The organism is Micromonospora sp. U56, assembly GCF_018070095.1.
Classification (GTDB): Bacteria; Actinomycetota; Actinomycetes; order Mycobacteriales; family Micromonosporaceae; genus Micromonospora; species Micromonospora purpureochromogenes.
In genome coordinates this window covers 1-45,292 of record NZ_JAGPYL010000046.1, presented here as the reverse complement: position 1 = coordinate 45,292, position 45,292 = coordinate 1, and the positions used below count along the sequence as shown (strand labels likewise).

The window sequence follows — 45,292 nt, the reverse complement described above, 5'->3', positions numbered from 1 at the left end:
GCCGCGGACGGGCTGGCCGGGCTGCCCCGGATGCCGGTGCTTTCCGGCGGCTACCTGCACCCCAGCGACCGCAAGGCGTTGCAACTGCTCGGGCACGGCCGCAACAGCGTCGAGATCCACGCCCGTGACGGCGCGGGTCGGGTCGACCTCGTCGCCCTCGACCGGCGGCTCGCCGAGCTGGCCGCCCCGGCGGTGGTGATCGCCAGCGCCGGGGAGGTGGACACCGGTGACTTCGACCCGCTGGCCGACCTCGCCGAACCGTCGAGAACGTGCTGCTCTACCACGTGGTGCCGGGCGCGACCATCGACCGGCGCGCCGCCGTCAAGGCCGACGGCGCGGAGCTGACCACCGCGCTGGGCGCCACCGTCGAGGTGGACGTGCTGCGCTGGTGGCACTTCCGTCAGGTGCGGCTGGTCGACGCCGACACCAGCGACCGCGACGCGCGGGTGGTCGCGTCCGACATCAACAAGGGCAACCGGCAGATCGCGCGCGCCGTCGACCGGGTGCTGCGCCCGATCGACCTGCCCTGACCCGGCACTGAGGCCACGGCGCCCGGCTCCCGCCGGGCGGCGTGGGCGTGCAGGCGCGCCATGCCCCGGCCCGCCGGCAGGCCGACACTCACCGCGGCCGGCGGCGACATGCTTCGGCTCAACCCGGTGCTGCCCGACGGGCTCGACCAGCTCGACTCCGCCTCACTGAGTCGTCTCGAGCTCCAGACGTCAGCGTTTGCCGGCCTGGCGGACCACTCGCTGCGCCAGGTGATCCAGGGCGGCGAACTGCACCTCGGTCAGCGGGTCGGTGTTGTTGCCGCCCGTGCTGTGGGAGACCCCGTAGGGGTTTCCGTCGACGAACTTCAACGGGTCGGTGTACCCGGGCGGCACGATGATGCCGCCGAAGTGATAAATGCTGTTGTAGAGAGCCAGCAACGTCGTCTCCTGGCCGCCGTGGGGCGTCTGCGCGGCGGTGAAGCCCGCGTACACCTTGTCGGCCAGCAGGCCCTGCACCCACTGCGGACCAAGGGTGTCCAGGAACTGTTTGAGTTGGCTGGAGACGTTGCCGTAGCGGACCGGGGTGCCCAACAGAACGGCATCAGCCCAGACGACGTCATCCGCGGTGGCCTTCGGCTCGTCCTTGGTCCGGTCGAAGTGTTGGCTCCATGCCGCGTTGGAGGCGATGGCCTCGGCGGGGGCGAGCTCGGGACACTGCCGAAGGCGGACTTCAGCGCCGGCCTTCTGCCCGGCCTCGGCCACGCGCTCGGCCATCGCATGGACGGTACCGGTAGCCGAGTAGTAGATGACGGACAGCTTGACGCTGGTCATCGCAGCTTCTCCTGCCTGGTGTGGCTGCCCCGCGGGGCAACTGGTTCGATTCTCAGCGAGGCCAAGCTTATGCCCATTTATCGGCGCTTAGCCCCAATTTTCACCGCATCGGTCCGGACCGGGCCGATGGTGGTGCACCGGATCTGCGCGAGCGTGCAGACCAACGCGGACGTGCTGCGACAGCTGCACGCCGCCGGTCGACCTGGGCGCCACGGTGACCGTGATGCAGGAGCGCGACGGGGTCTGCATCGACCGCGACGGCGGCGGGATCCGGCTACCCCCGCGAAGTGGCCTCCCGCGTCTTCGTCGCCGCCAACTGACCCGCCCGCGATCTTGTGCCTTCCGCCCCGGCGCGACAGGTTGCCCCCGATGCCTCGGGACGCACCGGTGATCACGGCGACCCGATTCACGAACGCGATCTCCGACGTGTTCAAAGCAATCACTGGCGGCGAGCCGAACGGGCACGATTGACGGATGAAGGCCCGGACCACCCTCGGCCGAGGTCATGCCAGAACGAGGAGCCCCATGACCAGCAACCCGATGGACGAGGTGCTCGGCCGGTGGAAGGCAGCATTCGACGACCATGATGTCGAGGCCATGGCCGACCTGTTCCACCCGGATGCCCTCTTCCTCGGCTTCGGCCCCGAGGTGCTCGTCGGCCGGCAGATGGTACGTGCCTACTACGACGCCGTACCCGACGATCGCAGCGCGGACGTGACCGTGTTGCACACCTACTCGATCGGCCAGGGGGCGGCTGGTGGTTTCGCCCACGTCGTTTTCCGCGACCCCACCGGCTGGGAAGCCCCGGTGTACCTGTCCCTGGCCCTCCAGCTCAGCGCGGGTTCCTGGCGGATCCGCCAATACCACGTGTGCAGGATCGGCCCACAACGCTGAAAACCGGAGGCGGGGTCGGCGAGGTGGGAGGAAGCACCACCTCGGCAGCGGGTCGGTGTCGACCAGAGCCGGTTGCCAGCGAAGGCGTTCGTGTCCGAGGGAGCGTGCCGCGCCATGTCGAGGCCGCACCATCGTGTCGACATGGCGGGCACGGCGACTTCAACGCCGGCGGCGTGCGTTCAGGAAACCGCCTCGATGATGCGCAGGTCGCGCTCGGCTCCGTCGTCGAGCACCCGAAGCGCCTGCTGGTAGGCGGGGCTGTTGTAGGCCGCGACCGCGGCGTCGACACTGTCGAACTCGATCAGCGTGGTGCGCTCCATGATTCCGGACTCGAACGCTCGAGCCGGAAGTCCGCGCGCCAGGAACCTGCCACCGGCGGCGCGCATCGCCGGCCCGGCCAGCTCAACGTAGGCGACCAGCTTCTTCTCGTCTTTGATCGACCGAAAGGTGTTGATCCAGTATGCCTTCGCCATCTTCTCTGTCTCCTGCTCGAGTACGGGGCAAGTAGAACCTCGGCCTTACTTGGCATGTAACACCGGGTGGGATCTGCTGCCTTCCCGGTTGCAGGTAACCGAACCGTAGGTTCGGTTGTGGGACGGAGGCGTGGTGATGCACGACCTCGTCGAGCAGCTACCGCCCGGGTTCACCGACACCTTTCAAAGCCGCTTCGTCGAGGTCAACGACATCACCCTGCATGCCGTCATCGTCGTCGTCCTTCTCTTCTTCGTCCTTCTTGTCACCCAGTTGGGTAGCACCATGGTGGCTGGGGGGAGGCCGGCGAGAGCGCCCAGCGCCGGCACAGCTGGCTTACCTCGGACATCAGTCCCGGGTTGCAGGTTTCCCGGGTCCCGGAGCGGTCACAACGCTCGAGCATCTGTCGCCAACGACTGCCAGAACCCCGAAGAGTTCGCTCGGTGCGCCGGCCATCTCCTCGCTCGATGGTGGCCCGCACCTCGACTGCGGAGGGTCCAACCCACAGCCGGCCGGTGACGCCGCGCGCCGTTTCCGGAATCCTTGTCGGCGTCAGGATCCGGTCCGAAGTGGTCGTCCAGATTCAGCGGCGGCCAACTCGACCAGCCGCCGCTGACCGCCCGAGTCTGGGCGGAGACGCTCGCCTGACGGATGCGGTTTCCGGCAGGTGCAGCGTCAGCTTGCGGTCGCCCGTCACGCTCGCCGGAGAGTGTTCCGGCAGGCCTCAGAGCCAGGGTGGTGGGCCGTCGAAGGTCAGGGTGTGCACGTCGAACAGGACCGCCGTCTCCACGCCCAGCGCCGGCCCGCCCTGGCGGGCGGCCCAGGTGAGAAATGGTCCGGGCTCGGGGCCGGCCACGCCCAGGCCAGTGGTGTACTCAGCGTGCGCGGCCAGCGAGGCGATACCCCGCTGCAACGGCTCGCCGGTGACGTCCACGCCGTGGGTGGGGCGCTCGGCGCCGGCGAAGCAGACGTAGCGCACGCCGCCCCAGGGTGGTAACCCCTCGTCCACCAGTTCCGGGAAAATCCACCGGTTGCCGGCGTCGCGGGCGGCGTCCAGCGTGGCCAGCCCCACCGCCCGGTGGTCGGCCTGGTTGGTGATGCCGCCCACCATACGGACGGTGAAGGCGCCCGAAACGATGAGCTCGGGCCGGTGCCGACGGATCGCCCGCACGATGTCGCGGCGCAGGTCCGGACCGTACTCGACGACCCCGTCGCGGTGGTCGAGGAACTCCACGACGTGCACGCCGACCTCCCGGGCACCGGCGCGCTGCTCCTGCTCGCGCAACGGCGCGGCCTGGTCCGGGTGCAGGGCGTCGATTCCTGCCTCACCCCGGGTGGCCAGCAGGTAGGTGACCTGCTTGCCCTGGGCGGTCCAGCGGGCGATCGCCGAGGCCGCGCCGTACTCGATGTCGTCGGGGTGCGCGGCCACCGCGAGGCACCGCTCCCAGTCCTCCGGCAGCGCCGGCAGAAGCTCCTCCACGGGCACACCGTAGCCGCGTCCGCGTCGAACCGGCACCGCCGTGTCGGCAACGTTGACATCCGTCGAGCAGGCGACAATGAGCGGGTGGATCCCAGCCGGCTGCACCCGCAGGCACGGGCGGCGATGCAGGTCCAGCAGCGTGTCCCGCTCACCCGGGCGAACCTGCCCGCGGCACGGCTCAGCATGGTCCAGGCGACCCCGGCCGAGGTGGGCAGCGCACCGCGGATCCGGTCCGTGATCACTGTCGACGCCGGCGGTGTGCCCGCCCGCCTCTACCGGGACGGCGATCACGACGGGATGCCGGTGGTCCTCTATGCGCACGGCGGCGGCTGGGTGATGGGCAGCGTGGACACCCACGACGGGCTGTGCCGGCACCTCGCAGCCGCGTCCGGCTGGGCCGTGCTCTCCGTGGACTACCGGCTCGCCCCCGAGCATCCGTACCCGGCCGCGGTGGACGACGTGGCCCGCGCGCTCACGTGGCTGCGCGGGCCCGGGGCGGCTCGGCACGGCCTCGACCCGGGCCGAATCGCGGTGGCCGGTGACTCCTCGGGAGGGCACCTCGCGGCGGTGACCGCTCGGCGCGCCCGGGACGCGGGTAGCCGTCTCGTGGGACAGATCCTCATCTGCCCGGTCATCGACCCCGCGGCCGAATATCCGGCCGTCGACGAGTACGGCCTGGACCGGGAGGAGATGCGATTCTTCTGGGACGCATTCGCCCCACCCGGCGTCGACCGTACCCGGCCGGATGTGGACCCACTGCGGGCCGACCTCACCGGCCTGCCTCCCGCCCTGGTCATCACCGCCGAGCTCGACCTGTTGTCCGCCGAGGGTGAACGGTACGCGGCCCGGCTGCTGGCGGCCGGCGTTCCCGTCACCGCAGCCCGGTACCAGGGGCTCATCCACAACTTCCCGCGGAAGCTGGCCCTGTTCGACGCCGCCCATGTCGCCCTGGCCCAGGTGGCCGCCGCGCTGAATCGTTGGTGACCGGCCCGGACGTCTCGGCTGCCGGAGCCCCAAGCCTTTGTGGAAGGCTCGCGCCAGTAGGACGAAGCCCGGTCAGTCGGTCCAGGCGGGGCTTGTGCCTGCGGTGACGGCAGCAGTTGGCGGCAACGTCAGCGGACGAGGCGGCGCAGGGCGGTGGTTCATCCTGCGCTGGGGCTGTGGCCAGCGCGTTGGGCCTGGCTGCTCCTAGGATCCATCCGAGCGAGGGAGGCGGAGTGCCGTTCACCGGTAGTCACGTCGCGGCCGTGTTGCCGCTGACGCGGTCAGCGTGGCTGGTGCCGTCCGCCCTGGTGATCGGGAGCATGGTTCCCGATCTGCCTTACTACCTGCCGCTGCCGGCGGAGGCGACGCTGACTCACTCGCTCGGCGGTGTCTTCGGCGTTGACCTGGTCCTGGGTCTGGTGGCGTTGGCTCTGTGGCACGGGCTGTTGGCTCGCTTCCTGATCGCCATCTCGCCGGCCCGGCTACGCGATCGCCTACCCCCGCCCGCGAGCCGACGTCATCGACCGGCTGTCCGCGTGCCGATGCTGGTTGCCTCGCTGGTGGTCGGCGCGGCGACCCACGTGCTGTGGGACTCGTTCACGCACGACGGGATGTGGGGTACCGCGCACATCGTCTGGCTGGCCGAGTCGCACCTCGGCATGCCCGGCTATCGATGGGCGCAGCGCGTGAGCGACGTCGTCGGTGCCACCGCCGTCGTGGTCTGGCTGGTCCGGTGGTGGCGTACGCGGTCGCCCGCGACGGCGGCCTCGCGGTGGCCGTCGGCCGAGCGGGTGCTCGTGGTGGTGGCCTGGACGGCAATCGGGCTCGCCGCCGCTTGTGGCGCCGCGCTGGCCGCCACGGAGGAGGTGGCACCGCAGCGAGCGGTGTTCCTGGCCGTCACCCGTGCCGGCGGTGCCGGTATGACGACCGCGATCGTCCTCGCGGTCTGCTACACCTTCCTGGCCCGGCACCACCACGGACCCCGCGCTGACCGCAGCCTCGCGCCGGTTGAGGCTCGTATCGACCCTCGTGATCCGCTCTGAACGATGTCCGGCCCGATCAGTATGGTGTCGGGATGGCGCTGGAGATCATTGCGCAGGTCCGGGTGGACGGTGAGATTCCCATCGAGCGGGTGATCTGCCATCCTCGCCTGCCGCTGGTCGCCGGCTGGGATTCCGAACGCCCGGCCGTCCGCGTCTGGGACTACACGGACGGAAACCTACGTGAGTGCGGCATCGTGGGTGGGAGCACGCCCGTCTACGGAGAAGCCGACGGCTGGGAACGGTACGAGCGGACACCGGCGGCGGCGTGGCATCCGCGCGAGCCGTTGCTGGTGGTGGCGGTCGAGGGTGAGGTCGCGCAATGGACGGCAGATGGCGTGTCCGCGCTGGCGGGTGCTCCACCCTCTGCCGCCTACCACAGTCTGGCCTTCAGCCCCGACGGCCGCACGTTGTGGGCATCGCCGGCCGCAGCGGGTGGGGATGACGCATGGGAGTCCTCAGACGTTCTCGATCTCGTGTCAGGAACCGTCGGCACGGGTCCGCAATGGGACACCGGCGTCGCCGTGCATCCTGGCGGCGGGCTGGTAGTCGCTCTCCGCAGCGATCAGGGCGCCACGTACGCAGCCTTCGCGCGAGTCGATGGCGAGGCGGTGCCCGCCGAGATGCGCCTACTTCGCAGGACCCTGATTCTGGATGTGGACGGATACGAGACGCCGACCTTCAGCGCGGATGGCCGGCACTTCGCGATCCGAGGCAATGCGTACGGGAACACCCTTGAGGTGTTCACGTTCCCCTCACTCGAGCGGATCGTGGGCGCCACGCTCGGGCCGCCCACCCCTGATTACCCCTATCCCGACGAGTGGCTTGAGCAGATGCGGGCCTGGTCGCGACACAACCTTGCGTTCGGGGCTCGGCCAGGTGTGCTGTGGGTCGGAACGCCTGCGGGCGTTCTCGTGGAGTTCGATGTCCGCGATGAACGCGCCGTCGAGCACGATGACCTGGCCGGTTCCCCGATCACCGCGCTGGCCGCTGCGGCGACGGGTGAACTCGTCGTTGCGGATGGTGGTGGGGACCTGCGCATCGTTTCCGTGCCGGCTGGCCCGGCAGAAGACCGTAATGCAGTACGTGAAGCAGCGCAGGCCCTGGTAGAGGCGTTTCTGAACGAGACGGCCGAGGTTCCCGACGACGCTGACTGGGAGAAGTATGCGGTCCGCACCGACGGAGCGCGGATCTGGCACCCGGACGACCTGGAAACCGTGACGGACGCAGCTGACGGCGATCCGAGCTGGCTGCAGATCCGGGCCGCCGTCAACAGCGCGATCGCGAACAGAGACGCCCCGTCGTGACCCCGCCGGGGTTTCGACGAGGAGCGCGGCCGGGTGAAGAGATGCGTCATCATCACTGGGGCCTGACCAGGCAGGCAACCGGGCAAGGCGAGCGTTCGTGCGGCTTCACGGCCGAGTGACGACGGGGCCGGAAGACCCGGGATGGGCCAATCGGCGTCGCCACCGTTGCGCCCGCTGCATGGATCCTTCTGCCAGGATGGCGGCCATGTTCGACGGGGAGTTGGCGATCCAAGGGTACGAGCTGCCGGACGACGCGCGGCTCGTCGACGGCAATGTGCTGCTTGAGCGGCCCGGGTTCTGGCCGGTGTACCTGGCCTACATGGGCGGCGAGGTATATGACACGTCGGCAGCGTTCGACGTGCCCGAGTCCGCACGTTCCGACATGGAGCGGACGCTGCTGGACCGAGCGCAGTGGCCGGTGTTGTCGGTGCGGCTGACACCGGCGCACGGGAAGTGGTGGCGGTGGTTACGCATCGTCAATCGCAACATGCCCGACGATGGCGGGCTCGACGTGCTGGTCACTTCGGATCTCGGCGGGTCGGCTGTCCGGATCGCCGGGTTGGGCGAGTTCTACGGGCCGGGGTTGTGCTGGGAAGAACTGTGGGCGCTGGCGGAGATGCCCGATCCCGTGCTGAGCCGTGAGCAGCGCTTGTTGCTGGCGTTGCCGTTCACGGTCGACGGGGTGGTGCCGGCTGATGCCCGTACGGTCGTTGCGGCGGCATTGCGGTCCGTGGGTGCGACGGGCGACGTCGACACGCTCGTCAGCGATCTCGTGGATCCGGCGGAGGGGTGGGGTGCTGGGTTGTGGGTGGTCCGGCACGGCGTACGGATGTGTCTGGCCCGGCACGCGCTGCGGCACATGCAGGACACGTCGCTGAACGAGCTGCGGGAGGTCGACCTGGCGTTCGGGGCCAGGTTCGCTCGAGCCCGCTCGGGTAGCCGGGAGTATCGGCCGCGCGCGGCGGGCCGAACGGTGCCGCGATGGCGGTTCGAGGTGGTCGAGGCCCGGGCGGACGATGTGGGTCTGCGGCTACTGGGCCGCCTCGACGGTGAGATCCGAGACGGGGAACCGGCGCGGCTGGTGGACGGTGTCGCCGAGGTACCGATCGCCGCGGTTCGGGTCGGGGAGGACCCGGCGACCCGGAATCTGTTCCTGACGATCGACGCGGAAGTGCCCCCACCGGCGCCAGGCGCGCAGCTGCTTCCTGCGGATTCCCCTTGAGCGCGGCGGTGCCGTTCGCCCTCACCGCGACAGACACGGGGTGATGGACGATCCCTGGTCGCCTCATGCTGCTCGTGTCCTCGGGGTTACCCGCTCAGTCGGGCCGTCGTGGTGGTACGGGCGGTCCTGAACTCACGAGGTCTGAACCGCCGTACCGGTGCGAGTCGTCGCCGGCGTCGCCCGCGCCGTCGGTGCGGGACCGGTCGAGCGGGTCGGCGGGCCGAACAGCGGCAGCAGCCGGTCCGCGTCGAGGTAGGTGGTGATGCCCCGCACCCGGTCGCCGGCGAGGTCCAGGATGACCAGCCCGAAGGGCCGGTGGACGCCGTCGGGCCCCGGCCGGGTCTGCCAGTACGCCGGTGCGCCGTTCGCCGCGGTGGGCACCAGCCGCGAGCCCGCGCACGACGCCGCCGGATCGGACAGCGCCTGCGCGATCCGGTCCCGGCCGCGCAGCCACCAGCGCAACGGTGGCATCGACATGGTGGCGTCGGCGTGCAGCAGAGCCACCAGGGCCGGTACGTCGTGGCGTTCGAACGCGGTGCAGTACCGGGTCAGCAGCTCGCGCTGGGCCGCGTCGGCGGGCCGGACCGGCTCCCCGGGGCCGGGGGCGACCGTGCGCAGGGTGGACCGGGCCCGCTGGAGCGCGCTGTTCACCGACGCGACGCTGGCCTCCAGCAGGTGCGCGACCTCGTCGGCCCGCCAGCAGAGCACGTCGCGCAGGATCAGCACGGCCCGCTGTCGGGGCGGTAGGTGTTGCAGGGCGGCCACGAACGCCAGCCGGATGCTCTCCCGCCGCAGCGCCTGCTCCGCCGGGTCGCCGTACCCGGGCAGCACCCGGTCGTCCGGGACCGGCTGGACCCACACGTGCTCCGGCGCCGGCGCCCCGAGCGCCGCACCGGCCTCGGCGGCGGGGCCGAGGTCCATCGCCCGGGCCCGGCGTTGCGCGCCGCGCAGCATGTCCAGGCAGACGTTCGTCGCGATCCGGTAGGCCCAGGTCCGCAGCGACCCGCGGGCCGGGTCGTAGCGGTCGGACGCCCGCCAGATGCGGGTCAACGTCTCCTGCACGGCGTCCTCGGCCTCGAACCCGGAGCCGAGCATCCGGTAGCAGAAGCCGGTCAGTTCGGTGCGCAGCAGCTCGACCGGGACGTCCTCGGCGACCGCTCTCTCCCGCACCCGGCGACCATACGCCCACCGACCGATGAGTTTCGCGGGTCCGGCCCGTATCAGTCGCGAGGGCCCCGGCGAAGGGTGCCCCGCACTGGACGGAAGGAATCCGGATGACCGACGACGATGTCCGCGCCGCGGTGGTGGCGGAACGGGCGGAACTGGTCGACCTGCTGGCGGCGCTGCCCGCCGATCGGTGGGACGCGCCGACGCTGTGCGACGGGTGGCGGGTGCGGGAGGTCGTCGCGCACACCACGATGCCGTTCCGGACCTCGGTCGGGCGGGCCCTGATGGAGTTGGCCAGGGCGCGCGGGAACGTCAACCGGATGGCCGACCGGACGGCCCGTCGCGACGCTGCCGCGTTGTCGCCCGCGCAGTTGCTCGCGGCGCTGCGGGACAACGTCGAGCACCGGTGGACGCCGCCGGGCGGGGGCGTGCGCGGGGCGCTCTCCCACGACGTCATCCACGGCCTGGACATCACCGTCGGCCTCGGGCTGGACCGCCGCGTCCCGCCGGAGCGGGTCGCCATGGTGCTGACCGGGATGTCGCCGCGCAACGTGGCGTTCTTCGGCACCGACCTGACCGGCGTCCAGCTCCAAGCGACCGACCTCGACTGGTGCCACGGCGAGGGCGCACCCGTGCGCGGGCTCGCCCAGGATCTGCTGCTGGTGGTCTGCGGGCGCCGGCTCCCGTCCGGCCGGCTCGACGGCCCGGCGGCGACCCGGTTCAGCCGGCGGGACCCGTAGCGGGCAGCGACCTCGCCCCGGGCGCCGTGGTGGGGGGCGCCCCGCCCCGGCGCGTCCGGGGCGGGGCGGTATCCCGTCGCCACCGCGTCCGGCCGTGGCCGACAATGGTGCGATGGACGATCGGGCGCTGGTGCGGCTGAGCAAGCGGATGTCACTGGCACTGCGCCACCAGCCCGGGAAGTTCGGCCTGGCCCCGGACCGGGCCGGTTGGGTCACCGTGGACGACCTGCTCGCCGCCCTGCGGATCGACCGCGCCGACCTCGACGCCGTCGTGGCCGGTAACGACAAGCAGCGCTTCGCCGTCGAGCCGGGCGCCGACGGGGTGGACCGGATCCGGGCCAGCCAGGGGCACTCCATCCCGGTCGACCTCCAGCTGGCGCCCACCGCGCCGCCGGAGCGCCTCTACCACGGCACCGGCGCGACCGCGCTCGACTCGATCCGGGCCACCGGCCTGCACCGGGGTGGGCGGCATCACGTACACCTCTCGCCGGACGTGGCGACGGCCCGGCGGGTCGGTGCCCGCCGCAGCGGGGCGCTGGTGGTGCTCACCGTCGACGCGGCGGCGATGGCCCGCGATGGGCACGTCTTCTACCGCAGCGCGAACGGGGTGTGGCTGACCGACGCGGTGCCGTCGGCCTACCTCGTCGCCTGACGGCGCGTTCCGCGCCCGATCCGCCGCGACGCCGACCGTGCCGGATTACCCTCGGACCACGACCCGGAGGGAGCGGCATGAGCGGTCAGACCAGCCCCGGCACGATGCCCGCCGCCTTCTTCGGGCACGGCAACCCGATGAACGCCCTGGCGGTCAACCGGTACACCTCGGCATGGCGGGCGTTCGGGCGCGCGGTGCCGCGCCCCCGGGCGATCCTGGTGATCTCGGCGCACTGGTACATCGGCGCGACCGCCGTCACCGCCATGCCCCGGCCGCGCACGATCCACGACTTCTACGGCTTCCCCCCGCAGCTGTTCGACGTCGAGTACCCGGCGCCCGGCCTGCCCGAGCTGGCCGAGGAGGTCAGCGACCTGGTGCACCCCACCTGGGTGGGCGCCGACGTGGACTCGTGGGGCATCGACCACGGCACCTGGTCGGTGCTGACCCACGCCTTCCCGGCGGCGGACATCCCGGTGGTGCAGCTGAGCATCAACGCGTTCAAGGGGCTGGACTACCACCTGGGGCTGGGCGCCCAGCTCGCGCCGCTGCGCGAGCGCGGGGTGCTCATCGTGGCCAGCGGCAACGTGGTGCACAACCTCGGCGGGGTGGATCCGCAGCTGGTCGACCAGGGCTTCGACTGGGCGCGGCGCTTCAACGACGCGGCCCGCGAGGTGATGCTGGACGAGCCCGCCGAGGCGGCCCGGCTGGACGCGCACCGCGACTTCGGGTCGGCAGTGCCGACGCCGGACCATTTCATCCCGCTGCTCTATCTCGCCGGCATCGCCGGTGCGACCAGGACCCGGCCCGAGGTGCTGGTGGACGGGTACGCGTACGGGTCGCTGTCGATGACCGCGTACACGCTGGGGTTGGCCTGCCCGGGTGGCGACCAGCCGGCGGGCGCGCCGTCGCTGCCGGCCGACGTGCCGGCCGACTCGGCGAACATCTGACCCCGGCCGGCGTCAGCCCCGCGCCGGCTCCCCGCTCGGCGTGGACTCGGCCGGGGCGCGCACGCCGTCGACGAACACCGCGACGAGCTGGTGGCCGACCTCGGTGAAGGTCAGCGGCCCGTCCGGGTGGAACCAGGTGTGGATGTTGCCCAGGGCGCTGAGGAACGTGTGGGTGACCACGGTGGCGGAGACGTCGGTGCGGACCACGCCGGCCAACTGGGCCTCGTGCACGAGGTCGCGGAACAGGTCGTGGTAGCGCCGGCGCTCCCGGCGGGTCGCCTCGGCGTGCTCGTCGTCGAGCAGGTGCGCCGAGCGGGCCCAGACGGTCAGCTCGGCCAGGTGTTCGGCGGTGTGCTCGACCACGTCGAGGCCCGCGGCGCGCAGCCGCTGCCCGACCGGCCCGTCGCCGGCCGCGATCTCGGCCAACCGCCGGGTCTGCTCCGCGAGCAGTTCCCGGTAGATGCTGGTCAGCAGCTCGGACTTCGACCCGAACCAGTGGTACAGCGCCCCCTTGGTCACCTCCGCCGCCGCCACGATCTCCTGGACGCTCGTCGCCTCGTAGCCGCGCCGGGCGAACAGCTCGGTGGCGGCCGCGACGATGCTCTGCCGGGCCGACCCGCGGGGCGCCCGCCGCCGCTCGGGGCTGACGGCCGCCTCGATCGCCACGGTCACCGCGACTCCAGCTGGCGGCGGATCTCCCGGCGGGCCACGTCGCGCACGTGCACCTCGTCGGGGCCGTCGGCGATGCGCAGGGTACGGGCGCCCGCGTACATCGCCGCGAGCGGGAAGTCGTCGGAGACGCCGGCCCCGCCGTGCACCTGGATGGCCCGGTCGAGCACCTCCAGCGCGACGCGGGGCGCGATCACCTTGATCGCGGCGATCTCGGTGCGGGCGGCCTTGGCGCCGTACCGGTCGATCATCCAGGCCGCCTTGAGGGTGAGCAGCCGCGCCTGCTCGATCGCCATCCGCGACTCGGCGATCTGCTGCTGCACCACGCCCTGGCGGGCCAGCTCCTGACCGAAGGCGACCCGGGTGGTGGCGCGGCGCACCATCAGGCTCAGCGCCCGCTCGGCCAGGCCGATGGCGCGCATGCAGTGGTGGATGCGGCCGGGGCCGAGCCGGGCCTGGGCGAGGGCGAAGCCACCGCCCTCCTCGCCGAGCAGGTGCGACGCCGGGACCCGGACGTCGGTGAAGACGACCTCGCCGTGGCCGTGCTGGTCGTGGTAGCCGAAGACGGGTAGCGAGCGCACCACCTCGACGCCGGGGGTGTCCACCGGGACCAGGATCATCGACTGCTGGCGGTGGGTGTCGGCCGACGGGTCGGTCTTGCCCATCACGATCATGACGGCGCAGCGCGGGTCGGCGATGCCGGTGGTCCACCACTTGCGGCCGTTGATGACGTACGAGTCGCCGTCGCGCTCGATGCGGGTGCGGACGTTGGTGGCGTCGCTGGAGGCCACGCCCGGCTCGGTCATCGCGAAGGCCGACCGGATCTCGCCGTCGAGCAGCGGGCGCAGCCAGCGCTCCTGCTGCTCGTCCGTGCCGAACATGTGCAGGATCTCCATGTTGCCGGTGTCCGGGGCGGCGCAGTTGACGGCCTCCGGGGCGAGCTCGATGGAGCGGCCGGTCAGCTCCGCGAGGGGGGCGTACTCCAGGTTGGTCAGCCCGGAGACGTCGGGCAGGAACAGGTTCCACAGCCCCCGGCGGCGCGCCTCGGCCTTGAGTTCCTCCACGACCGCGGGCAGGTGGTGACGGCGGCCGGCCGCGGTGAGTTTGGCGCGCTGGGCCGCGTAGACCGGTTCGGCGGGGTAGACGTGGTCGTCCATGAACTCCTGGAGCCGCTTGAGGTACTCGGCGGACCGTGCGCTCGGTTCGAAATCCATGGCTGGCTCCCCATTGACGGCTGTGTCGGCGGCTCGCTACCGTCGCCGGACGCCGAACATACCGGCTGGTCGGTATGGCGTCCAGAGCACCGTGACCGTGAGGAGCCCCAGGTGAGCGTGATGGACCGGTTCCGCCTCGACGGGAAGGTCGCCGTCGTCACCGGCGCCTCCTCCGGCCTGGGGGTGTCGTTCGCCCGCGCACTCGCCGAGGCCGGTGCCGACGTCGTGCTCGGCGCTCGCCGCGCCGAGCGCCTGCCGGAGACGGGCAAGCTGGTCGAGGCGGCCGGCCGGCGGTACGCGGCCCGCGCCACCGACGTCAGCCGGCCCGAGGACTGCCAGGCGCTGGTCGCCACCGCCATCGAGCAGTTCGGTCGGGTGGACGTGCTGGTCAACAACGCCGGGGTCGGCACCGCCGTGCCCGCCTCCCGGGAGACCCCGGAGCAGTTCCGCTCGGTCGTCGACGTCAACCTGATGGGCAGCTACTGGATGGCCCAGGCCTTCGCCCGGGCGGCGACCGGCGGCGGCGCCATCGTCAACATCTCCAGCGTCATCGGCCTGCGCCCGGGTGGCATTCCGCAGGCCGCGTACGCCGCCAGCAAGGCCGGGGTCATCGGCCTGACCCGCGACCTGGCGGCACAGTGGACCGGCCGCAAGGGCATCCGGGTCAACTGCATCGCCCCCGGCTTCTTCGCCTCGGAGATGAGCGACCAGCTCGAGCCGGGCACCTTCGAGATGGTCAAGGCGCTCGCCCCGGCCGGGCGGCTCGGCGAGCACGAGGAGCTCGCCGCCACGCTGATCTGGCTGGCCAGCGACGCCTCGTCATACGTGACCGGAGTGACCGTGCCGGTCGACGGCGGCCTCGTCATGCCTTGACGCCCGAGGGCGGAGGGCGTAGACCGGCTGTCACCTTGCTCGATGTCCCAGCGACTCGCCGTACAGGAGGAGCACCGATGAGCTTCAACCTCGCGACCATCCTCCGGGAGCCCCGCCGGGCGCATCCCGACAAGCCGCTCTGCCACCTCGACCACCTGACCTTCAGCTACCGGCAGGTGGACGAGATCTCCGGGCGGGTCGCCGCCGCCCTGCTCGGGCTGGCCCTGCGCCGGGGCGACAAGGTGGCGGTGCAGCTGCCGAACGTGCCGCAGTTCCTCTTCGCCTACTTCGCCGTGCTCAAGGCGGGCCTGGTCATGGTGCCGCTCAACCCGCTGCTGCGCGCCGGCGAGGTCGCGTACCACCTGGCGGACTCCGACACCAGGGTCTTCATCACCTTCGAGCTGTTCGCACAGGAGGCGGCCAAGGGGGCCGCCGAGGTCGAGGGCGTGACGACGTACGTGGTCAACCTGCCGGGCAGCGACCGGCGGCCCGACGGCACCCGGCACTTCGACGAGCTGTACGCGGCCGAGGACACCGGCGAGATCGCGCCGACGGACGCCGACGACACGGCCGTGCTGCTCTACACCAGTGGCACCACCGGCCGGCCCAAGGGCGCCGAGCTGACCCACTTCCAGCTCTACATGAACTGCACCGTCGGCGGCGAGCTGTTCGGCTTCCGCGACGACGACATCGGCCTGGCCGTCCTGCCGCTGTTCCACGTCTTCGGCCTCTCCAGCGTGCTCAACGTGGCCGTGCGCTACGGCGGCACCATCGTGCTCGTGCCGCGCTTCGAGGTGGGGCCGGTGGTCGACGCCATCGAGCGGCACCGGTGCACGATCTTCTCCGGCGTACCCACCATGTACTTCGCCCTGTTGCAGGCCGACCTCACCGGTCGGGACCTCTCCTCGCTGCGGGTCGGCGTCTCCGGTGGGGCGGCGATCCCCGGCGAGGTGATCCGGTCCTTCGAGGAGCGGTTCCCGGGCGTGGTGATCCTGGAGGGGTACGGGCTGTCGGAGACGGCCAGCACGACGACGTTCAACATCAGCGCCGAGCAGCGCAAGGTGCTCTCCATCGGCAAGCCGATCTGGGGCGTGCAGACGCGCATCGTCGACGACGCCGACCGGCCGCTACCGCCCGGGCCCGAGCACGTCGGCGAGATCGTGGTCCGCGGCCACAACGTGATGAAGGGCTACTACAAGAACCCCGAGGCGACCGCCGAGGCGTTCCGTGGCGGCTGGTTCCACACCGGAGACCTGGCGTACGCCGATGCCGACGGCTACCTGTTCATCGTCGACCGCAAGAAGGACATGATCATCCGGGGTGGGTACAACGTCTACCCCCGGGAGGTCGAGGAGGTCCTGTACGCCCACCCGGCGGTCGTCGAGGCCGCGGTGCTCGGCCGCCCCGACGCCAAGCTGGGGGAGGAGGTCGTGGCGGTGCTCAGCGTCACGCCGGACGCCGAGGTGACCCCCGACGACCTGGTGGCGTACTGCCGGGAGCGGCTCGCCGCGTACAAGTACCCGCGGCAGGTCCGCATCGTGGCCGAACTGCCGAAGGGTCCGACCGGCAAGCTGCTCAAGCGGGAACTGAAAAAGGACCTGCTGGAAACCCCTGCACAGCAAGTGCAATAGCCGCCGCCATCCGATTCGGCAACGACCCGAGCCGACCGCAATTGTCCTGGTACGACACGTCTACATCACAGCGTCGTAACAAGTCATTGACGGTCTCGGCTCGAAAAGTACACTCCCGATGTAATAACCACCCCCTGATGCTTCGCCCGAGTCGCACCGCGTTTTCCCCCGTCGCCGCGTCCCGTAAGAGGTGAAGATGAGCCCACCACCCACCGACACTCCCGCCGACGGCATCGACCTGGTCCTGCGCGACGTCGGCGTCCGGTTCGGCGGACTGGTCGCGCTGGACGGCGTCTCCCTGCGGGTGCCGCCCGGCCGGATCGTCGGCGTCATCGGCCCGAACGGCGCCGGGAAGACCACCCTGTTCAACGTGGTCTGCGGCTTCGTCCCGCCGACCAGCGGCTCGCTCACCCTCGACGGCCGGCCGTTCCGGCCGCGTCCGCACCGGCTCACCCGCCTCGGCATCGCCCGCACGTTGCAGGGCGTCGGTCTCTTCCCCGGCCTCACCGTCGTCGAGAACGTGATGGCCGGCGCCAGCCACGCCGCCCGGGCCGGCTTCACCACCGCCCTGTTCGGCCTGCCCCGCAGCGACCGTGACGAACGGCGGCTGCGCGAAGAGGCCCTCGACCTGCTCACCGAGCTGGGTGTCGCGCGGCACGCCGCCGCCGCGCCCGGCACCCTGCCGTACGCGGTGCGCAAGCGGGTCGCCCTCGCCCGCGCCCTGATCGCCCGACCCCGCCTGCTGCTGCTCGACGAGCCGGCCGGCGGGCTCGGCGCCGAGGACATCGGCGAGTTGGCCGAGCTGATCACCGCGCTGCCCGGCCGGGCCGACGCCGCCTGCTCGATCATGCTCGTCGAGCACCACATGGACCTGGTCATGTCCGTCTGCCACGAGATCGTGGTGCTGGACTTCGGCAAGGTCATCGCCGCCGGCACCCCGGAGCAGGTCCGCGACGACCCGCTGGTGACCGAGGCGTACCTCGGCGCCGACGTCCCGGCCGGCGCCACCGGCACCGCCGCCGGTCCGGTGGTCGCACCGTGAGCGCCATCCTGGCGGTCGACGGGCTCAGCTCCGGCTACGGCCCGGTGCCGGTGCTGCGCGACGTCACCTTCGAGGTGCCGACCGGGACCATCGCCGCCGTCCTGGGCGCCAACGGCGCGGGCAAGACCACCCTGCTGCGTACCCTGTCCGGCCTGCTGCGGCCCACCGGCGGCCAGGTCCGGTTCGACGGCGCGGACCTGCGCGGCGTCCGCGTCGAGGCGCTGGTGCACCGCGGCCTGGCGCACGTGCCCGAGGGCCGCGGCATCGTCGCCGAGCTGACCGTCGAGGAGAACCTGCGCCTCGGCGGGCTGTGGCGCCGCGACCGCGCCGACGCCCGGCGCGCCCAGGACGAGGTGTACGAACTGTTCGAGCCGCTGGCCCGGCGGCGACGGCACGCCGGGCACCAGCTCTCCGGCGGGGAACGGCAGATGCTCGCCCTCGGTCGGGCGCTGATCGCCCGGCCCCGGCTGCTGCTGCTCGACGAGCCGTCGCTCGGCCTCGCACCCCGGGTCACCGCGCAGATCATGGCGCTGCTGCGCCGGCTCTGCGACGACACCGGGTTGACCGTCCTGCTCGTTGAGCAGAACGTGCGCAGCGCCCTCTCCGTCGCCGACCAGGGCGTGGTCATGTCCCTGGGCCGCGTCGTCATGGCCACCCCGGCGGCGCAGCTTCGCGACGACGAGACGCTGCGCCACGCGTACCTCGGGTTCTGACCACCCCACCCGTAGGAAGGATCCGTTCTTGGACCGGTTCTTGTTCCTCACCTTCGACGGACTGTCCACCGGCGCCGTCTACGCGGCGTTCGCCCTCGCCCTGGTGCTCATCTGGCGGGCCGCCCGTCTGGTCAACTTCGCGCAGGGCGCGATGGCGGTGGCGACGGCCTACGTCGGCTACGCGGTCGCCTCCGCCACCGGTTCGTACTGGCTGGGCCTGGGCGCGGCCGTCCTCGCCGGCCTCGCACTGGGCGCGCTCGTCGAACGGGTGCTGATGCGGTTCGTCGGCCACGCCAACCCCCTCAACGACGTCATCGTCGCCCTCGGCCTGGTGCTGCTGATCCAGGCCGTGCTCGGCATGGTCTTCGGCAACGAGTACCGGCCGGCGGCCGCGCCGTTCGACACCGACGCCCTGTCGATCGGCGGGATCGCCGCACTGTCCCCGTACGACCTGTGGGTCCTCGGTGCGGTCCTGGTGGTCGTGGTGCTGCTCGCGCTGCTGTTCACCCGTACGCCGATCGGCCTGCGGATGCGGGCCTCCGCCTTCGCTCCCGAGGTGTCCCGGCTGCTCGGGGTGAACGTCAACCGGATGCTCACGGTCGGCTGGGCGCTGGCCGCCGCGGTCGGCGCCCTCGCCGGCATGCTGGTCATCCCCACCGGGCTGGGGCTGCACCCGCACGCGATGGACCTGGTCTTCGTCGTCGCGTTCACCGCCGCCGTCGTCGGCGGCCTGGACAGCCCGGCCGGGGCGGTGGTCGGCGGCCTGCTGGTCGGCGTGATCCTGTCCTACGTCACCGGCTACCTCGGCCCGGACACCACGCCGCTGGCCGTCCTCGTCCTGCTGCTGGCGGTCCTGCTGGTCCGCCCCGGCGGGCTCTTCTCCAGCGCGAGAGCGAGGCACGTGTGACCACCACCCAGCCCGACGTGTCCACGGCCGAACCGCCACCCGGCCGGCCGTCACCGCTGCGCCGGCTGCTGCCCGGCCCGCCGGGCGCCGCCACGGCGGGCGGCTCCACGCTGCTGCGCCACCTGGTCCCGGCCGTGCTCGCCGGCACCCTGGTCGTGCTGCTGACCAACCAGTTGCCGCCGTACCAGAACCTCCAGGTGGCCCGGGTCTGCGCGTTCCTCTGCGTCACCGCCGGCTACACCGTCCTGGTCGGGCTCAACGGCCAGCTCTCGCTCGGGCACGGGGCGCTGATGGCGACCGGCGCGTACACCGTCGCGCTGGTCCAGCGGGCCTTCGAGGCGCGCGCGGTGCAGGGCCGGTGGATCCTGCCGCTGTCCCTGCTGGCCGCCGTCGCGGTGACCGCGGCGGCGGGGCTGGTCATCGGGCTGGCCGCCGCCCGGCTGCGCGGGCCGTACCTGGCCGGCGTGACCCTGACCGTCGCCACCCTGGTCCCGGCGATCGCCACGATCTTCACCGGCGTCTTCAACGGCGAGCAGGGGCTGCGCTTCCCGGCGGAGACGCCGCCGGCGTTCCTCGGGGCGTACTTCCAGCCGGAACGGTGGCTGGCCTGGGTCGCGCTGCTCGCCGCGCTGCTGACCATGCTGCTCATGGCGAACCTGGTGCGCAGCCGGTTCGGCCGGTCCCTGCGCGCCGTCCGCGACGACGAGGTGGCCGCCCGGCTCGCCGGCATCCACGTCGCCCGCAACCAGGTGCTCGCCTTCGTGGTGAGCGCCGCCTGCGCCGGCCTGGGCGGGGGCGTGTACGCGGTGCTGACCGCCACCGTGGCCCCCGGCAAGTTCGCCCTCGACCTGTCGCTGTTCCTGCTGATGGCCATCGTGATCGGTGGGCTGGGCAGCCTCGCCGGGGCGGTCTGGGGAGCGGTCCTGCTGGTGGCCCTGCAGGACCTGCCGAGCCTCGTCACCGACACCTTCACCCTGCCGGCGGGCCTCGCCCAGCGACTGGAGGGCAACCTGGCCCTCGCCGTGTTCGGCCTGATCCTCATCGTCGTCATGCTCGCGGCCCCGGGCGGCCTCCAGGGCGCCGCCCGCAGGCTCACCGCACGCCTCCGGCCGGGCCGCCGGACCCCGCACCCCTGACTCACCCGGTTCCACCCCACCCCGTTTCGCACCTGCACCGGAATGGAGAACCATGCATCCCACCACACGCCGCGTACTCGCGGCCGCTGCCGGCCTCGCGCTGTTGGTCGGCGCGTCGGCCTGCGCCAACGACGAGCAGCAGGCGGCCGAGAACGTCCCGGGCGTCACCGACACCGAGGTCGTGATCGGCACCCACCAGCCACTCACCGGCCCCGCCGCGGCCGGCTACTCGAAGATCTCCGCCGCCACCAAGGCGTACTTCGAGCATGTCAACAGCAAGGGCGGCGTCAACGGCCGGAAGATCGTCTACAAGGTGATGGACGACGGCTACAACCCGGCGAACACCGACAACGTCGTCCGCAAGCTCGTCCTCGACGACAAGGTCTTCGCGCTTCTCGGCGGCCTCGGCACCCCCACCCACACCAACGTGCTGGAGTTCGTCAAGACGCAGAAGGTGCCCGACCTCTTCGTCTCCTCCGGCAGCCGCAACTGGAACCAGCCCGAGAAGTACCCGACCACCTTCGGCTGGCAGCCCGACTACACCGTCGAGGGCAAGATCCTCGCCACCTTCGTCAAGCAGCAGTTCCCCGGCCAGAAGGTGTGCCACTTCGGGCAGAACGACGACTTCGGCCGCGACTCCCTCGCCGGGGTGGAGAAGATCCTCGGGCCGGTGGTCGCCAAGCAGACCTACACCCCCACCAACCCGCAGGTCGGCCCGGCGATCGGCGCGCTGAAGGCCGCCGGCTGCCAGGTGGTGATCTCGGCGAGCATCCCGGGCTTCACCGCGCTGGCCATGGGCCAGGCCGCCGGGCAGGGGTTCCGGGCGCAGTGGGTGGTGTCCAACGTCGGCGCCGACTACACCACGCTCTCCGGCCAGCTCGGCGACAAGAAGGTGATCCTCGAGGGGATGATCGCCGACAACTACCTGCCGATGGCGAACGACCCGAGCGACCCGTGGATCAAGGAGTACACCAAGATCCACCAGCAGTACAACGCCGCCAACCCGATCGACGGCAACGCCGTCTACGGCTACTCGATGGCGTACACCTTCGTGCAGGCGCTGCTCGCGGCCGGCAAGGACCTGACCCGCGAGAAGCTGGTCGAGGCGGTGCACAAGGGCGGCTTCACCGGGCCGGGCCTGACCCCGTTCCGCTACAGCAAGGACGTCCACGCCGGCTACAGCGGCGTCCGGATGAACAAGGTGCAGAACGGCGTCCAGGCGTACTTCGGGCCGACCTACACCACCGACGACGGTGACGGGGCCGTCACCGAGCTCACCGGTGCGCCAGCCGCGCCGCCGGCGGAGGCGATCCCGACGAGCTGATCCGCGACCGCCGCCGGCCAGCGCGCCGCGGCGCTCGGTCCCGGGCCGCCACCCGACGGGTGGCGGCCCGGTCTCGTTGTTGGCGAACGCGGCCACCCGGGCCTGGTCGACCACGCGCCGGTCACGGTGGCCAACAGGTCGCACGTAGGGTGCGCATTGTCGGGCCAACTGGCCGCCGATCGGCGGAGCGGACGCCCTCCGAACCCCGGTTGCCCTATGTCGATACACTGCCGGTGCAGATTTATCGGTAGCGGCCGACGACAGGGGACCCTCACATGATCGACGTGGACGCCGACGGACCGGCACGGGTGGACGGGCGGTCGGCGCGCGCCGAGCGTACCCGCACCGCCATCGTCGACGCGCACCTCGCGTTGATCGACGAGGGGGACCTGCGGCCCACCGGGGAGCGCATCGCCGAACGCGCGGGGGTGTCGCTGCGTACCTTGTGGACCAACTTCAAGGACATGGAGACCCTGTTCGCCGCGACCGGCCGGCGGGTCAGCGAGCGGCAGGAGTCGATGGTCCGGCCGATCTCGCCGGAGCTGCCGCTCACCCGGCGGATCGGGGAGTTCAGCGTCCAGCGCGCCCGGATGCTGGAGGTGCTGGCGCCCTCGGCCCGCGCCTCCGCGCTGCGCGAGCCGTTCTCGCCGCAGCTGCGCCGCAACCGAGAGGGCAACATCGCCCGGGTACGCGGCGAGATCGAGACCGTCTTCGGCCCGGAGCTGGCGCACGCCGGGCCGGAACGCGAGCAGCTGCTCGACGCGCTGACCGTGGCGAGCACCTGGTCGACCTGGTCGATGATGCGCGACGCGATGGGCCTGGACGTCGAGGCGGCGCGGGCCACCCTGACGCGGATCCTGGGCGCGCTGCTGGTCGACGCCATCGCCGCCGGACTGCGGTGACCCGCCGCGGCGAGGTCGTCTCCTCCTGGGGTGGTCTGTCGAGATCGGGATAGCCTCTGGCAGGCGCCGCAGCCGTGTGGTGAAGGCGTTGCGGCGGCGGTTGGCCGCCGTGGTGGTTGATCGCTACTGTGCCCCGGTGGCCCGTGCGCAGCTCTCCGCCGAGTTGGTGGTTGACGGGCGGGTTCCGCAGGCGTTGGCGCTGTCGCCGGACGGCAGGTGGGTCGCCTTCGTGGTCGCCCCGGTCGGGCGGGCTGATGTTCACCCGGTCAGCGAACTCTGGGTCGCCGCCGTGGACGGGACCGGGTTGCCACGACGATTGACCTCGGGAGAGGCGTACGACTCGGCGCCGCGGTGGGCTGCGGATTCGCTGTCGATCTACTTTCTCTCCGACCGGGCCGAGCGTGGCGCGGCGCAACTGCACCGGGTGGGGCTGGTCGACGGTGTCGTGGAGGCGGTCACGTCCTGGGCCGGTGGGGTCTCCGGTCACCTCCCGCTGGCCGATCCGGACCGTGTCGTGGTGATCGCAGCCGATCAACCGTCCGCCGAGGACGAACGTCGGGACCGGGAGCGGGACGACGCTCGGGTGTGGGGTGAACGCGTGCTCCCGGACCGGCTGCGGCTGCTCGACGTACGGAGCCGGGAGGTTCGGACCCCGGACACGTTCGGCGATCGCCATGTCGTCGAGGTGGCCCAGCGGCCCGACGACGGAGTGCTGGCGGTACTGACCTGGTCGACCCCCGACGTGGACCCGGGTCTGGTGGAGCCCGGTCTGCACCTGTTCGACCCGGACAGCGGCGTGACCCGGGACCTCGGCCCGGCTGTGGCAGGCGCGTCGTCGCTCGTCTGGTGGCCCGCCGACGATGGCTGGCACCTGGCATATGTCGCGACGACCCCGCCCGCTCTCGTGGGCGGACACGCGGTACTCGATGTCGCCGTGCCGGTGCGCGGGCCGGCGGGCGAGCACCGTAACCTGACCGCCGGCACGACCGCCTGCCCGAGCAACCTGGTCCAGGTCGACGCCGGTCTGCCGCTGGTGCTGGTTGCCGACGGGCTCGACACCGCGATCCACCGGCTCGATCCAGCCGGGCCCATCCTCGTCGAGGTGTCCCGGGTCGACGGCCTCGCGACGTCGTTGACCACGAACCGGCACGGCGACATCGTCGCGGCGGTTGTCAGCACGTCCTACCAGCCCGGGAACGTCCACGCCGGCCCCGCGGGCGAGTCGCTGACGAGGCTGACCGATCTCAGGCCCGAACTTTACGACATTTCCTGGGGTGTCCAGGAACGCCTGTCATACACGGCGTCCGACGGGCTGGCCCTCGACGGCCTGCTGATCCTGCCCGCCGGCCGGTCCCGCGAGGACGGGCCCTTTCCACTGGTGACACTCGTCCACGGCGGCCCGTACCACCGGCACGCCGACCGGCTCATGCTCGGCTGGGACCCGTCCGGCCAGTGGCTGGCGACCGCCGGCTACGCCGTGTTTCTGCCGAACCCGCGCGGCGGCCAAGGGCACGGCCACGACTTCGCCGTGCGCGTCGCCGGTGCGGTCGGCCTCGATGAGTGGACCGACATCTGCGCCGGCATCGACCTGCTCATCGCCGACGGCGTCGCAGACCCGGACCGGCTGGGCATCGGCGGCTGGAGCCACGGCGGGTTCATGGCCGCCTGGGCGGTCGGGCAGACCGACCGGTTCAAGGCCGCCGTGATGGGCGCCGGCATCAGCGACTGGGGAATGCTCGCCGCAACCGGAGAACTGGGCCCGTTCGAGTCGGCCCTCGGTGGTAGCAGCGGCTGGGAGGGAACGGGTCCACACCGTCACGACCGGCTCAGCCCGATCTCGTACGCCGCCAAGGTCCGCACGCCGGTGCTGATCCTGCACGGCGAGAACGACACGAACGTCCCGGTGTCGCAGGCGGAGTTCTTCCACCGCGCGCTCCGCAGGTTCGGAGTCGAGCACGAGTACGTCGTCTATCCCCGGGAGAACCACTCGATCCGCGAACGCAACCACCAACTCGACGTGCTCCGCCGTACCCGCGCCTGGTTCGACCGGTGGCTCGGATGACCCGACGCGGCGTGGCTCGTCGGGCCCGGCCCCGTAGGTGAGGGTGGGGCCCGGGCCGGCGGGTTGATCGGTCCGCGAGTCTTGATCGCTGCCGGGTCTGCTGATTGGCTGGCCGACATGACTGAGCTCGGATCCGTCGCGTGGCCGCCTGAGCCGATCCGGACCGAGCGGCTCGTGCTCCGTGAGTCCGAGGCCCGGGACCGTGCGGCGTTCATCGAGCTGCTAGTGTCGCCAGAGGTGCACACCTACCTCTGGCGGCCCCCGGCCGCGTGACGCGCTTGAGCGCGAGATGCCCGGGGCGCCCGAGCGGTGGCCCGGGAGCTTCGTCGTTGATCTCGACGGGGCGATGATCGGCCAGATCCTGCTCAGGAGAGCAACCGGGCACCGTCGCCCGGCTGCCGTGGGAAAGGCCGATCTCGGCTACCTGTTCCTGCCGCGGGCGTGGGGATTCGGGTACGCCGCCGAGGCGTGCGCGGCGGCACTCGACTGGTTCGACGGCGTCCTTCCCGGCGAGCCGGTGGTGCTCACCACCCAGACCGCCAACGTCGGCTCGATGCGCCTCGCGGCAAAGCTGGGGTTCACCGAGGTGGAGCGGTTCCACGCCTGGGACGCCGAGCAGTGGCTCGGCCTGCGCTCCCCGGTCACGCCGTCTGCCTGAACTCGTGTTCGACAGCACTGCCAGGACGGAGCCCAGGGCTGTTGGTCGCCATCGGGGCACGCGCTGGCCGGCAGTGAGTCGATGTCGGCGAACTGGCGCAGGAACGCCTCGCCGTCCGGCCAGGCGAACTGGCACCACGCCGCGCCAAGTCCCGCGACGTGGGGCCGCACCGTCCATCGGCCGACGAGCGCGTCGAGCCGGGCGAGCACGGGATGCCTGTCCCGCCATGAGTCCCCTCCCACGCCGGTCCCGGCGGAACCGCTGTCCGCGGTACCGCCGGGACCGCCGGGTGATGCGGGTGGAACCCCGCTGTCAGCCGCGCGCCGGGATCGCCTCGCTCGACCCGGCCAGCCGCTGGTGGGCGCGGATCAGCTCGGCGTAGCGCAGCGCGCTGGCCTTGACCGTGCGCCGCTGGGAGGCGTAGTCGACGTGCACCAGACCGAAGCGCTTGTCGTAGCCGTACGCCCACTCGAAGTTGTCCAGCAGGGACCAGACGAAGTAGCCGTCCAGCGGCACGCCCCGCTCGCGCGCCGCCGCGCAGGCCGCCAGGTGCCCCTCCAGGTACGCGGTCCGCTCCGGGTCCTCGACCGTGCCCTCGGGGGTGACCCGGTCGGGCCAGGCCGCGCCGCTCTCGGTGACCATGATCCGGGCCGGCGCGTACTCCTCGCTGACCGCGACCAGCAGCTCCTCCAGCCCGGCCGGGTACGCCTCCCAGCCCATCGCGGTCTGCGCCGCGCCGGGCACCGGCACCTGCCGGGCGTACGGCGGCGGCCCGTCCGGGTCGTCGGCCACCACCTGCCGGAAGTAGTAGTTGACGCCGAGGAAGTCGGTCGGCGTGGCGATCACGGCGAGGTCGTCGCCGCGGACCGGCGGCTCGACGCCGTACGTCGCGAGCATGTCCGCCGGGTAGCCCCGGCCGTGCAACGGATCCAGCCACCACCGGTTGACGTGGCCGTCCATCCGTCGCGCCGCGGCCACGTCCGCCGGCCGGTCGCTCGCCGGTTCGCAGGGGCTGAGGTTGAGCACCGGGCCGATCGACGCCGGCCGGGCGGCGTGGGCCCGCACGGCCTGGGTGGCCAGCCCGTGTCCGAGCAGGACGTGGTGCGCGGTGCGCACCGCCCGCGCCAGGTTTCGCTCGCCGGGGGCCATCCGCCCCTCCAGGTGCCCGATCCAGGCCACGCAGAGCGGCTCGTTGACGGTGCACCAGTCGCTGACCCGATCGCCGAGGCGGGCGGCGACGACGGCCGCGTAGTCGGCGAAGGCTTCGGCGGTGGCGCGCTCCGGCCAGCCGCCCCGGTCCTGCAACGCCTGCGGCAGGTCCCAGTGGTAGAGCGTCACGACCGGCCGGATGCCGGCGGCCAGCACGGCGTCCACCAGCCGGTCGTAGAAGTCCAGGCCCGCCGGGTTCACCCGGCCGACGCCGTCGGGCCGCACCCGGGGCCAGGCCACCGAGAACCGGTACGCCCCGACCCCGAGCTGCCGCATCAGCGCGACGTCCTGCGGCCACCGGTGGTAGTGGTCGCAGGACGTCGCCCCGGTGTCGCCGTTGTCGACCGCACCCGGCACCTCGCAGAAGGTGTCCCAGATGGACGGGGTGCGGCCGTCGGTGCGCACGGCGCCCTCGATCTGGTACGCCGAGGTGCCGACGCCCCAGCGGAAGTCGGGCGGCAGCTTGGACAGGTCGGGCACGGGCGGCTTCTCCTCGCGAGGTTCTCTGGACATGGCCTTACTTGACCGCGCCGGCGGTGAGGCCGGCGACGAAGTAGCGCTGCAACGCCAGGAAGCCGGCCACGACCGGCACGCTGACCACCAGCGAGGCGGCCATCACCTGATTCCAGTAGACGTTGAACTGGGTGGAGTAGCCCTGCAGACCGACGGCCAGGGTGCGGCTGTTCTCGTCGGTCATCACCGAGGCGAAGAGCACCTCGCCCCAGGCGGTCATGAAGGCGTACACGGTGACCGCGACGATGCCCGGCACCGCCGCCGGCAGGATCACCCGGAACAGGGTGCGCAGCGGGCCGGCCCCGTCGACCTGCGCCGCCTCGTCGAGTTCGCGGGGGATCGAGTCGAAGTACCCGACCAGCATCCAGATCGAGAACGGCAGCGAGAAGGTCAGGTAGGTGATGACCAGGCCGGTGCGGCTGGCGTACAGCGCGATGCCGGTGGCGTTGCCGAGGTTGACGTAGATCAGGAACAGCGGCAGCAGGAAGAGGATGCCGGGGAACATCTGGGTGGAGAGCACGGTCACCGAGAACAGGCCCCGGCCGCGGAACCGGTAGCGGCTGACCGCGAACGCGGCGAAGATCGCCACGGAGACCGACAGCACCGCCGCCACGCTGGACACCACCAGGCTGTTGACCAGGTAGCGGCCCAGCGGGACGGTCGACCACATGTCCACGAACGCCTGCGCGGTGGGGCGCCGGGGCCACCAGGTGAACGCGTTCTGCACGTCCTGCAGCGGCTTGACCGCGCTGCTGACCATCGCGTACAGCGGCACCAGCACGAAGACCGCGAGCAGGGTCAGCACCACCCGGCGGCTCCAGCGCTCGGCGGCGGTCTCACGCATCGTTCCTCCGGCGGTTGGTGATCAGCAGGTACCCGGCGGTGACCGCGAGCAGGAACAGCAGCAGCGCCACCGACATCGCCGACCCGGAGCCGAAGTCCCAGGTCTTGAACGAGCTGCGGTAGATGTGGATGGAGATCAGGTCCGCCTGGTCCGGCGCCGAGCCGCCGAAGAGGACGTACGGGGTGTTGAAATCGTTGAACGTCCACAGGAAGAGCACCAGCAGCAGCACCAGGTTGACCGGCCGCAGCATCGGCAGGGTGACCGAGCGCAGCCGGCGCCAGAAGCCGGCCCCGTCCACGGCGGCGGCCTCGTACAGGTCGTTGGGGATGTTCTGCAGGCCGGCCATCACGCACAGGAAGGCGAACGGCCAGGTCCGCCAGATCGACACCACCAGCAGCGCCACGAAGCTGTTCCCGCCGATCAGCCAGAACGGCTTGTCGCCGAGCAGGTGCAGCTGGTCGACCAGGACGTGGTTGACCAGGCCGGTATCGCGCTGGAAGAGGAAGCTCCAGGTGATCACCGCGGTGTAGACCGGCAGCGCGTACGGGGTGAGGAACAGGGCGCGCAGCAGGCCACGCCCCCGGAACGGACGTTGCAGCAGTACGGCCGCGGTGGTGCCGAGCAGCCAGGAGAGCCCGACCGAGATGATCGTGTAGACGACGGTCACCCAGAACGAGTGCAGCAGCTCCGCCCCGGCGGCGGAGTCGACGTCGAGCACGACCCGGTAGTTGTCCAGCCCGACGAAGGGCGCGGTCGACCAGTCGCGGATGTGGAACTGGGTCAGCTCCAGCAGGCTCATCCACGCGCCGACGGCCATCGGCACCACGTGGACCGCCAGTTCCAGCACGACGGCCGGGGCGAGCAGCAGGTACGGCAGGAGCGTACGGCGGGGGCGCCGGCGGCGGGGTGCGGTGCCGGCGGCGTCGGCCGGCCGGCCGGTCGGCGCGACGGCCCGGGGGGTGGTGCGAGTCGCCATCGGCGTCCTCTCGCTCAGGTGGTCGTGGGAGGGTCGGCGATCCCTCCCACGACCACCGGTCCGGCGGGTCAGCGCAGCTGCTGCTGGGCCCGGGTGAGCTTCTGCCGGATGCCGTCCTCGGTGACCGGCTTGCCGCTCGCTGCGTCGGCGAACAGTTCCTTGATGGCGGTGCCGACCAGCGTCTCGAAGGTGCTCTCGTTGGGCACCTGCGGCAGCGGCGCCGCCGTGGTGGCCAGCACCTCCTGGAGGACCTTCTGCTCGGGCGCGGCGAACGCGGCGTCACCGGCGACGGTCTTGACCGCCGGCAGCGAGCCGTACGTCTTGTTCAGCGCCACCTGCTCGGCGTCGCTGGTCATGAACTTGACGAACTCCAGCGCGCCGTCCTTGTTCTTCGTGTGCTTGAACACGGCGATGTTGATCCCGGCGACCATGCTGTTGACCTTCTTGCCGCCAGCCGGCGGGGTGGCCGGGAAGGGCACCGGAGCGACCCCGTACGCGTCGGGGGCCATGTTCTGCGACTTCAGGTTCGAGCCGGCCGCCTGCCAGAGCAGCATGGCCGCCTTGCCGTTGGCGAAGTCGGAGACGGCCTGGTTCTGCGCGTACTCGGCGTTGCTCGGGTTGACCACCTTGTCGGCGGCCATCAGGTCGACGTAGCGCTTGACCGCGGCGACGTTCTGCGGGGTGTCGAAGGTCGGCTTGCCGGCGGCGTCGAACCACTCGCCGCCGTACTGCTGGCTGAAGGTGAAGGCGTGGTGCGCGTTCTCCGACGGGTTGGCGCCCTCGACGGCCAGACCCCACCTGCCGTTGCCGGTGAGCTTGCGGCCGTACTCGGCGACCTGCTCCCAGGTGGTCGGCGGGCTGGTGAGGCCGGCGTCGGCGAACGCCTTCTTGTTGTAGTAGAGGGCGTAGGACAGGCTGTAGAGCGGCACGGCCGCCGGCGGCTTGCCGGGCGCGCCGGCGGCGGCGAGCGCGGCGGGGACGAACCGGTCCTTGCCGCCGACCTTGCCGAGGGTCGCGTCGTCGAACTCGACCATCGCGCCGGTCGCCTGCATCGACGCCGACCAGGTGTTGCCGATGTTGACCACGTCCGGGCCCTGCCCGGAGGCGGCGGCGGCGAGCAGCCGGTTGAGCAGGTCGGACCAGGGCACGACCTCGACCGTGACCTTGATGCCGGTCTGCTTCTCGAACTTGTCCAGCTCCGGCTGGAGGATCTGCTTGTCGGCCTCCAGGCTGGGGCCCTGGTTGCTGGCCCAGTAGGTGAGGGTCTTGCCGGACCCGCTGCCTGCCTCGTCCGAGTCGCCGCAGGCGGTGAGCGAGGCGGCGGTCAGCACGGCCACGGCGATCATCCCGAGGTGTCGTCTCGACACGGTGTGCCCTTCTGGTTGCAGTGGTGGGGGACCGGTGGGCAGCTGTCGCGGGGCGGAGGTGACGGGCGGCCGACCGGGCGGTGGGGAGCGAACGGGGATCGTCGATCCCGTCGGTTACATCACGCCTTAATTAATGTCGTCATTAAAGTAGTTGTCCGAAGGGCCGTCAAGCATGGGGACGTACAGTCGCCCGGGCGGCCGAAGGGATGCGAGGTGGCGAGTGGAGCTGGTGCGAGCGACGAACCGGGGGCTCCGGCTGCGCAACCGGTCCACCCTGCTGACGAAGGTCTTCCTCGACGGCCCGCTGACCCGGCAGGACCTGGTCCGCAGCAGTGGGCTGAGCCAGCCCGCGGTGAGCAACGTCGTCGGTGACCTGATCGACGAGGGGCTGGTCGTCGAGGCGGGCGCCGCCTCCTCCGACGGGGGGCGGCCGAGCATGATGCTCCGGGTCGCGCCGGGGTTCGCCGCCGTGATCGGCGTCGACGTGGGGGAGACCCGGGTCCGCGTCGAGCTGTTCGACCTGGCGATGACGCTGCTGGCCAGCAGCGAGTACCCGCTGGACCCGGCCCGCACCGAGCCCGCCGCGGTGGCCGGCCACGTGCTGGCCGGCATCGACGCGGTGACCGCCCGGGCGGGCGTCGCGGCGGCCGACGTGCTCGGCGTCGGCATCGGCGTCTCCGGGGTGGTCGAGCAGGGCGCCCAGGCCGTGGTGCACGCCCAGGCGCTCGGGTGGGACCGGGTTCCGCTGCAACGGCTGATCGCCGACGGGACCGACCTGCCGCTGCACCTCGACAACGGGGCCAAGACCCTCGGCCAGGCGGAAATGTGGTTCGGCGCCGGCCGGGGCGCCCGGCACGCCGTGTTCGCGCTGGTCGGCTCGGGCGTCGGAGCGGCCGTGGTGACCAACGGGATCACCTACCGGGGGGCGTCCAGCAGCGCCGGCGAGTGGGGGCACACCACCCTGGTGTACGGCGGCCGGGCCTGTCGCTGCGGCGCCCGGGGCTGCCTGGAGGCGTACGTCGGGGCCGAGGCGATCATCGACCGCTACCGGGAGGCCCGCCGGGGCCGGCCGGTGCCCGGCGACGACGAGGAGTCCCAGCTCGCCGCGCTGGTCGACGCGGCGGCCACCTCGGCCACCGCCCGGCGGGTGCTCGACGAGACCGCCGGCTACCTCGGCGCCGGGGTGGCCAACCTGATCAACCTGTTCAATCCGGAGCGGGTGGTGCTCGGCGGCTGGGCCGCCGTGGCCCTCGGCGACCTGCTCCCGGCCATCCGGGCGGCCGCCGGCCGGCAGGCGCTGCGCCAGCCGTACGAGCAGGCGTCGATCCAGCTCGGCCGGCTGGGGGTGGACGCGGTGGCGTTGGGCGCGGCGACCCTGCCGATCGCCCGGCTGCTCGCCTCGGGCGGCGTACGGGACTGACCGTCATCGGGCCCGCTGGAAGGCGCGGCCGACCTCAGGTGTGGTACCCGCCGGCGCTGGACTCGTTGAGGGCCATGGTGGACGGGCGGCGGGCCGGCACCGGGGCCGTTCCGCCCAACGCCGTGGGCGCCGTGGTCGCCATGGCGACGAGGTCACGACAGCGGGGCCTGTGTCGCGAGGGCGCTCGCGGTGCGACATCGCCGGCTCGGTGAACCCTTGGAAGGGGGTCACCGCTGGTCGAGCGAGCGAGACGACGGGGGGCCGGGGCGGCCTGGGGGGCCGCCCCGGTTCATCGCGCCCGGGACGGTGCGGTGGCGCGCCCGGTCATCTCGGAACCCACTCCCGCGCCCGGTTCTGCTCCGGTCGGGGCGGTCGCCCGGTCGGCCAGCGGGCGACGTTGGCGCCCCGTCGCTCCGGCTGCGACGCCGGACGCCACATCGGGTGCACCAGCATCCCGTTCAGCAGGGGGAAGCTGTCGCGCTCCAGGTACCCGTGCCGACCGTGCAGGGCGCGGTGGCCCTCGCTGAAGGTCTCCGCGTACGTCGGCAGGCCGAGCGTGTCCATCCACCGCTGACTGCCGGCGAGGACGGCGCCGGCCCGCGCCGCGCGGTCCGGGCCGGGCGGCACCGCCAGGATCGCCAGGTGGTGGTGCGCCTGGCTGGGGCGGTGCGCGGCCAGGGCCTGTTCGAGGAGGAGGAACCGTTCGTGATCCGCGCCGCAGGCCAGCGCGAGCCGCTCCGCGTAGCGGGCGGGCGGCGGGATGGGGCGGTAGCGGTGGAACCAGACGGTGGCGGCCGCGCCGGCGCGCAGCAGGAACACGTCGCCGACCAGCAGCGCGTGTTCGGTCCAGATCCGGGCCACGTCGGCCAGCACGACCGGTCTGCGCTGCTCGTCGGGGACCAGCCAGGCACCGAGCACGGTGGTGGCGAGACTGGCGGTGACAAGGTCGACGGTCCGGCCGACGTCGCACCAGCGGGCGCGGGCGACGGGCATGGGGTAGCTCATGGTGTGACTCCTGATCAAGATCATGATCGGGGTACGGCAGGCGTGGCCGATTGGCGGTGGCCCGGTGACACCAGGCGACGGTGTGGTCGGCGACGCGGGGCCCGCGCAGGGCCGTCAGTCCGGCGGACGCCGGAGCGGTGGGAGACAGGGACGCGCGGCCGGCGGCGACGGCGGGAACGGGGTGGCGGCGGCCGTCGCGATCGGACTTGATCCGAGGCGACGGCGGCGCCACCACGACGAGGTGGACTCCCACGTCGGGTCGGCGGAGGCCGTCAGGCGGGTCTGCTCCCCGGCCGGGGACAGCGGGACGGCAGCGGAGCGGGACCGTCCGGCCGGCAGAGCCGCCGCCCGCTGGCGGGCGGCGGCCAGGCGACCGTCGATGCGTCGGCGACGGGCTGGTGGCCGCCCCCGGCCGACCCCATGCCGCCGGTGTCGGTGGCGGGCGCGCCGCGGTATGGGATGAGGTCGGGTCGAACCGGGTGGCGGAGCGGACCGGTGCCGGCTTCCGCCGGCGAGCACGCGGCCGCCCTCGCCCGTGCCGGGCCGGCCAGGGCCGTGTCGGTCCTCAGTTGGCCGGTGGGCGGCGCCGTGGCGGATGGTGTCGGCGGGAGGGTCGTGGCCGCACCGGGTGGTCGCCCGACCGTGGCCGCCGCCCCGGGCACCTGCCTGGCCGTGCCGTCCGCCCCGGGCGCCCGCTCGGCGGGCGGGGCGACCTCGGCCGGACGCAGCGCCCCCAGCACCGGCTGCAGCGGCCGAAGCACGGGCTCCAGCGGGTGGAGCACCGGCTTCAGCGGGTGGAGCACCGGCTTCAGCGGCCGGAGGACCGGGTGGAGGCCGCGCAGCAGCGGGTCGACCACGGGCGCCAGGCCGCCGACGATGGGACCGGCGATCGGGTCGACCACCGGGGGCAGGGCGCCGAGGACGGGGCCGGCCACCGGGTCGAGTACGGCGGGCAGAGCGCCCACGGCGGGGGTCGCCACCCGGTCGACGTCGTTGGCCGGCGGTGTAGCCACCCGGTCCCGCGGCGGCCGGCTCGTGCGCGCGGCCACGGTCTCCGGTGTCCCCGGGCGCGGCGGGGCGGCTCGGGTCGGTCGGTCGGCGGGCGGCGCTGTCCGGCGTTTCGGCGGCGGCGTCGCGTGGCGGGTGTCGGTTGCCGGGGACGACCCGGCCCGGGACGGCGGCGTGCCGCCCGTGTCGCCGCCATCGTCGCCGGACCCGGCCCGGCGCGGGGGATCCGGAGTGTCGGCCGCAACCGAGGGCGGGATCCCCACCGGAGAGAGGGTGGTCTGGAGCAGGTCGGTCACGCCTCCGACGACCGCGTCCACCGTGACGACGGGCGGCGCGTCGGCGGCGCGTGCGGACCGGGCGTCGCCCGCCTCGTAGCCGATCCAGGCGCAGGCGGCGGCGCCGAGCACGAGCCCGAGGCGCAGCGCGACAGGCCCCAGCCGCCCGCTCCGCACGCCCATCGCCGCACCCCCTACCTCAGCCGTCCCCAAAGGGCCGGCACCGGGGACTCTACCGAAAGCGCCGGTGCGGTGACAGAGAGCGCGCGGTGCGGGGCGCAGGTTTCGGTGCCGCTGGTCAGGCCGGCACCTCCCGGCCGCTGGGCAGGGGCGGCCGACCGGCGTCCATCCGGGAGTGGGGCGCCGACAGGGCGCCGCTGGCTCGCCTCGGCGGGCCGTGGTCGCCGCTGGCGGCCGGCCCGGCCCACGGCGCGTCGCCGGGAACCGGACCCTCGTCCACTCGGAACAGGTGTGCCGTCGCGGTGAGGTGCAGCAGGCGGGAGACGCAGCGGGGCGGTCGTCGCAGCGCCAGGTCGCCCGCCGCCTCGCGCAGCAGGCGGTCCGCCTCGAGGAGGGCACGTACCGCGTGCAGGTCGATGAAGCGGACCCCGGAGAGGTCCAGGACGACCCGGGGGGCGGAGCGGTGGGCGAGCTCCGCCACGAGGTCGACGAGCAGGTGTGCGTTGCTCATGTCCACCTCACCGCGGACCGAGACCACCGTCAGCGGTCCCTCGTGCTCCCAGTCGAGTGACATCACCGGCGCGTCCGGCGCGGGGACGTTGCCGCCCGCGCGCCGGCGTGGACCGTACGGCAGTTCCGTGGACATCGCGCCCCCTTGCGGGATGGATCGGACTTCACGGCACCGCGGTTCGGTGCCGGTCCTGGGCGCGTGTCTCGACCCGGGTCCGACGCTACCCCTGCCGGCCGATTTCCACACGTCATGGCGGGCGACCGCCGTCCGGTGCCGCCGCCGACTGGGGGGACGGGATGTCGGCGCGACGGGTAGGGTGCGAGGTGCCACGCCGCCCCGGTGCGAGGCCGCCACCGCGGCCCGGGACACGGCCGCCGCGCGCGGTCCGGGGACGGTCCGACCGAAGACCGACGCGGCGCACGCCCGCCGCACCCGTGGGGTACGCCCCGTCGTGAAGGGCCCGTTCCATGGTACAGACTCCGCTGTCCCCGCAGGACGCCCTGGCCGAGCTCGGTCGGATCCGGCTCGACGAGACCGGTGTCGACGAGGTGCTGCGCTCCGTCGCCGGGCTGGCCCGGCGCAGCATCCCCGGCGCCGCCGAGGTCTCCGTGACGCTGTTGCGGGGCACCACCGCGCAGAGTGCGGCCACCACGGGCCAACTCGCCCTCGAACTCGACGAGTTCCAGTACGAGCAGGGCCGGGGCCCGTGCCTGGACGCCTCGGTCAGCGGCGACGCGATCTCCGTGCCGGACACCGCCGACGAGGACCGGTGGCCGGCCTGGGCCGGCCGGGCCCGGGACGCCGGTGTCGGCAGCTCGCTGTCGATCGGCCTGCCCATCCAGGAGGCGGTGGTGGGCACCCTCAACGTCTACGGGCTGGCGACGCGCGCCTTCGACCGGGACGCGCAGGAGCTGGCGAAGACCTTCGCCGCGTACGCCGCCGTGGCCCTGGCCAACGCCCACCTGTACGAGAACGCCGCGACGCTGGCCGAGCAGATGCGCGCGGCGATGGAGAGCCGGGCGGTCATCGAGCAGGCCAAGGGCATCATCATGGGCGAACGGCGGTGCTCGGCCGACGAGGCGTTCGCGATCCTGGCAAAGCTGTCCCAGGACACCAATCGCACGGTGCGCGACGTCGCCGCGGCGCTCGTGGGGCGGGCCGAGGGGGCGACCGGCTGAGCGGGTGACTCAGCCCTCCGGGCGGGTCGACTGCCGGGGCGCCGCGCCACCCGCGGTGACCTGACGCACCAACGACTCGGCCACGTCACGCACCTTGCGGTTGGAGTTCTGCGACACCTTGGCCAGGATGGCGAACGCCTCGTCCGCCGAGCACCGCCGTTCGCCCATGATGATCCCCTTCGCCTGCTCGATGACCGCCCGGCTGTGCATCGCCGACTGCATCTGCTGGGCGAGGGTGGCGGTGCTGTCGTAGAGGTGGGCGTTGGCCAGGGCGACCGCGGCGTGGTCGGCGAAGGTCTGCGCGGCCTCCGCCACCTCGTCGAACGCGCCCGGCCGGGTGCCGTAGACGTTCAACGCCCCGACCACCGCCTCCTGGATGGGCAGGCCGATCGACATCGAGCTGCCCGCGCCGGCCTCGCGTGCCCGCCGCGCCCACTCCGGCCACCGGCCCTCCGTCGCCATGTCCGCCACGATCATCACCGTGCCGGTCGTCGCCGCGTCCAGGCACGGGCCCCGACCCTGCTCGTACTGCCACTCGTCGAGGCGCAGCGCCAGGTCGCCGGTGTAGGCGGCGGTGGTGGCCTCGGTGCCGTGCACCAGCGTCACCGACACCTCGGCGGCCCCCGGGATGCCGTCGCGGGCGACCTGGGCGATCCGGGTCAGGACGGCGTCCAGGCCCGTCTCGTCGTAGCGGATCGTGCCCAGCTGGATGAAGGCCTCGGTCAGGTCGAGGGGGAACTGCGGCATGGCGTCTGACGTCCTTGCGAACCGGCGCAATCGTTCCGGCGGAGCCGGGGCAGCGCATGACGGGAACGGCCCACTCCCGTCGGCCGCGGGTGCGGCTCCGCGGGGGCGGACCGGGGACCAGCGCCGCTGCTTGACGCTCGCTCGCGACGCCTGGCGGGGCGTCGGCTGCAGTGGTCCACTCTACCGTCCCCTCCGGTCGCGGCGGCCCCGGACCGTCCGTGCGTCGCCCGCCGGGCGGCCGCCCGGCGGCGCCCGCCGGCATTACCGCGGGGGCGGCGGGACCGCGTTCGGCCAGGCGATGGCCCAGCACCGGCTGCGGGCGGTCACCCCCCCGGCACCCGAGTCCCGTCCCGCCCGGTCAGGCCAGCCGGATGCTGTTCCCCTCGACCGAGACGGCCGCCTCCGGCAGCGGCTGACCGGCCGGTCCGCTGCGCACCGAGCCGTCGGCGATGTCGAAGACGCTGTTGTGGCACGCGCAGACGATGGTGCGGTCGCGGACGGCGGTGACGGTGCAGCCCTGGTGGGTGCACCTGGCCGAGAACGCCTTGATGGTGCCCTCGGCGGGCTGGGTGACCACCACCCCCTGGGCGGCGAAGATCCTCCCGCCGCCGACGGGGATGTCCGCCACCGTGGCCAGCGGCTTCGCCGCTCCGCCCGCCGCGCCGGTCGCCCGGGGGGCCGGGGCCGCGGCCTCGCCGTACGTCTGGCAGCCGGTCAGCAGGGCGGTGAGGCCCGCCGCGCCGGCACCGCCCAGCATCGCTCGCCGGGACGGGCAGCCGGGATCGCGGTCGTCGACCATGTCCTCGCCTTCCTCTCGTACCTCAGGTGCCGACGCCGACCGTGGTGAAGTACCACAGCGACGAGGTCAGCCAGATGCCCATCAGGACGGTGAAGACCAACCCGCCGATCACCGGCAGCACCCAGCCGGCCAGGCCCGGCCGGGGCAGGGCGAGCATCTTGGTGGTGAAGGCGCCGAAGAACAGGCAGCCGAGCAGCGAGTGCAGCAGGGTGCGCGGGTCGTGGTCGGCGAAGCCGAGCGCGTAGAGGCAGTGCACCGCCACCGGCACGGTCAGCAGGAATGCGATCCGGCCCGACCAGCGGTGCGCGGTGCCCGCCCAGGACGGGGAGAAGCTGCCCAGCCGGCCCCATATGGCCAGCGCGGAGAGCAACTGGAGGACCGCGAAGAACGCCGCGCCGCTGCCCAGCCACACCTTCACCGCCTGCGGGCCGGAGAAGCCGGCCAGGTTGACGGCGATGCCGGTCGGGGTGTGGAGCCGACCGTAGGCGCCCGTGGCCACCGCGACGGCCGCGCCGACCAGCAACGGTACGAGCAGCGACGCCCGGGGCGCGCCGAGCGTGGCGGGTCGGTCCGGCGCGGGCGCCGGGTCGAACCGTACGTGCACGACCGGCGTGGTGTCGTCGGCGGAGTCCGCGTCGACGCCGTGCCGGGGACCGAGCCTCACTCCGCCGTACCCGCGTCGGCGGCCACCGGCTCGGCGGCGACGGTGCGGCCGTCGACGATCGTCGTGCCGAACGCCGGGTCGCGCGGCGGGGCCGGCGCCGGGGAGCCGTCGCGGGTGAGCACGCCGATCTGGGAGCCGTCCGGCAGCATGATCCAGCCGCCGTCGACGCCGGCCCGGCGCGTCTGCGCGGTGGCCCGGTAGAGCACGGGCGCGGGCGTGGCGGCGGCCTCGGCGGTGAACCTCCACCGCTGGCCGCCGACGACCAGTTCGCCGGTGACGTCGCCGTCGCCGATCGTGGCGGCGAGGGTGGCGCCTTTCTTGCCGGTCAGCTTCAGCCGGCCGTCCGCGGCGGTGCCCCGCAGCCAGATCTCCAGCCGGCGGCCGTCGCAGACGTAGGCCACGGCGGTGCCCTTGGTGGCGGTGACGGCGATGGTGGCGCCGCTGTCGAGCCGGCCGGTCCAGTTCCCGGTGACCGGCGCGGCCGGGGCGGCCGGGGCGGTGGTGGGAGCGCCGGGGCTGCCGCGCTGCTCGGACGGCTGCGCGGGCGGTTGCCCGGTCGGGTCGACCGGTGGTGTCGAGGGCGCGTCGGGTGGCGCCGTGGCGCTGGCCGAGGGGGTGACGGCGGCCGTCGGCTGGACCGTACGCGGCGCCGCCTGGGCGCTCATCGCGAACAGCACGGCGGCCGTCCCGGCCCCGGTCAGCAGGGTCAGCAACGGGGTGATGTGCTTCATGAGCAGCTCCCTTCACCCGGTCGTACGGTGCCGGGGCGCCGGTCGTTCAATCCGCTCGCCGATCCGTGGCGGCAATTTCGCGGGCACGGCCGGCAGCAGCCGCGGCGGCGCCGGGCCCGCGGACCCGGGAGGGTGGGGTTCCGCTCAGGCCGGCCGGCGGGTGCTCTGCCGGACGATCAGCGGGGTGGCCAGCTCGATGCGGTGGCTGTCCAGCTCCTCGCCGGCGACCAGCGCGAGCAGCATCCGGGTCGCCATCCCGGCCATCTCGGTCAGCGGCTGGCGAACGGTGGTCAGCGGCGGGGCCGACCAGCGGGCGGCGTCCAGGTCGTCGAAGCCGACGATGCTCACGTCGTCGGGCACCCGCGCGCCGCGCTCGTAGAGCGCCTCGTAGGCGCCGAGGGCCATCTGGTCGGCGCAGGCGAAGACGGCGGTGGGCGGGCGGGAGAGGTCGAGCAGGGCGTTCATCTCCCGGTATCCGGACGGCGCGTTGAAGTCGCCGTGCCGGACGTAACCGGCGGGGATCTTGCGGCCCGCCGCGTTCATCGCGGCCCGGTAGCCGTCGACGCGGGCCCGGCTGCACGGCACGGTGGGCTGGCCGCCGATCACGGCGATCCGGTCGTGACCGAGGGCGAGCAGGTGCTCGGTGGCGGCGACGCCACCGGCCCAGTTCGTCGCGCCGACGGACGGGATGCCCGCGCCGGGCTGCCCGGCCGGGTCGATGATGACCACCGGGATGCCCAGCTCGTCGAGTTGGCTCTGCTGGCTGGGGGAGAGGTCCGAGAGCACCAGCAGCACCCCGTCGCAGCGGCGGGCGGAGAGCTGCTCGATCCAGCGCCGGTCGGGGCGGGTGCGGTGCCGGCCGTGCACGGCGGAGACCACGACGCCCATGCCGGCCCGGTAGGCCAGCTCCTCGACGCCGTCGAGGATCTGCATCGCCCAGGGGCTGCCGAGGTCGCGGAAGACCAGGTCGATGAGGCCGGCGCCACCGGAGGAGGTGGCCCGCCGGGCCGTGTAGCCGCGCCGGTCGAGCAGGTCCTGCACCTTCTGCCGGGTGGCGGGCGCGACGTCCGGCCGGCCGTTGAGCACCTTCGAGACGGTGGGCACGGACACGCCGGCGGCGGCCGCGATCTCCGACAGGGTCGCCCGCGTCTCCGGCATGCCACTCTCCTCGGCGATCGATGTGCCCTGCCCTCGATCGTATCCCGAAAGTTTCGAAAACTGCCCACCGACGTGTCCGATCCGTTAGATTCCGCTGCCGTTCCATCGACGGCGGCCCCTTGACCCGATCTCGCGACGCTGCCTAGTCTGCCTCGAAATCGAAACTTTCCCGAAACTTATCGAGGCATCCGGTCGGCCGCGGCCGGGTCGTGGAGAGGACGGTGATCGGCCATGCGTCGGCGCGATTTCCTGGGTGGTACGGCCGCAGCCCTGCTCAGCACCGGCGTGCTGGGCTCGCTCGCCGCGTGCGGCAACTCCGGACCGGGCGGGGGTGAGCAGCTTCAGCTCTGGGCTCTGCAGGACGCCGAATACCAGAAGGTGGTCAAGCCCGCCATCGACGCCTACAACTCCGGCGCCGAGAACAAGATCCAGCTCACCACGTACGTCAACGACGCCTACAAGCAGAAGCTCCAGGTGGCGATGGGGTCGCCACAGGCGCCGGACGTCTTCTTCAACTGGGGCGGCGGCAACCTCGCCCAGTTCGTCAAGGCCGGCCAGGTGGCCGACCTGACCGACCGGACGGCCGACCTGTCCGCCGCGTTCCTGCCGAGCGTGCTGTCGGTGGGGCAGGTCGACGGCCGGCAGTACGCCCTGCCGATGAACGGGATCCAGCCGGTGATCCTCTACTACCACCAGGGCGTCTTCGCCGCCGCCGGGCTCCAGCCGCCGAAGACGTACGAGCAGCTGCTGGCCGTGGTCGACGCGCTGAAGGCCAAGGGGGTCACCCCGATCGCGCTGCCCGGCTCGCAGGGCTGGACCGAACTGATGTACCTGGAGTACCTGCTGGACCGGGTGGGCGGGCCCGACAAGTTCGCCGCGATCGCCGCCGGCGCGGCCGGCGCCTGGTCGGACCCGGCGGTGGTGCGGGCCGCCACGATGTGCCAGGAGCTGGCGAAGCGGGGCGCGTTCGGCGCGAACTTCGCCTCGATCAACTACGACAACTCCGGCGCCTCCAAGCTCTTCGCCACCGGCAAGGCGGCCATGTTCCTCATGGGCAGCTGGGAGTACTCCACCCAGCTGACCAACAACCCGGCCTTCGTCAGGGACGGCAAGCTGGGCTGGCTGCCCTTCCCGACGGTCGCCGACGGCGCCGGCGACCCGACGGCGCCGGCGACCCGAGCAACTACTACTCGGTGTCGGCCAGCTCCACGCACCCCGACACGGCCGTCGACTTCCTGAAGCGGACCCTGACCTCCGAGCCGTACGTCCAGGGGCTGATCGCCGCCGGGCAGGTGCCGGCGGTCAAGGGAGTGGAGACCAAGCTGGCCGGCACCCCGGGCGCCGAGTTCACCACCTTCACCTACCAGCTGGTGTCCGGCGCGTCGTCGTTCACCCAGTCCTGGGACCAGGCGTTGCCGCCCTCGGTCGGCAGCGAGCTGCTGACCAACCTGCAGAAGCTCTTCCTCTCCCAGCTCACCCCCGCCGAGTTCGTCGCCGCGATGGGCAAGGCGCGGTGACCGCGGCCGTGCCGGCCCTCGGCCGGGCCCCGGCGGACCGGCGCCGGCACGGCCGGCCGGGGGCGCTCTGGGCGGTCCCCGCCGGGCTGTTCTTCACCGCCTTCGGGCTGGCGCCGATCCTGGTCGTGGCCTACCTCAGCCTGACCCGCTGGAACGGGCTCGGCGATCCGGTGTGGACCGGGCTGGACAACTGGCGGGCGCTGCGCGACGACGCCGACCTGACCCACGGCATCTGGACCACGCTGCTGCTGACTGTGCTGTGCTGGGTGGTGCAGACCCCGCTGGCGCTGCTGCTGGGCGTCTGGGCGGCGGCGCCGCAGCGCAACCGGGCGATCCTCTCGGCGGCCTTCTTCCTGCCCCTGCTGCTCTCCACCGCCGCGATCGCGCTGGCCTGGCTGTCCCTGCTGGACCCCAACTTCGGCGCCGCGGCGACGCTGGGGCCCTGGCTGGGCGCGCCCGACGGCAACCTGATCGGCAACCCGGACCGCGCGCTGTACGTGGTCGCCCTCGTCATCGCCTGGCAGTTCGTCCCGTTCCACACGCTGATCTACCAGGCCGCCGTCCGGCAGATCCCCGCGAGCCTCTACGAGGCCGCGGCCATCGACGGCGCCGACCGGGTACGCCAGTTCCGGTCGATCACCCTGCCGCTGCTGCGGCACACGATCGTCGCCTCCTCGGTGCTGATGATCGTCGGGTCGCTCACCTACTTCGAGACGATCCTGCTGCTCACCGGTGGCGGGCCGGGCACCGAGACCCGGGTGCTGCCGCTGCACATGTACATCAAGGGCTTCGTCGGCTTCGACATGGGCTACGCCAGCACGCTGTCGGTGCTGTTGGTGGCCGTCGGCACCGTGCTGTCGGTGCTGATCGTCCGGGCCACCGGCTACCACCGGATGACCAGCGACCGGGAGGGCCTGTGAGCCAACCGCAGTCCGTGCGGCCGGCGCCGCCGCGCGGCACGCCCGCGCCGGCCACGACGCGGGTACGCGCCGACGAGCCGCCCGCCGCGGGCCGGGCGCGGGCCCGCGGGCCGGTGAACCTGCCGGCCGGGGTCGGGGTGACACTCTGGCTGCTCGTGGTGGTGCTGCCGCTCTACTACATCCTGGTCACCAGCCTGCGCACCCCCGACGGCTACCTCAACGACGGCGCGCTGGCCCTGCCCGGGACGCTGACCCTCGACAACTACGGCCGGTTGCTCGGGCAGGGCTTTGCCCGGCTGCTGCTCAACAGCGCGGTGGTGACCGCCGCGACGATCATGCTGGTGCTCGCGCTCGCGCTGCCCGCGGCGTACGCGATCGTGCGCGGCACGAGTCGGGCCGTGCGGGTCGGGTTCGCGCTCTTCCTGCTCGGCCTGGCCATCCCCGCCCAGGCCGTGGTCGTCCCGATCTACCTGATCATCACCCGGCTCCAGCTCTACGACTCGCTGCTGGCGATCATCCTGCCCACCGTGGCGTTCTCCCTGCCCATGTCGGTCGTCGTGCTCACCAGCACGCTGCGCGACATCCCCGACGAGCTGTACGAGGCGATGACGGTCGACGGGGCGGGCCCGGCGCGCACCTTCACCCGGCTCGTCGTGCCGCTGGCCCGGCCCGGCCTGGTCAGCATCGGCATCTTCAGCGGGCTGGGCGCCTGGAACGGCTTCCTCTTCCCCCTCGTGCTCACCCAGAGCCCCGAGCAGCGGGTGCTGCCGCTCGGGCTGTGGAACTTCCAGAACCAGTTCGGCACCGACGTGCCCGGCCTGATGGCGCTGGTGGTGTTCTCCGCCCTGCCGGTGCTCACCCTCTACCTGTTCGGCCGGCGTCACCTGCTCGGCGGCCTCACCGCCGGCTTCGGCAAGTGACCCGCCCCCCACGAGGAGACCTCCCCATGACCAGCGGGGTAACCACGCCCACCACCACCCGCATGATCCACAACCCGGTGCTGCCGGGCTTCCACCCCGACCCGTCGATCCTGCGGGTGGGGGCGGACTACTACCTGGCCACCTCGACGTTCGAGTGGTACCCGGGGGTGCGGCTGCACCACTCCCGGGACCTGGTCCACTGGCGACCACTCGGCGGCATCCTCACCGAGCGCCGCCTGCTCGACCTCACCGGCGTCGGCAACTCGTGCGGCGTCTGGGCGCCCTGCCTGTCGTACGCGCACGGGCGGTTCCACCTCGTCTACACCGACGTGGCCAGCTTCGCCAGCGGCTACTGGGACCCGCAGAACTACGTGGTCACCGCGCCGGACATCACCGGGCCCTGGTCGGACCCGGTGCCCGTGCACGCGCACGGCTTCGACCCGTCGCTCTTCCACGACGACGACGGCAGCACCTGGCTGCTGGCCATGCGCGCGGACTGGCGTCCCGGGCGGGACTCGTTCGGCGGCATCGAGATCCAGCGGTACGACCCGGTGGCCGGGCGGCTCGTCGGCCCGCCCCGGCTGATCTTCGAGGGCACCACCGCCGGGGTCACCGAGGGGCCGCACCTCTACCGCCGCGACGGCTGGTACTACCTGCTCACCGCCGAGGGCGGCACCAGCTGGGAGCACCAGGCGACGGTGGCCCGCTCCCGGTCGCTGTTCGGCCCGTACCGGCCGGATCCGGCGGGTCCGCTGATCAGCTCGTACGGCCGGCCCGAGCTGCGGTTGCAGAAGGCCGGCCACGGCAGCCTGGTCGAGACCGGCGACGGCCGGTGGTACCTGGCCCACCTGACCGGCCGCCCCTACACCCCGCTGGGCAACTGCGTGCTGGGCCGGGAGACCGCCCTGCAACCGGTCGAGTGGACCGCCGACGGGTGGCCCCGGGTGCGCGGGGGCGTACCGGCCGACGTGGTCGCCGCCCCCGACCTGCCGCCCGCGCCGTGGCCGGCGGAGCCGGCGACCGACCACTTCGACGCCCCCACCCTCGGGCCGGCCTGGTCGACCCTGCGCCGTCCGGCCACCCCGGACTGGGTCGACCTCGCCGCCCGCCCGTCCCACCTGCGGATCGTCGGCGGCCAGTCACCGGTCGGGCGGCACCGGCCCAGCCTGGTCGCCCGCCGGGTCACCGACCCGCGTTGCGCCCTGTCCACCGTGCTGGAGTTCCGGCCGGAGACCTTCCGCCAGCTGGCCGGAATCACCGGCTACTACAACAGCCGCAACTGGCACTACGCCTACGTCAGCCTCGACGATGCGGGGGAGCCGGTGCTGGAGGTGCTCAGCTGCGACTCCGGCCGGCGCACGGCGTACCCCGAGGCGACCGTGCGGCTGGGGCGGCGCGCGCGGATCGGGCTGCGAATGGTCTTCGACGGGCCGGCCCTGCGGTTCTCCTACGACCTCGGCGACGGGTGGCGGCCCCTGTCACCCGTGCTCGACGCCACCATCCTCTCCGACGAGCACGCCGCCCGCGCGGTGGACGGCGAGCCGACGGGCTGGGGCTTCACCGGGGCGTTCGCCGGCCTCTGGGTGCAGGACATCGGCGCCGACGGCGGGTACGCCGACTTCGACTCGGCGACCTGGCACACCGGCGCGGCCGTCGACTGACCGGCGGACGCCGCCACCGGGACACCCGGTCGGCGCGCCGGCCGGGGCGGGCACTGTGCGCCGACGCCGGGCACCTGCGCGGGCGTGCCGGGCCACTCAACGGGCGTGGCCCGGGCTGCGGCGTGCCCCGGGGCTCAGCCGGCGTGCCCGGCCGCTCAACCGGCGTGGCCCGGGACTGCGGCGTGCCCCCGGGTGTCAGCCGGCGTGCCTGGGGCTCCGCCGGCCCGGCCGGCGGCGGGCTCGCCCGCGGCCCGGTGGTGCCTCTGCCGACGGGCACGGTGGCGGTGACGGTGGCCTGGTCGACGTCGCTGGACCGGGCGGTGAACCGCAGCGTC

General features: G+C 72.8%; 46 protein-coding genes and 2 pseudogenes. 30 read left to right on the top strand and 18 right to left on the bottom strand.

From position 1 onward, the window contains the following. A pseudogene (locus tag KBX37_RS17200) lies at positions 1-345 on the top strand (hypothetical protein); the annotation flags it as partial. After that, a complete protein-coding gene (locus KBX37_RS17195) occupies positions 270-530 on the top strand; it encodes a hypothetical protein (protein ID WP_307849100.1) in 261 nt (86 codons plus the stop codon). The pseudogene KBX37_RS17200 and the gene KBX37_RS17195, both read left to right, overlap by 76 nt. A 189-nt stretch (positions 531-719) precedes the next feature. Here the strand turns inward: KBX37_RS17195 and wrbA are convergent, their stop codons facing one another. Then, positions 720-1,319, bottom strand: coding sequence for an NAD(P)H:quinone oxidoreductase (gene wrbA / locus KBX37_RS17190; protein ID WP_210776953.1), 600 nt, complete (start codon positions 1,317-1,319; stop codon positions 720-722). A 117-nt stretch (positions 1,320-1,436) separates the two neighbouring features. On the opposite strand from wrbA, the pseudogene KBX37_RS17185 reads away from it, so the two are divergent. Together KBX37_RS17185 and KBX37_RS17180 are read left to right on the top strand one after the other, a co-directional pair. Beyond that, positions 1,437-1,639, top strand: a pseudogene (locus tag KBX37_RS17185) (ferrous iron transport protein A); the annotation flags it as partial. 205 nt (positions 1,640-1,844) lie between these two features. Then, positions 1,845-2,213 (top strand): SgcJ/EcaC family oxidoreductase, encoded by a 369-nt coding sequence (locus KBX37_RS17180; protein ID WP_210776952.1) that lies wholly within the window; start codon positions 1,845-1,847, stop codon positions 2,211-2,213. Between the two features lie 179 nt (positions 2,214-2,392). Here the strand turns inward: KBX37_RS17180 and KBX37_RS17175 are convergent, their stop codons facing one another. Both KBX37_RS17175 and KBX37_RS17170 read right to left on the bottom strand, forming a co-directional pair. After that, the gene (locus tag KBX37_RS17175) at positions 2,393-2,686 is read right to left on the bottom strand and encodes a DUF1330 domain-containing protein (RefSeq protein WP_088962268.1); all 294 of its coding nucleotides are present in this window, start codon (positions 2,684-2,686) and stop codon (positions 2,393-2,395) included. Positions 2,687-3,408: 722 nt separating this feature from the next. Continuing rightward, complete coding sequence (locus KBX37_RS17170; protein ID WP_210776951.1) at positions 3,409-4,164, bottom strand: PIG-L deacetylase family protein; 756 nt, start codon at positions 4,162-4,164, stop codon at positions 3,409-3,411. A gap of 84 nt (positions 4,165-4,248) precedes the next feature. On the opposite strand from KBX37_RS17170, the gene KBX37_RS17165 reads away from it, so the two are divergent. The 4 genes from KBX37_RS17165 to KBX37_RS17150 all read left to right on the top strand — a co-directional run bounded on the left by KBX37_RS17165 (position 4,249) and on the right by KBX37_RS17150 (position 8,717). Then, positions 4,249-5,148 carry an alpha/beta hydrolase gene (locus KBX37_RS17165; protein WP_307849099.1) on the top strand — a complete coding sequence of 300 codons (900 nt, stop codon included), beginning with the start codon at positions 4,249-4,251 and terminating at the stop codon, positions 5,146-5,148. Between the two features lie 233 nt (positions 5,149-5,381). After that, positions 5,382-6,191 (top strand): DUF4184 family protein, encoded by an 810-nt coding sequence (locus KBX37_RS17160; RefSeq protein ID WP_210776950.1) that lies wholly within the window; start codon positions 5,382-5,384, stop codon positions 6,189-6,191. A 32-nt stretch (positions 6,192-6,223) separates the two neighbouring features. After that, positions 6,224-7,495: a hypothetical protein gene (locus KBX37_RS17155; protein WP_210776949.1), complete on the top strand. Its 1,272-nt coding sequence runs from the start codon at positions 6,224-6,226 to the stop codon at positions 7,493-7,495. 205 nt (positions 7,496-7,700) lie between these two features. Further along, entirely contained in the window at positions 7,701-8,717 is a 1,017-nt protein-coding gene (locus tag KBX37_RS17150) for a hypothetical protein (RefSeq protein WP_210776948.1), read from the top strand. Between the two features lie 132 nt (positions 8,718-8,849). On the opposite strand, the gene KBX37_RS17145 is transcribed toward KBX37_RS17150, so the two are convergent. Further along, a complete protein-coding gene (locus KBX37_RS17145) occupies positions 8,850-9,887 on the bottom strand; it encodes a sigma-70 family RNA polymerase sigma factor (protein WP_210776947.1) in 1,038 nt (345 codons plus the stop codon). Positions 9,888-9,991: 104 nt separating this feature from the next. Here KBX37_RS17145 and KBX37_RS17140 point away from each other — a divergent pair, with 104 nt between their 5' ends. The 3 genes from KBX37_RS17140 (at position 9,992) to ygiD (ending at position 12,223) form a co-directional block, all read left to right on the top strand. Beyond that, positions 9,992-10,624, top strand: coding sequence for a maleylpyruvate isomerase family mycothiol-dependent enzyme (locus tag KBX37_RS17140; protein ID WP_210776946.1), 633 nt, complete (start codon positions 9,992-9,994; stop codon positions 10,622-10,624). Positions 10,625-10,736: 112 nt separating this feature from the next. Beyond that, positions 10,737-11,276, top strand: a complete 540-nt coding sequence (locus KBX37_RS17135) for an RNA 2'-phosphotransferase (RefSeq protein WP_210776945.1) — start codon at positions 10,737-10,739, stop codon at positions 11,274-11,276. A gap of 77 nt (positions 11,277-11,353) precedes the next feature. Beyond that, entirely contained in the window at positions 11,354-12,223 is an 870-nt protein-coding gene (gene ygiD, locus KBX37_RS17130; RefSeq protein ID WP_247658263.1) for a 4,5-DOPA dioxygenase extradiol, read from the top strand. A gap of 12 nt (positions 12,224-12,235) precedes the next feature. On the opposite strand, the gene KBX37_RS35635 is transcribed toward ygiD, so the two are convergent. Beyond that, positions 12,236-12,895: a TetR/AcrR family transcriptional regulator gene (locus tag KBX37_RS35635; RefSeq protein WP_210776944.1), complete on the bottom strand. Its 660-nt coding sequence runs from the start codon at positions 12,893-12,895 to the stop codon at positions 12,236-12,238. Beyond that, complete coding sequence (locus tag KBX37_RS17120) at positions 12,892-14,106, bottom strand: acyl-CoA dehydrogenase family protein (protein WP_210776943.1); 1,215 nt, start codon at positions 14,104-14,106, stop codon at positions 12,892-12,894. Before KBX37_RS17120 ends, KBX37_RS35635 begins: the two co-directional genes overlap by 4 nt. Positions 14,107-14,226: 120 nt before the next feature. Here KBX37_RS17120 and KBX37_RS17115 point away from each other — a divergent pair, with 120 nt between their 5' ends. From KBX37_RS17115 to KBX37_RS17065, 11 genes are all read left to right on the top strand, one after another. Continuing rightward, complete coding sequence (locus KBX37_RS17115) at positions 14,227-14,979, top strand: SDR family NAD(P)-dependent oxidoreductase (RefSeq protein ID WP_247658272.1); 753 nt, start codon at positions 14,227-14,229, stop codon at positions 14,977-14,979. Positions 14,980-15,056: 77 nt separating this feature from the next. Next, positions 15,057-16,610: a long-chain fatty acid--CoA ligase gene (locus tag KBX37_RS17110; RefSeq protein WP_210776941.1), complete on the top strand. Its 1,554-nt coding sequence runs from the start codon at positions 15,057-15,059 to the stop codon at positions 16,608-16,610. 196 nt (positions 16,611-16,806) lie between these two features. After that, complete coding sequence (locus tag KBX37_RS17105; protein ID WP_210776940.1) at positions 16,807-17,652, top strand: ABC transporter ATP-binding protein; 846 nt, start codon at positions 16,807-16,809, stop codon at positions 17,650-17,652. Continuing rightward, on the top strand, positions 17,649-18,365 hold the full coding sequence (locus KBX37_RS17100; RefSeq protein ID WP_210776939.1) for an ABC transporter ATP-binding protein: 717 nt from the start codon (positions 17,649-17,651) through the stop codon (positions 18,363-18,365). Before KBX37_RS17105 ends, KBX37_RS17100 begins: the two co-directional genes overlap by 4 nt. 28 nt (positions 18,366-18,393) lie before the next feature. Then, entirely contained in the window at positions 18,394-19,272 is an 879-nt protein-coding gene (locus KBX37_RS17095) for a branched-chain amino acid ABC transporter permease (protein WP_210776938.1), read from the top strand. Further along, the gene (locus KBX37_RS17090; RefSeq protein WP_307849098.1) at positions 19,269-20,408 is read left to right on the top strand and encodes a branched-chain amino acid ABC transporter permease; all 1,140 of its coding nucleotides are present in this window, start codon (positions 19,269-19,271) and stop codon (positions 20,406-20,408) included. The genes KBX37_RS17095 and KBX37_RS17090 overlap by 4 nt, the downstream gene beginning before the upstream one ends. A gap of 52 nt (positions 20,409-20,460) precedes the next feature. Continuing rightward, entirely contained in the window at positions 20,461-21,732 is a 1,272-nt protein-coding gene (locus KBX37_RS17085; protein WP_210776937.1) for an ABC transporter substrate-binding protein, read from the top strand. A gap of 275 nt (positions 21,733-22,007) precedes the next feature. After that, positions 22,008-22,634 carry a TetR/AcrR family transcriptional regulator gene (locus KBX37_RS17080; RefSeq protein ID WP_210776936.1) on the top strand — a complete coding sequence of 209 codons (627 nt, stop codon included), beginning with the start codon at positions 22,008-22,010 and terminating at the stop codon, positions 22,632-22,634. 136 nt (positions 22,635-22,770) lie between these two features. Then, positions 22,771-24,696, top strand: coding sequence for a S9 family peptidase (locus KBX37_RS17075; RefSeq protein WP_210776935.1), 1,926 nt, complete (start codon positions 22,771-22,773; stop codon positions 24,694-24,696). Positions 24,697-24,813: 117 nt separating this feature from the next. Continuing rightward, the gene (locus KBX37_RS17070; protein ID WP_210776934.1) at positions 24,814-24,969 is read left to right on the top strand and encodes a hypothetical protein; all 156 of its coding nucleotides are present in this window, start codon (positions 24,814-24,816) and stop codon (positions 24,967-24,969) included. 16 nt (positions 24,970-24,985) lie between these two features. Next, positions 24,986-25,354: a GNAT family N-acetyltransferase gene (locus tag KBX37_RS17065; protein ID WP_210776933.1), complete on the top strand. Its 369-nt coding sequence runs from the start codon at positions 24,986-24,988 to the stop codon at positions 25,352-25,354. Positions 25,355-25,666: 312 nt separating this feature from the next. Here the strand turns inward: KBX37_RS17065 and KBX37_RS17060 are convergent, their stop codons facing one another. The 4 genes from KBX37_RS17060 to KBX37_RS17045 form a co-directional block, all read right to left on the bottom strand. Further along, positions 25,667-27,076, bottom strand: a complete 1,410-nt coding sequence (locus tag KBX37_RS17060) for a GH1 family beta-glucosidase (protein WP_374103772.1) — start codon at positions 27,074-27,076, stop codon at positions 25,667-25,669. 4 nt (positions 27,077-27,080) lie between these two features. Next, complete coding sequence (locus KBX37_RS17055; RefSeq protein ID WP_210776932.1) at positions 27,081-27,920, bottom strand: carbohydrate ABC transporter permease; 840 nt, start codon at positions 27,918-27,920, stop codon at positions 27,081-27,083. After that, positions 27,913-28,896 carry a carbohydrate ABC transporter permease gene (locus tag KBX37_RS17050; protein WP_210776931.1) on the bottom strand — a complete coding sequence of 328 codons (984 nt, stop codon included), beginning with the start codon at positions 28,894-28,896 and terminating at the stop codon, positions 27,913-27,915. The genes KBX37_RS17055 and KBX37_RS17050 overlap by 8 nt, the downstream gene beginning before the upstream one ends. A 68-nt stretch (positions 28,897-28,964) precedes the next feature. Next, complete coding sequence (locus tag KBX37_RS17045) at positions 28,965-30,263, bottom strand: sugar ABC transporter substrate-binding protein (protein WP_210776930.1); 1,299 nt, start codon at positions 30,261-30,263, stop codon at positions 28,965-28,967. A 220-nt stretch (positions 30,264-30,483) separates the two neighbouring features. Between KBX37_RS17045 and KBX37_RS17040 the strand changes: the two genes are divergently transcribed. Next, positions 30,484-31,683 (top strand): ROK family transcriptional regulator, encoded by a 1,200-nt coding sequence (locus KBX37_RS17040; protein WP_088962252.1) that lies wholly within the window; start codon positions 30,484-30,486, stop codon positions 31,681-31,683. Positions 31,684-32,007: 324 nt separating this feature from the next. Here KBX37_RS17040 and KBX37_RS17035 read toward each other — a convergent pair whose 3' ends face one another. The 3 genes from KBX37_RS17035 to KBX37_RS17025 form a co-directional block, all read right to left on the bottom strand. Continuing rightward, positions 32,008-32,688 carry a hypothetical protein gene (locus KBX37_RS17035; RefSeq protein WP_210776929.1) on the bottom strand — a complete coding sequence of 227 codons (681 nt, stop codon included), beginning with the start codon at positions 32,686-32,688 and terminating at the stop codon, positions 32,008-32,010. Positions 32,689-32,960: 272 nt separating this feature from the next. Next, positions 32,961-34,154 (bottom strand): hypothetical protein, encoded by a 1,194-nt coding sequence (locus KBX37_RS17030; protein ID WP_210776928.1) that lies wholly within the window; start codon positions 34,152-34,154, stop codon positions 32,961-32,963. 115 nt (positions 34,155-34,269) lie between these two features. Continuing rightward, on the bottom strand, positions 34,270-34,797 hold the full coding sequence (locus tag KBX37_RS17025) for an STAS domain-containing protein (RefSeq protein WP_210776927.1): 528 nt from the start codon (positions 34,795-34,797) through the stop codon (positions 34,270-34,272). 332 nt (positions 34,798-35,129) lie between these two features. Here KBX37_RS17025 and KBX37_RS17020 point away from each other — a divergent pair, with 332 nt between their 5' ends. Beyond that, on the top strand, positions 35,130-35,840 hold the full coding sequence (locus KBX37_RS17020) for a GAF and ANTAR domain-containing protein (RefSeq protein ID WP_210776926.1): 711 nt from the start codon (positions 35,130-35,132) through the stop codon (positions 35,838-35,840). A 9-nt stretch (positions 35,841-35,849) separates the two neighbouring features. On the opposite strand, the gene KBX37_RS17015 is transcribed toward KBX37_RS17020, so the two are convergent. The 5 genes from KBX37_RS17015 to KBX37_RS16995 form a co-directional block, all read right to left on the bottom strand. Then, on the bottom strand, positions 35,850-36,587 hold the full coding sequence (locus KBX37_RS17015; protein ID WP_210776925.1) for a GAF and ANTAR domain-containing protein: 738 nt from the start codon (positions 36,585-36,587) through the stop codon (positions 35,850-35,852). Positions 36,588-36,945: 358 nt separating this feature from the next. Then, positions 36,946-37,386, bottom strand: a complete 441-nt coding sequence (locus KBX37_RS17010; RefSeq protein WP_210776924.1) for a Rieske (2Fe-2S) protein — start codon at positions 37,384-37,386, stop codon at positions 36,946-36,948. 22 nt (positions 37,387-37,408) lie between these two features. Further along, complete coding sequence (locus KBX37_RS17005) at positions 37,409-37,921, bottom strand: DUF6529 family protein (RefSeq protein ID WP_210776956.1); 513 nt, start codon at positions 37,919-37,921, stop codon at positions 37,409-37,411. Positions 37,922-38,046: 125 nt separating this feature from the next. Beyond that, positions 38,047-38,781, bottom strand: coding sequence for a hypothetical protein (locus KBX37_RS17000; RefSeq protein WP_210776923.1), 735 nt, complete (start codon positions 38,779-38,781; stop codon positions 38,047-38,049). Positions 38,782-38,925: 144 nt separating this feature from the next. After that, on the bottom strand, positions 38,926-39,939 hold the full coding sequence (locus KBX37_RS16995) for a LacI family DNA-binding transcriptional regulator (protein ID WP_210776922.1): 1,014 nt from the start codon (positions 39,937-39,939) through the stop codon (positions 38,926-38,928). A 231-nt stretch (positions 39,940-40,170) separates the two neighbouring features. Between KBX37_RS16995 and KBX37_RS16990 the strand changes: the two genes are divergently transcribed. The 6 genes from KBX37_RS16990 to KBX37_RS16965 all read left to right on the top strand — a co-directional run. Beyond that, positions 40,171-41,178 (top strand): ABC transporter substrate-binding protein, encoded by a 1,008-nt coding sequence (locus tag KBX37_RS16990; protein ID WP_210776921.1) that lies wholly within the window; start codon positions 40,171-40,173, stop codon positions 41,176-41,178. Then, the gene (locus KBX37_RS16985) at positions 41,133-41,456 is read left to right on the top strand and encodes a hypothetical protein (RefSeq protein WP_210776920.1); all 324 of its coding nucleotides are present in this window, start codon (positions 41,133-41,135) and stop codon (positions 41,454-41,456) included. The genes KBX37_RS16990 and KBX37_RS16985 overlap by 46 nt, the downstream gene beginning before the upstream one ends. Next, the gene (locus KBX37_RS16980) at positions 41,453-42,376 is read left to right on the top strand and encodes a sugar ABC transporter permease (RefSeq protein WP_307849097.1); all 924 of its coding nucleotides are present in this window, start codon (positions 41,453-41,455) and stop codon (positions 42,374-42,376) included. The genes KBX37_RS16985 and KBX37_RS16980 overlap by 4 nt, the downstream gene beginning before the upstream one ends. Further along, a complete protein-coding gene (locus tag KBX37_RS16975; protein ID WP_307849096.1) occupies positions 42,373-43,296 on the top strand; it encodes a carbohydrate ABC transporter permease in 924 nt (307 codons plus the stop codon). Before KBX37_RS16980 ends, KBX37_RS16975 begins: the two co-directional genes overlap by 4 nt. Positions 43,297-43,322: 26 nt before the next feature. Beyond that, the gene (locus KBX37_RS16970) at positions 43,323-44,957 is read left to right on the top strand and encodes a glycoside hydrolase family 43 protein (protein WP_210776919.1); all 1,635 of its coding nucleotides are present in this window, start codon (positions 43,323-43,325) and stop codon (positions 44,955-44,957) included. A 143-nt stretch (positions 44,958-45,100) separates the two neighbouring features. After that, the coding region (locus tag KBX37_RS16965) for a hypothetical protein (RefSeq protein WP_210776918.1) at positions 45,101-45,292 on the top strand (192 nt) is incomplete at its 3' end.

Coding starts and splice junctions, on each gene's coding strand:
- wrbA (WP_210776953.1), bottom strand. CDS start 1,319: ATGACCAGCGTCAAGCTGTCCGTCATCTACTACTCGGCTACCGGTACC.
- KBX37_RS17180 (WP_210776952.1), top strand. CDS start 1,845: ATGACCAGCAACCCGATGGACGAGGTGCTCGGCCGGTGGAAGGCAGCA.
- KBX37_RS17175 (WP_088962268.1), bottom strand. CDS start 2,686: ATGGCGAAGGCATACTGGATCAACACCTTTCGGTCGATCAAAGACGAG.
- KBX37_RS17155 (WP_210776949.1), top strand. CDS start 6,224: ATGGCGCTGGAGATCATTGCGCAGGTCCGGGTGGACGGTGAGATTCCC.
- KBX37_RS17150 (WP_210776948.1), top strand. CDS start 7,701: ATGTTCGACGGGGAGTTGGCGATCCAAGGGTACGAGCTGCCGGACGAC.
- KBX37_RS17140 (WP_210776946.1), top strand. CDS start 9,992: ATGACCGACGACGATGTCCGCGCCGCGGTGGTGGCGGAACGGGCGGAA.
- KBX37_RS17135 (WP_210776945.1), top strand. CDS start 10,737: ATGGACGATCGGGCGCTGGTGCGGCTGAGCAAGCGGATGTCACTGGCA.
- ygiD (WP_247658263.1), top strand. CDS start 11,354: ATGAGCGGTCAGACCAGCCCCGGCACGATGCCCGCCGCCTTCTTCGGG.
- KBX37_RS17120 (WP_210776943.1), bottom strand. CDS start 14,106: ATGGATTTCGAACCGAGCGCACGGTCCGCCGAGTACCTCAAGCGGCTC.
- KBX37_RS17115 (WP_247658272.1), top strand. CDS start 14,227: ATGGACCGGTTCCGCCTCGACGGGAAGGTCGCCGTCGTCACCGGCGCC.
- KBX37_RS17110 (WP_210776941.1), top strand. CDS start 15,057: ATGAGCTTCAACCTCGCGACCATCCTCCGGGAGCCCCGCCGGGCGCAT.
- KBX37_RS17105 (WP_210776940.1), top strand. CDS start 16,807: ATGAGCCCACCACCCACCGACACTCCCGCCGACGGCATCGACCTGGTC.
- KBX37_RS17085 (WP_210776937.1), top strand. CDS start 20,461: ATGCATCCCACCACACGCCGCGTACTCGCGGCCGCTGCCGGCCTCGCG.
- KBX37_RS17080 (WP_210776936.1), top strand. CDS start 22,008: ATGATCGACGTGGACGCCGACGGACCGGCACGGGTGGACGGGCGGTCG.
- KBX37_RS17070 (WP_210776934.1), top strand. CDS start 24,814: ATGACTGAGCTCGGATCCGTCGCGTGGCCGCCTGAGCCGATCCGGACC.
- KBX37_RS17065 (WP_210776933.1), top strand. CDS start 24,986: ATGCCCGGGGCGCCCGAGCGGTGGCCCGGGAGCTTCGTCGTTGATCTC.
- KBX37_RS17060 (WP_374103772.1), bottom strand. CDS start 27,076: ATGTCCAGAGAACCTCGCGAGGAGAAGCCGCCCGTGCCCGACCTGTCC.
- KBX37_RS17055 (WP_210776932.1), bottom strand. CDS start 27,920: ATGCGTGAGACCGCCGCCGAGCGCTGGAGCCGCCGGGTGGTGCTGACC.
- KBX37_RS17050 (WP_210776931.1), bottom strand. CDS start 28,896: ATGGCGACTCGCACCACCCCCCGGGCCGTCGCGCCGACCGGCCGGCCG.
- KBX37_RS17035 (WP_210776929.1), bottom strand. CDS start 32,688: ATGAGCTACCCCATGCCCGTCGCCCGCGCCCGCTGGTGCGACGTCGGC.
- KBX37_RS17030 (WP_210776928.1), bottom strand. CDS start 34,154: ATGGGCGTGCGGAGCGGGCGGCTGGGGCCTGTCGCGCTGCGCCTCGGG.
- KBX37_RS17025 (WP_210776927.1), bottom strand. CDS start 34,797: ATGTCCACGGAACTGCCGTACGGTCCACGCCGGCGCGCGGGCGGCAAC.
- KBX37_RS17020 (WP_210776926.1), top strand. CDS start 35,130: ATGGTACAGACTCCGCTGTCCCCGCAGGACGCCCTGGCCGAGCTCGGT.
- KBX37_RS17015 (WP_210776925.1), bottom strand. CDS start 36,587: ATGCCGCAGTTCCCCCTCGACCTGACCGAGGCCTTCATCCAGCTGGGC.
- KBX37_RS17010 (WP_210776924.1), bottom strand. CDS start 37,386: ATGGTCGACGACCGCGATCCCGGCTGCCCGTCCCGGCGAGCGATGCTG.
- KBX37_RS17000 (WP_210776923.1), bottom strand. CDS start 38,781: ATGAAGCACATCACCCCGTTGCTGACCCTGCTGACCGGGGCCGGGACG.
- KBX37_RS16995 (WP_210776922.1), bottom strand. CDS start 39,939: ATGCCGGAGACGCGGGCGACCCTGTCGGAGATCGCGGCCGCCGCCGGC.
- KBX37_RS16990 (WP_210776921.1), top strand. CDS start 40,171: ATGCGTCGGCGCGATTTCCTGGGTGGTACGGCCGCAGCCCTGCTCAGC.
- KBX37_RS16970 (WP_210776919.1), top strand. CDS start 43,323: ATGACCAGCGGGGTAACCACGCCCACCACCACCCGCATGATCCACAAC.